Genomic DNA, 57,671 nt, shown 5'->3' with positions numbered 1-57,671 from the left:
AAGTCCCTACATGGGGACGATCCTCGCGGCCTGGGCCGGACGCATCATCGCGCTCGGGTTCGTGGGGCTGGCGATCCTGCAGCCGCTGCTGGTCGGCGGACGACCCGACCTCGTGACCGTCATGTGGACGACGGCGATCGCCGTGATGATCTGGGTGTCTGCCGCGGACGCCGCCAAGAACGCGACGCGGGCGCGCCGCGTGGAGACCTTCGACATGCGCCTCGTCATCCAGCCCGCGGTCGCCGCATCCTGGTCTGCACCGGTCACCGAAGCACTCGAGTACGCGGATCCCGGCACGGGCAGGCGTCCCCTCATCGTGGTCCTCGATCGGTCCGGCATCCCGTACGGGCTCGTCGACCGCAGCTCGGCGCAGGATGCGCCGGGCTCCGCCCTGGTCCACGAGCACGTGCGCCCCCTCGGACCGTGGATCGGCGCCCCTCGCGACATCACCGCTCCGCACCTGCTCGAGTCCCTCACGCACCGCCCCAAGGCGACGCACTGCCTCGTCCTCGACGGTGACTCGCTGGTGGGCTTCATCGACCTGCAGGAGTTCTTCGACGAGCTGCTCGACCATTGAGCGCTCACACCCTGCCCGCACGGCGGTGACGCCGACTAGAGTGGAGGCGATGAACACGACCTCCCACGACCCGGCTCCCACCGGCTCGCGCGTTCTGCGCGGACCGTTCCGACCCGGCGACAAAGTGCAGCTCACGGACCCCCGCGGCAGGCTCAACACCATCGTCCTGGCGCCCGGGGACCAGTTCCACACCCACAAGGGGTGGATCGAGCACGACGACCTGCTCGGCAGACCCGCCGGTGTGACGGTGCACAGCACCGCCGGTGTCGAGTTCCAGGCGATGCGCCCCGGCTACGAGGACTTCGTGCTGTCGATGCCGCGCGGCGCCGCTGTCATCTACCCGAAGGACGCGGCCCTCATCACCACGATGGGGGATGTCTTCCCTGGCTCCGTCGTCGTCGAGGCGGGGGTGGGCTCCGGCGCGCTCACCCTCGCGCTGCTGCGCGCGGTCGGCGACCACGGTCGCGTCCTGTCCTTCGAGCGCCGTCAGGAGTTCGCAGACATCGCCTCCGGCAACATCGCGGACTTCTTCGGCAGCCCCCACCCCGCATGGTCGTGCACGGTGGGCGACCTCGCAGAGGAGCTGCCGCGGGCGCTGGAGGCCGGCGAGGCCGACCGCGTGGTCCTCGACATGCTCGCCCCCTGGGAATGCGTCGACGTCGCAGCCGACGCGCTCACCGCGGGCGGGATGCTCATCGTCTACGTCGCCACCGCCTCGCAGCTGTCGCGCACCGCGGAGGCCGTGCGGAGCACGAACCGCTTCGCGGAGCCCCGGGCACTCGAATCGATGGTCCGCGACTGGCACCTTGAGGGCCTCGCGGTCCGTCCCGAGCATCGGATGATCGGACACACCGGATTCCTGCTCTTCGCCCGGAGGATGGATGAGGGCGTCGAACCGCTCGAGAGGTCGCGCAGGCCGCAGGGCAGCACACCCGACGAAGAGGACCTCGACGCCTGGTTCGAACCGGAGATCACCGAGTCGGCCATCGGCCAGCGGACAGCGCCGCCCAAGCGCCTGCGCAAGCTCGGGCGCGCCGCCGGCTCGCGCGCCAGGGTGGAGGCTGCACAGGACGGCGCAGCCACGGACGAGGCAGCCACAGAGGGCGCAGTCACAGGCGAGGCAGTCCCACAGGAGGAGGTCACGGATGACACACGAGAAGACTGACGGCACGACCGACGAGGCGGTGAAGCTGCGTCGGGAGAACTCGATGATGCGCCAGCAGCTCTTCGCAGCGGGCAAGCGCAACGAGACCCTCACCTCGACGCTGCGCACCGCGAAGGACGAGCTGACCCGCATCAAGTCCGAGGTCGCGTCACTGTCCGAGCCCCCGAACACCTATGGGACGGTCGTCGACGCCCCGCAGGGGACGGGGGAGCGCAGGACGGTCGACGTCCTCGCGTCCGGTCGCCGGATGCGCCTCGCGGTCGCACCCGACCTCTCCGACGACGTGCTCGCACCCGGTGCGGACGTGCGGCTGTCCGAGGGCCTCGTCGTCCTCGCACTCGCCGAGGGCCGGGGCGTCGGGGACGTCGCGCCCGTCCGCGAGGTCATGCCCGACGGCGACCGCGTCATCATCGGGGGGCCGAACGACGACGAGCTCGTCTGCCGCCTGTCGGCGCAGCTGCGGGAGCACGGTGTGCGCGTGGGCGACCACGTGCTCGTCGACCGGCGGACGCAGTTCGCGCTGGAGACCATCGAGAAGCCCGAGGTGCAGACGCTCCTCCTCGAAGAGGTGCCGGACATCTCGTACGAGGACGTCGGCGGACTCGCGGCGCAGATCAGCCAGATCCAGGACTCGGTGGAGATGCCGTTCGAGAATCCGGAGCTGTTCGCAGAGCACGAGCTCAAGCCGCCCAAGGGCATCCTCCTGTACGGCCCTCCCGGCTGCGGCAAGACGCTCATCGCGAAGGCGGTCGCGAACTCGCTGTCGGCACGCCGGACCGACAGCGCATCGAAGAGCTACTTCATCAACGTGAAGGGCCCGGAGCTGCTCGACAAGTACGTGGGCGAGACGGAGCGCCAGCTGCGCATCATCTTCTCCCGCGCCCGGGAGAAGGCGACGGCGGGCTCACCCGTCGTGGTGTTCTTCGACGAGATGGAATCGCTCTTCCGCACGCGCGGCACCGGCAAGTCCTCCGACGTGGAGACCACGATCGTGCCGCAGCTGCTCGCGGAGATCGACGGCGTGGAGTCCCTGGAGAACGTCATCGTTATCGGTGCGTCCAACCGTGAGGACCTCATCGATCCGGCAATCCTGCGGCCTGGCCGACTCGACGTGAAGATCCGGATCGAGCGTCCCGATGCGGACGCCGCCCGGGACATCTTCTCGAAGTATGTGACCGATCGGCTGCCCCTGCACGAGTCGCTCGCGCAGGACGGCGTCGCCGCCCTCATCGACCGGTGCGTCGACCGGATGTTCACCCGGTCGCGCGCGAACGAGTTCGTCGAGGTGACGTATGCGGACGGACGCAGGGAAGTGCTCTTCTTCGCGGACTTCGCATCCGGCGCCATGATCCACAACGTCGTCGACCGCGCCAAGAAGCACGCCATCAAGTCGGTGCTGTCCGGCGAGGGGCGCGGAATGCGGTGGAAGCACTTCGACCAGGCGATCGAGGAGGAGTTCGGTGAGCACGAGGACCTGCCGAACACGACGAATCCCGACGAGTGGGCGCGGATCAGCGGACGCAGGGGCGAGCGGATCACGCACCTGCGGCTGATCCACACGGGTCAGCAGACGCCGACGCCCGTGTGAGCGTCACCGGGCGCTGCGCCCCACCGCCGCAGAGGCGATGAGGCGCCAGCCCACCAGCGTCACGAAGTTCAGGCCGGTGGCGACGATGAGGAAGGCCTCTGCGACGGAGACCCCGCTGATCGCGCGCAGCGTCAGCCCGACGAGCACCATGACCGCCCAGACGCCGGTGCCGGTCGCAAGCGGCGACAGCGGACGGTCCCAGACGCGGACGAGCAGCCACGCGAGGACCAGCGACCCGACGAACGGCCACGCGGTCGTCGCGAGCGCAGAGACGTCGAAGTCCCGGTAGTGCTGGTAGTGCCCCACCACGACGAACGCGAGCACGAGCACGAGGTCGACGAGGAGGGCGAGGACGAGATGAGACGATTTCTTCGAGGCCACGCCTCGATTGTAGGGGGCTGAGCCACCGCTCGGTCCGGGGAGGAGAAGCATGAGCCACGAGGTCCCACCGCTGAGCGTCGTCCGCGTCATGGGCGCGGAGACGGAGTTCGGCATCAGCCAGCCGGGGCGCCCCGGCGCGAATCCCATGCGGGACTCCGCGCGCGTCGTCGACGCCTACGCCGCCCCGCGCGGGCTGCGGTCGGCGCAGAGCTTCTGGGACTTCAGCGCGGAGACGCCCCTGGCCGACGCCCGCGGGTTCCTCATGCACGAATCGGATGCGCACATCACCCAGCTGACGCATCTGCCCGACGCGATGCCCGACGCCCAGTACCTGGCGAACGTCGTCCTGCCGAACGGCGCACGCCTCTACGTCGACCACGCGCACCCGGAGTACTCGTCGCCCGAGGTCCTCACACCCCGCGAGGCCGTGCTCTGGGACCGTGCCGGCGATCGTGTCGCGGAGGAGTGCGTGCGCACGCTGTCCACCGGCCCGGAACCGGTGAACCTCTACAAGAACAACACGGATTCGAAGGGGTCGTCCTACGGCACCCATGAGAACTACATCGTGCGCCGCGACGTGGACTTCGAGGCGCTCGCGGAGCAGCTCATCCCGTTCTTCACGACGCGGGCGATCCTCTGCGGAGCCGGCCGGGTGGGGATCGGACGCAGCGGCGAGGAGCCCGGCTACCAGATCTCCTCCCGCGCGGACTTCTTCGAGGAGCAGATCGGGCTCGAGACGACTCTGCGCCGGCCGATCATCAACACGCGCGACGAGCCGCACGCCGACGGGACGCACTGGCGCCGGCTCCACGTGATCATCGGGGATGCGACGCTCGCGGAGCCGGCCACCCTGGTGCGCTTCGGCTCCACCTCGCTGGTCCTCGGCCTCATCGAGGCGGGCCTCTGCCCGGACATCCGGTTCGCCGACCCGGTCACCGCACTGCAGACGGTGAGCCACGACCTCACCCTCACCGCCGCGCTCCCGCTGGAAGACGGCACCACGACGACCGCGCTTCAGGTTCAGCGCGCCTACCTCGATGCGGCCCGTGCAGCCGCGGGCCCCGCCCCGGATGCGGACACTGCCGAGGTGCTCGCGGAGTGGGAGCGCTTCCTCACTTCACTCGCGAGGGATCCCATGGAACTGGTCGCGGACGTCGACTGGGTGGCGAAGCTCGCGCTGCTGGAGAGCTACCGGACGCGGGAGGACCTCGCGTGGGACAGTCCGAAGCTCGCACTCATCGACGTCCAGTACTCCGACGTCCGGGACGGCAGGGGCCTCTTCTACCGTCTCGAGTCGGCGGGGCGCATCCGGCGCCTCACGACGGACGACGAGGTGACCCGCGCGGTGGAGACGGCACCGGAGTCCACTCGCGCCTTCCTCCGCGGTGGTGCGGTCGCACGCTTCACCGCCGCCGTCGCCGCCGCGAGCTGGGATTCGCTCGTGCTGGAGCGGGCCGACGGCTCGCTCGTGCGGATCCCGCTGCGCGACCCGCACCGCTTCACGCGCGACGAGGTGGGCGACGCACTCGCCGGGGCACGCGACGCGGATGATCTCGTCGCACGGCTGTCCGGACCGGACGAGCCGGGGCCGGACGCCGCACCGCATCACTAGACTGGACCTCACACGACTCCCGAAGGATGGAACATGACGAGCAGCAGCGAACAGGCGAACCGGGACCGCAATGAGCGCCCCGACCTCCCGGAGGACGACGGGCCGATCGCACCGCAGGCGCAGACCCAGGTCGACGCGACGGCAGTCGACTCGATCCTCGACGACATCGACAGCGTGCTCGAGTCGAATGCGGAGGAGTTCGTGAAGAACTTCGTGCAGAAGGGCGGCCAGTGAGCGGTTTCGGCCCTGCGTTCCTCACCTCGACGTCGACCTCGTTCTTCGACCTGGTGAGCACCCTCAGGCCGGAGGCGCTGCCGACGACGACGGGGACGCCGGTGTCCCTGCCCCCCGAGGGCACGACCGTGCTCGCCTTCCGGACCGCGGACGGGGTGCTCATGGCCGGGGACCGGAGGGCGACCGCCGGGCACCATATCGCCAGCCGGCGGATCGAGAAGGTCCACCGCGCTGACGCGACCTCCGTGATCGGCATCGCGGGCACTGCGGGCCTCGCCCTCGAGCTGATCCGACTGTTCCAGGTCGAGCTCGAGCACTACGAGAAGATCGAGGGCACTCCGCTCTCACTCGAAGGGCGGGCGAACCGCCTCGCAGCGATGCTGCGCTCCAACCTGGGCCTCGCGCTGCAGGGGCTCGCCGTCGTGCCCCTCTTCGCGGGACTCGATGCCTCCGGACGATCCGGTTCCCGCGGTGCCCGGGACGTCGACACCGTCGGACGGATCTTCAGCTTCGACGTGACCGGCGGCAAGTACGAAGAGGTCGACCACCACGCCATCGGCTCCGGAGCCGGTCCCGCTCGCTCGGCGCTCAAGCGCCTGTGGCGCGAGGGACTCGACACGGGCACGGGCGTGCGCATCGCGCTCGAGGCGCTGACCGACGCGGCGGACGACGATGCGGCGACCGGCGGTCCCGACATCGTGCGGGGGATCGCACCACTGATCCGCACCGTCGGTCCCGCCGGTGAGCGCCGGGTGCCGGAGGAGGAGGTCCTGGCAGCGGCCTCGGCTCTCGCAGACGCGCGGATGCGCGGGGAGGAGGCCCCATGAGCATGCCGTTCTACGTCTCACCGGAGCAGCTCATGAAGGACCGCGCGGAGTTCGCGCGCAAGGGCATCGCCCGCGGGCGGCCCGTCCTGGTCCTCAGCTGTGCCGACGGCATCCTGCTCCTGGCGGAGAATCCGTCGTCCTCACTGCACAAGATCGCAGAGATCTACGACCGCATCGGCTTCGCCGCGGTCGGCAAGTACAACGAGTTCGAGGGCCTGCGGCAGGCCGGAGTGCGGTATGCGGATCTGCGCGGATACTCGTACGACCGGGGCGACGTCAGCGCGCGCGGGCTCGCCAACGCCTACGCCCAGACGCTCGCGGGCGTCTTCACGACGGAGCAGAAGCCGTTCGAGGTGGACCTCGTCGTCGCGGAGCTGGGCACCGGCCCGGCCGATGACCGGTTGTTCCGCATCTCCTTCGACGGTTCCGTCTCCCATGAGGTGGGGCACGTCGCGCTCGGTGCAGGGGCCGAGGCGATCGCGAAGCGACTGGCCGACGTCGACTTCTCCGCCCTGGGCCTCGCCGACGCTCAGCAGACGGGACGTGAGGCCATGGGACTGGCGGCAGACACCGGAGTCGAGGCCGCGCTGCTGGACCGCTCGTCCGACTTCCACCGCACCTTCCGCCGACTCGAGGGGGACGCATGAAGCGCATCTACGGCCTGGAGACCGAATACGGGATCGCCTTCACCGCGGGGGATTCGCGCCGCCTCGGCCCGGAGGAGGTCGCGCGGTACCTGTTCCGTCCGGTCGTGGAGTGGGGTCGCTCCTCCAACGTCTTCCTGCCGAACGGGGCGCGGCTCTACCTCGACGTCGGCTCCCACCCGGAGTACGCGACGGCCGAATGCGACCGGCTGGACGACCTCATCGCGCAGGACGCCGCCGGCGACGCGATCCTCACGGATCTGCTCGCCCGTGCGCAGTCCGCGCTCGAGGCCGACGGCCACGACGGCCGCGCCCACCTCGTGAAGAACAACACGGACGCCCAGGGCAACTCGTACGGCAGTCACGAGAACCTCCTGGTGCGCCGCTCGATGGACTTCTCGCACCTCACCTCGGTGCTGCTGCCGTTCCTCGTCACGCGGCAGCTGCTGGTGGGAGCGGGAGCCCTCATCCCGACGCGGCCCAGCCTGCAAGCTCCGCTCGCGGAGACGAACCGTGCGGCACCGCAGCAGGAACCGGGCGTCGCCGCCGGCGCTGCGGGCGGATCGCGCACATTCGGTCTCTCCGCTCGCTCCGACGTCATGTGGGAGGGCCTCTCGTCGGCCACGACCCGCTCCCGTCCGATCATCAATGCGCGGGATGAGCCCCACGCGGACGCGGAGAAGTACCGCAGGCTCCACGTCATCGTCGGCGATTCGTCGATGCTCCAGGCGACGACCGAGCTCAAGGTCGGCACGGCGATCCTGGTCCTCGACCTCATCGAATCGGGCGTGCCCATGGGCGACCGCTCACTGCGCCACCCCATCCGCGACATCCGGATGGTCTCCCGCGACCTCACCGGACGCACGGCTCTGGAATCCGCCTCCGGCGGCACCACGAGCGCACTCGCACTCCAATCCGTCTACCTCGAGCACGCGACTCGCCTGGTCGAGCGCGGAGACCACTCCCTGGGCGACGACGCCGTCGCGCATCGGGTGATCGATCGCTGGCGGCGCATGATCGAGGCGCTCGAGGCGGGGGACACCTCGCCCATGGCGGGAGAGATCGACTGGGTGCTCAAGAAGACCCTCATGGACCGCTACCTGGCGCGCAGCGGCGCGGACTGGGACGATCCGCGCCTCACCCGCCTGGACGTCGCGTACCACGACATCACGCCGGGCGTCGGCCTGCTGGGCCCGCTCGCGGCATCGGGGCGCACCACCCGGGTGGTCGACGACGAGGCGATCACCGCGGCTCGCAGCACACCGCCGGCGACCACGCGCGCGGCGCTGCGGGGCCGGTTCGTCGAGGCCGCCCACGCGGCGCGCCGCGATTTCACGGTCGACTGGGTGCATCTGCGGCTCAACGATCAATCGCATCGTGCGGTCGTCCTCAAGGATCCGTTCGCGCCGGTCAGCGAACGCGCGGAAGCAGTGATCGACGCCCTCGTCGACGAAGCGCCCAGCTCCAGCGTCTAGGATCGCCCCGGCACCCATCGGAAGGAACACCTGTGAAGAAGACCGTGCTCACCACGGCAGCGGCCGCTGCGGCGCTCGTGCTCGTGCTGTCCGCGTGCAGTGCGGAGGAGGCGGACCAGACCGCACCCTCACCCACCGCGGACGTCACCCCGGCCGCGACATCGCTCGACGAGGTCACCGTCGAGGGCGACGTCGGTGAACAGCCCGACGTGAGCTTCGACGCACCGCTCGTGATCGAGGACACCGAGACCTCGATGGTCTCCGAGGGCGACGGCGAGACCGTCGAGGAGGGGCAGCAGGTCACCGCGCACATGACCCTGGTGTCCGGGACGACCGGCGAGGTCGTCGAATCCTCGTACGAGGCGGGCAGCCCATCGGGCTTCCCGACCGACACGGAGCAGATCAACTCCGGACTCCTCGAGGCGGTCGTCGACCAGCCCGTGGGCTCTCGGGTCCTGCTCTCGCTCAACGGTGCGGCATCTGCCGGACAGCAGGCGGAGACGCTGATCTACGTCATCGACATCGAGGGCGTCGAGGACATCCCGGAGCCGCTCGAGCGCGCAGAGGGCGAGGAGCAGGAGCTCCCCGAGGAGTTCCCCGAGCTCACCCTGGGCGAGGACGGCGCGCCGTCCATCTCGCAGCCGGAGGGCGACGCGCCCTCGGAGCTCGAGACCGCCATCGCGATCGAGGGCGAGGGCCCGGAGATCGAGGAGGGGCAGAACGTGTCCGTCCACTACACCGGCTGGCTGTGGGACGACGCGAGTGAGCCCTTCGACAGCTCGTGGGAGCGCGGAGAGCCGTTCGTCGTCCAGGGCGTGGGGTCCGCTCCCGTCATCGACGGATGGAACGAGTCGCTCGTCGGCCAGAAGGTCGGTTCGCAGATCGTCGTGGCCATCCCACCGGAGAAGGGCTACGGCGAGGCCGGGTCACCTCCCAGCATCCCCGGCGACGCACCGCTGGTATTCGTGATCGACATCCTGTCCTCGGTCGGCTGAGAAGCCGGTCCGAGGCCTCACAAGAACACACCTCTCGAACCCGAAGGAGCATCCACCATGGCGAAGCAGAAGCCAGAGATCGATTTCCCCGGCGACACCGCCCCCACCGATCTGGAGATCGTCGACGACGTCGTGGGCACCGGGCCCGAGGCGAAGGCCGGGGACACCGTGTCGGTCGACTACGTGGGCGTCTCGTACTCGACCGGGGAGGAGTTCGACGCCTCCTACAACCGCGGCACGCCGCTGCAGTTCACGCTGGGCGTGGGCATGGTCATCGCCGGCTGGGACCAGGGTGTCCAGGGCATGAAGGTCGGCGGTCGGCGCACGCTGCGCATCCCGCCGCACCTGGCGTACGGCGCAGGCGGAGTGCCGGGCACGATCGCTCCGAACGAGAGCCTCATCTTCGTGTGCGACCTCGAGGGCGTCGCCGGCGCCTGATCTCGCCGCGCCTGATCTCGCCGCTCCACGCAGAGGGCCCCTGGACACCGTTCGCGGTGCCCAGGGGCCCTTGGCAACTGCCGACGGCGGGAATCCCGACGGCGTGTCAGTAGACCCGCACGACGTCAGTCCACCTGCACGACCACTGCGGCCGCAGCACGCCCGGCCGCGGCGGCTGCCAGGAACGCGATGGGATCCTCCGCGAGACCGCGGCCCATCGTCGACAGGCGGACGGGCGATTCGCCCAGCGCAGTGAGGAGTCCCTCGAGTCCCACGTCGACCAGGGAATGGCCGGCCTCGGCGAGCTCCGGCAGCTGCGCGGCCGTCTCCTGCTCGACCGCACCGGGGCCGTGCTCCCACGCGGAGGCGATCGCGGCCTCGGCGTCGGTGAGCGTGTCCGGCGACGGGACCGGGATGATGCATCCGGGCCGCGCCACCTGCGTCACCGCCGTGAGGGTGTGGTGCGAGATCCCGCGGTGACGCCGCCGCGCATCGGCCTGCGACATGCGCAGGGCGGAGATCGGGATGCCGCCCAGCAGGGCAGCCGCGTTCAGGTGGTCGCCGACGACCAGCCCGGAGTATCCGTACGGCGTGCCCGTGCCGAGGTTGCCGGGGCCCTGCGAGACCACGACGACGTCAGCGCCTGCGACGTGCACCGCCGCGAGCAGGCCCGTGTGGACCGTGACGGCCTCGTAGTCGCCGCCGTGCGCCTGGCCGACGGTCACCGTCGCGTGCAGCCGGCCCGCCTCCCGGAGGCCGTGCACGGCCTGGGAGAAGGCCAGCGGCAGCGCGGCCCCGTCCGTCATGACGTACACGACGCGGGCCTCCGGGCGGTCGGCGCGGATCCCCGCGATGATCGCCGGGAGCGAGGAGTGCAGGTCAGCGACCACGACCGGGGTGCCGCCGATCCCAGTGGCCTCCGCGAGCGTCCGGTGGTGGGGCGATTCCTGGTCATCGACGCCCAGCACCATCGTCTGCGCGGGGGAGTAGCGGTCCTTCACGAGGTGGCCGGGGCTCGGCGGCGGATCAGCGGGCAGGCGGTCGGGGATCGCCGTCACGAGCGCGAAGCCCCCGGTGCCCAGCCGCCGTGCCAGCGCGGACACGTTCAACAGCACGTCATCGCCCGGTTCGGGGGCGCCGACGAGGTCGGTGTAGGCCAGCGCGCGCACCTCGGCCGGGTCGTCGGCACCCGGCAGCGGGGTGTGGAGCGCTGCGCTCACCTCCCGTGCACCCGGGCGGTCTGTCAGGACTGCGCGGACTGTCGCGCGACGCCAGTGGATCATGATGAGTACTGTAGGGGACGTGACACGAGTGCGACGTCAGACTGAGCGGCTGATGAACCTGCTCATCGCCCTGCGCGCCGCCCGCGGGTGGACCGACAGGGACGATCTGCGACGCAGCATCGCCGACTACGCGGATCTCGACGAGGCTGCGTTCGATCGGCAGTTCTCCCGCGACAAGGCGGCACTCGAAGCCATGGGGATCGCGATCTCCACGACCTCGTGGGACGACCCGTTCACAGACGGCACGGGCTACGGATACCGCATCGACGACGCGGGCTACGCACTCACCCAGATCGACTTCACCCCGGCAGAGGCGGCCGTCGTGTCCGTCACGCAGTCGCTCCTGGCCGACACGGCGCTCGAATCCGACGCCCGGGCGGCGCTGAACAAGCTGCGCGGGCTGGGGGAGGGCTTCGACGCGAGGGACGGATCCGACGCGGGGGACGGATCCGACGGTGATCCGGCCGCCGCACCGGGCGCCGTACCAGCATCTGCATCGGGACCGGACTCCGTGGCTCCGATGGCCGACGCCCCTCTCGCCACCGTCCCCGCGCACGTCGTGGGCACTGTCTTCGCCGGTCTCCTGCGAGCAGTCGAGGCACGGCGCGCCGTCGCCTTCGACTACCGGCGGCCCGGGGCGCAGACCTCGCGGCGCACGCTCGAACCGTATGCGCTGCTCACGCGCGGCGACCGGTCGTACGTGGTCGGCCGCGATGTCGATCGGGACGCCGTGCGCACCTTCCGCCTCACACGCATCCAGGGCCGCATCCGCTCGGCTCCCGGCCGCAGGGACGGTGACTACGACGTCCCGGACGGGTTCGACGCGGCGGCGCAGACGACGCTGGACGGGGCGGGTGGCCCGCACGACCATGCACGGCGCGAGCCCGTCGACGTCGTGCTCGCGGTGGCACCGGAACGCGCGGTGCCGCTGCGGGAGTCCGCTCACGAAGCGGTCCCCACCGTCCCCGCGGAGGCTCCCACGATCCCCACCGGATGGGACGTGCTCGGTCTGCGCACGGATGACCAGTCCGCATTCGCCGAACGGCTGCTCGAGTACTCACCGTCGGTCCTCGTGCTCGCCCCCGACGAGCTCGCGCAGCGCCACATCGCATGCCTCACGCGCACCGCCGATGCGCTCGACGAGGCCCTCGACGACTCCCTGGGAGGTCACGGTGGCTGAACGCGCGCACGACCGCCTGTCACGACTGCTGGGCCTCGTCCCGTACCTGACGCGCAGGCCGGGGACGGACCTCGCAGACGTCGCCGCGCACTTCGACGTGGACGCGGAGCAGATCGTCGATGACCTGGAGCTGCTGTTCGTGACGGGGCGTCCCGGGCACATGCCCGACGATCTCATCGAGGCGGAATGGGAGGGCGGCCGCGTGTACGTCGGCAATGCCGACGAGGTCTCCGTCCCCGTCCGACTGAGCCCCCACGAGGTCGGCGGGCTCCTGCTGGCGCTCGACTACCTCGAGTCCGCCCACGAGGCCGACCCCACGACGATCCGGTCCGTGCGGCAGAAGCTGCAGGGGGCCTCGGGGGAGGGCTCCGGCGGCATGCTCGACATCTCCCCGCCCAGGCTGCCGGGTGAGCTCGCGGACACCGTGCGTGCGGCGCTGCGCGAGGGGACCACGCTCGACATCCGCTACTACGTCCCCGCACGCGACGAGCTCACGGAGCGCACCATCCGTCCGCTGCGGCTGCGGCTGGGCCGCGTCTGGTATCTGGACGCCCACTGCCTCACCTCCGGCGGCGACCGCTCGTTCGCGGTCGACCGGATCCGTGCGGCGGCACCTGCACGGGACGCCAAGACCACCCCCTCCACCGCCGAGGCCCCGGACGCCCCCGCGTCCCATTCCGCGGCGAATGCGGCGGCGGGGCCGACCTCAGCGTCGCCCTCGGGAGTCTCCGTCGCCCTGCGGCCGGAGTCCGCGTGGCTCGCGGACGAGATCGACGTCCCCGCCGTAGGCGGCACCCGCCGCGACGATGAGCACGGTGCGGGCACCGTCTCGCTCGATCTTCCGCACGTGGGTCGCGACTGGGCGGTGCGGCTGCTGAGCGCCCACGGCGCGGGAGTGCTGGCCGCCGATCCGCCGGAGGTCGTGCGTCGCGCCGCGGATGTGACCCACGAGGCCCTCTCCCTGTACGCGCGACGAACACCCGAGGACTAGAATGTCCTGGAGCATCGACCCCTAGGAGCCGGAATGCGCCCTGAGCCCATCCATATTCTCATCCTCGTCATCGTCATCCTCCTGATCTTCGGCGCACCCAAGCTGCCCATGATCGCGAAGAACATCGGCAAGTCCCTCAAGGTCTTCAAGTCCGAGGTGGACGACCTCCGCGGCGACAAGGGTGAGAAGGGCGAGAAGGACGCCGAAGGCGTAGAGCGCAGAGAGGTCACGAGCACCTCGTCGGCCCCGTCCGTCGATGACGTGACCGGGCAGAGCTCTGCGCAGACGCCCAGCCGCGACGAGCAGGCGCTGCCCGAAGACGACCAGCGCCGCGACTCCTGAGTCCTCCGGACCCGACGACGACGGTGGAGGCAGAGGACAGGGCGGGCTGGAAGCGCTCGAAGAAGAACCCCGACAAGCGGATGCCGCTGTCGGAGCACCTCGTGGAGTTCCGCAATCGCGCGATCATCTGCGGTGTCGCGCTGGTCCTCACGTCGGTGCTCGGCTGGTTCCTCTACGATCCGGTGCTCGCGATCCTGCAGTCACCGGTCGATGAGATCGCCGCGCAGGACGACCGCATCGCAGAGCTCAACTATGCGGGGATCGCGTCGCCCTTCGACATGAAGATCAAGGTGTCGCTCTTCATCGGCTTCATCCTGTCGTCGCCGGTGTGGATCCAGCAGCTGTGGGCCTTCATCGTCCCCGGCCTCACCAAGACGGAGAAGCGGTACACGCTGGGCTTCGTGGCCGCCTCGATCCCGCTCTTCCTCGCAGGCGCCTGCCTCGCGTTCTTCGCGATGCCGAACGCGGTCCGTGCCCTCACATCCTTCACCCCGGCAGGGGCCAGCAACATCATCCCCGCGCAGGACTACCTCACGTTCGTCATGATCATCATCGTGGTGTTCGGGATCGCGTTCGTCCTGCCGGTCCTCATGGTCGGGCTCAACATGCTGGGGATCTTGAGCGCCGACCGGATCCGGAAGTCGTGGCGCATCGTGGTCCTCATCGTGTTCGTGTTCGCCGCGATCGCGACGCCCGCGCCGGACGCGATCTCCATGTTCTTCCTCGTCATCCCGATGCTCGCGCTGTTCTTCATCGCCTGGCTCATCTGTCTCCTGGGCGACAGACGGCGGAAGAAGCGCCTCATCGCAGAGGGTCTGTGGGAGGATCCGGCTGAGGACTGACGCGAATGATGCACCGGATGCACACGCACGGACGACGACACGTCAGCAGCGGCTGCCGCCGCACGATGAGAGGAGCGTGACGATGAGCGCAGAGCACGACCCCCTCACCGCGTTCGAAGCCGGTCTGGGATTCCCCCTCGACCGATTCCAGCGCACTGCCTGCCAGGACCTTGAGGAGGATCGCTCCGTCCTCGTCGCCGCACCCACCGGCGCGGGCAAGACCGTGGTCGCCCAGTTCGCGGTGGCCCTCGCCCGGCATCGTGGCGTGCGCGTCTTCTACACGTCGCCCATCAAGGCGCTCAGCAATCAGAAGTTCACGGAGTTCTCGCGCGACTACGGTCCTGAGAACGTCGGGCTGCTCACCGGTGACACCTCGATCAACCGCGATGCGCCGATCGTCGTCATGACGACCGAGGTGCTGCGGAACATGCTGTACTCGGGCGAAGCACTCACGGACCTGGGCTTCGTCGTCCTCGACGAGGTCCACTACCTGGCCGACCGCTTCCGCGGACCCGTGTGGGAAGAGGTCATCATCCACCTCCCCGCCCACGTCCGCATCGTCGGACTGTCCGCGACCGTGTCCAACGCGGACGAGTTCGGTGCGTGGCTGCGGGAGGTCCGCGGCCGCCTGGACGTCGTGGTGACCGAGCACAGACCCGTCCCGCTCCACAACCACATGATGGTCGACGGACGCATCCACCGCCTCTTCCGCGCGGGTTCGGGAACCGAGCTGGAACCCGATCTGGTCCGTGCGATCCGCCAGCACGAGAAGTCCCACGGCAGGGGACAGGGGAACCGCCGCGGGCGGGGCGGTCCGCCGCGCCGTCAGGCCCGTGCGCCCCGCGCCTCGCGCATCGACATCCTCAACCGACTGCACGAGGGCTCTCTGCTCCCGGCGATCTTCTTCATCTTCTCCCGCAACGGGTGCGATGAGGCCGTGGAGCAGCTGCTCACGCGGGGCGTGGACCTCACGGATGCCGCGGACAAGCGCGCGATCGAGGCACGGCTCGATGAGCTCGTCGAGCAGATGCCGCGGGAGGACCTCGGCGTGCTCGGATTCGGCACCTTCTCCACCGGGCTCCTCCACGGCTTCGCAGCCCATCACGCCGGCATGATCCCGCAGTTCAAGGAACTGGTCGAGGACCTCTTCGCGGCGGGCCATCTGCGGGCGATCTTCGCGACGGAGACGCTCGCACTGGGCATTAACATGCCGGCCCGCACCGTCGTGCTCGAGAAGCTCGTGAAGTTCAACGGCGAGGCGCACGTGCAGATCACGCCGGGGGAGTACACCCAGCTGACGGGGCGGGCCGGTCGCCGGGGCATCGACACCGAGGGCCACGCGCTCGTCGTCTGGCAGCCGGGCGTCGACGTCGCGGACATCGGCGCACTCGCCTCGAAGCGCACCTACGCGCTGCGCAGCCAGTTCGTCCCCACCTACAACATGGCGGCGAATCTGCTCGCGCGCATGGACCGGGACTCCGCCGGCAGCGTGCTGGAGACGTCGTTCGCGCAGTTCCAGGCCGACACCGGTGTCGTGGGCCTCGCGAAGAAGCTGCGTCGCAATGAGGAGGCGGTCGCGGGCTACCGCAGCTCCATGGCGTGCGATCGCGGTGACTTCGCCGAGTACGCGCAGCTGCGCCGTGCGGTATCGGTCGAGGAGAAGCGGCAGCGGCGCACGCGCTCCAAGTTCCGCCAGCGGGAGGTCATGGAGTCGCTGGGCCTGCTGCGGGTGGGCGATGCCATCACGCTGCCGTCCAAGCGGTCTCTGGGCGCCTGCGTCGTCATCGCGCCGATGCAGCGCCGGGACGCGGACACGCGCCTGCCCAGCGTGCTCACGGAGGAGGGCCGTGTCTGGCACCTGCGTCCGCATGAGGTCACGGAGCCCGCGGTGAAGCTGGGGCGCGTGAAGTTCCCCAAGAAGTTCAACCATCGTGTCGTCGAGCAGCGCAGGCGACTGGGCGAGGTACTCGTCGATGCGCTGGCGGACGGCCGCGTGAAGGACCCGACGACCGCGATGGCGGAGGCGCTGGAGTCCGGGAAGAAGGACCGTCCGCAGTCTCCTGACGCGGCTCGCATCGAACAGCTGCGCGACGAGATCCGCACGCACCCGTGCCATTCCTGCCCGGACCGCGAGAACCACGCACGATGGGCCGAACGGGCGGAGAAGCTCGAGGCGGAATCGGCGTCTCTGCGCGCGAAGATCGAGGGCCGCACCACGTCGATCGCGATGGTGTTCGACCGCGTCTGCGACGTGCTGACATCCGTCGGGTTCCTGCCCGACAGCCGGATCCTCCGCCGCATCTACGGTGAGCGGGACCTCGTCACCGCACTCGCCGTGCGGGGCGGCGTCTTCGACTCGCTCAGCGAACCGGAGATCGCCGCCCTGGCGTCCGGACTGGTCTACTCCGCTCGGCAGACCGAGACCTTCGGCGTCCCCCGCATGCCGACGGCGTCACTCGACGCCGCCGTCCTGGACGTGCACGGCCTCTGGCGGACGGTGACGGAGCTCGAGCGCTCCGCACGGCTGAGCGACACCCCCGAACCCGATTTCGGGATCGGACGGCTCGTCTACAACTGGACGGAGGGCGCCTCCCTGGCGAACACCCTCAAGGGATCCGGGATCGCGGCCGGGGACTTCGTCCGGTGGGCGAAGCAGACGCTCGACATCCTCGGGCAGATCGCCGACGTCTCCGAGCCTGCGACCGCCGTGCGGGTCCGCAGGGCAGCGGAGTCGATCCGTCGCGGCGTCGTCGCGGACTGACCGGCACGGCGGAGCCCCTGTCCGGCGCACCGACGCCTGTGTCCGAAGGAGCCCCGGGTCAGGGCTTCCGCAGCGTCTTCACGACCGTCTCGAGGTCAGAGCCGAAGACGTTCTCCGTCGTCAGATAGGTCCAGGTCGATGAGGGCCGCTTGAGGCCGTGGGCCGGCAGATCCACGCCCTCGCCCGTGAAGTCCGCGTCCGCGAGCACCTCGTGCGAGCGGGTCAGCACGTCGTCCCAGAAGCTCGCGAACGCGCCGATCGACTCCTCATTGAATGCTTCGTGGGGCTTCTCACGCGCCAGTGTGCGCAGGTGGATGCCCTCGCGGAGGTCGTTGAGGAACGCGAGGTGATCGACCCAGCGTTCGTCGACGGCGAAGAGGAGGACATCGCGGATGGCGGTGTCGAGCACGTCGGCGGACTGCTCGTCCTCGATCTGGGAGACCCGGTCCTCGCCCAGCAGGTCGCGGACCTCGGCGGGGCCCCGCAGCTCGTCGCGCACCTCGTCACGACGGGTGAGGACCAGTTCACGCTGCTTCGCCATAAGGTCGTTGAAGCGCCAGGTGTCGCGGTGGACCGCGGTGTTCTCGCCCTCCGCCATGCGCTGTGCGTGCTCGACGAGCAGTGCCGCGCGCTTCGAGGTGATGAGACCCGTCTCGTCGCCCTCCTCCACGAACCGCTGCGCTTCCGGCACGCGGCTCATGAGCTCGTCCTCGAGGCTCGTGAAGAAGACGGAGCTGCCCGGATCGCCCTGGCGTCCGGCGCGGCCGCGCAGCTGATCATCCAAGCGGGATGACTCGTAGCGCCCGGCGCCGATCACCAGCAGCCCGCCGGCCTCCGCGACGTCCTCGCCGCCCAGTCTGATGTCCGTGCCGCGGCCGGCCATCTGCGTGGACACGGTCACGGCGCCGGCTTCACCGGCGCGTGCGATGATCTGCGCCTCGCGGGTGTCGTCCTTCGCGTTCAGCACCTCGCAGTCGATGCCCCGCTCGCGGAGCCGTTCGGCGAGCGATTCGCTCTCTGCGACGGAGCGCGTGCCGACGAGCACCGGGCGGTCGGAGGCGTGGGCTTCCGCCACCTCCTCGACGATCGCCCGCTCCTTCGACTCCTGGAAGGTGAAGAGCCGGTCCGCCTCATCGATGCGGATGACCGGTTCGTGGGGGTCGACGGGCACGATCTCCAGGTCGTAGAACTCGCGGAGGTCGTCGCCCACCGCCAGCGCCGTGCCGGTCATCCCGCACACGCGGGTGTAGGAGTGGATGAGCTCTTCGACCGTCATCTGATCGAGGATCTCGCCGCTGGTCGATGTCTCGAGCTTCTCCTTCGCCTCGACGGCCGCCTGGAGCCCGTCCGGCCAGCGCTGCAGGTGGGCGATGCGTCCGCGCGAGGCATCGATGAGCTTGATGGCGCCGTCGACCACGAGGTAGTCGACATCGCGATGGACGAGCATGCGTGCGTAGAGGGCCAGGTTCACCGCCGCGAGGGTCGCCGCGTCCTGGCCGTACAGCTCGACGCCGAGTGAGTCCTCGACCTCGTCGATGCCTGCGGGCGTCAGCGAGACCGCTCTGCGGTCCTCGGTCACCTCGATGTGCTCGTCCGGGTCCAGGCGCGCCACCAGCCGGGCCACCCGCTGGTCGGCGTCCTCCTTCTGCGTCGAGCCCGCGAGGACCAGGGGCACGCGGGCCTCGTCGATGAGGACCGAGTCCGCCTCATCGACGATCACGACGTCGCGGGATTCGACGCGGACCTCTTCGCCGGGCAGCCGGAATCGGTCGCGGAGGACATCGAAGCCGATCTCCGAGACGGAGCCGTACACGACCTCCGCACGGTAGGCCTCGCGGCGCTCCTCGTCGGACATCGAGCCGGACACGGCGGACACGGAGACGCCCAGCAGGTCGAAGACCGGTGCCATCCAGCCGCGGTCGCGGACGGCGAGGTAGTCGTTGACGCTCACGACGTGGACGCGGCGGCCCTGGAGTGCGTAGCCGGCGGCCGCCAGCGCACCGACGAGGGTCTTGCCCTCACCGGTGAGCATCTGCACGACGTTCCCGTCCAGCAGTCCGACCAGTCCGCGCAGCTGCGTGTCGTACGGACGCTCGTCCAGCGTCCTCTCCGCGGCTTCGCGCGCCAGCGCGACGAAGCGGACGAGCTGCTCCTCGCGGGTGCCCGTCTCGAACACCGCAGCCGCGGCTTCGGTGAGCTGCTCATCCGTCGAATCGGCGTACTCCTCGTGCCGCTGTGCGACGGAGTCCTGTGCGCGGTCGAACCAGCCGATCCGCTTGTCGGCCTGTGCTCCAGGCCGGTTGAGCAGTCGCGAGAAGAGTCCCATTCGTCGTGTGCACCTCGTCGATAGCGTGTGGTCGATAGCGTGTGGGGCCGCCGGGTCCACCCGGGGTCGGACCCGAGTCAGTCTAGGCGTTCCAGCGGCCAGTCCCCGCTGACCACCGCCGTGGGTCGCTTGCGACGCAGGAACTCCTGCAGCGAAGCGGCCTGCTCCCGCTTCCACACCGTCTGCTGGTCGTGGAGTGCGGCGGCGGGCGTTCCCGCCAGTGCGGGGGAGGAGCGGGCGAGGGCGAGGGCGATGAGACCTGCCGCCCGCGCGTCCGCGAGTGCGTCGTGCGCGTCCTCGAGAGACACGCCGTAGTGCTGTGCGAGTGCTCCCAGCGTGCGCGGGCCCCGGCGGTACGTGTCCACCTGCCGATCGACGACCAGCGTGTCGAGTACGGGCGGGAGATCCGTGAGCAGGGCATCGGGGGAGGGGAGGATGCCCGCCCGCACCGCCTCCGCGGCCAGCACGGTGAGGTCGTAGACGATGTTGTGCCCGACGAGCGTCGTGCCGGACGCGGACAGGGCGCGCACGGCGTCCATGATCTGCGGCAGTGCGACGGCGGTCGGCTCGCCGTCGGCACGCGCGCGCTCGGTCGAGATCCCGTGGACGCGCTGGGCGGCCTCGGGGATCTCCACACCGGGATCGACGAGCCACGTGCGGGCGGGGCCCTCGTCACCGCGGACGAAGGGCACAAGAGCGGCGGACACGATCCGGCCGCTGTGCGGGTCCACCCCCGTCGTCTCGAGATCGAACGCGCAGAAGTCCGCCGCCCAGCCGGTGGGCAGCCCGTTCGGAGCGGGGCGTCCGCCCTGCTCGTCGACGTGCTCCGTCGTCTCCCGTACCCGTTCTGTCGTCCGCACCTCGACGTCGTCGCCGGTGAGTGCGGCCAGCAGCCGGGCGATGGTGCGCTCGAGGCCCCACTGACCGCCCAGTTCGGCGATGCGCGCCGTGTCCGGCTCGCCTCCGGCCGCGGCGACGAAGTCGGACACCGCCAGGTCCGTGAGCCCCTCCATCACCTGCTCGCCCGCACGGACGCTGTCCGCGTGCGCGAGGATGTTCTCCCGTCGCCGGGGGGAGAGGCCGTGCTCCTTGTCCCCGCGCTGCGCTGCGGCGACGATCGCGTCCAGGCCGCCGTAGCCCGCCACGAGCTTCGCCGCCGTCTTCTCACCGATCCCGGGGACGCCGGGGATGCCGTCCGACGGGTCGCCCCGCAGTGCGGCGAGGGCGCGGTACGCGGTCCCGTCCGCGACCCCGTAGGCGGCCGGCAGGTCTGCGAGCGCCATCGTCTCCCAGCGTCCGCCCGTCCGCGGGCGGTGCACGCACACCCTGCGGCCCGGCTCCAGCAGTGCGATGAGATCCCGATCGGACGAGACGACGACGATGTCCTCGTCACCGCCCTGGGCGACGATCGAGGCGATGACGTCGTCCGCTTCGGTGCCCGGGACCTCGGCGATGGGGATGCCGAAGGCATCGAGCGCATCGAAGATGACCGGGAGCTGCGCCTCCAGGTCCGGAGGCGTCTCCGTGCCGCGGGCGGGGTCGGTGATCCGATGCGCCTTGTACTCGGGCAGGAGCGCGGTGCGGAAGTCAGGGCGCCAGTCCGCGTCCATGACCGCGATGATCCTTCGGGAGCCCCAGCGGGCGACCAGTTGGCTGATCGTGTCGAGCAGGCCCTTCGCAGCGTTGACGGGCCGGCCATGGGGCGACCGGATGGTGTCCGGCAGGCCGTGGAACGACCGGTAGTAGAGGGCCGGAGTGTCGAGCACGAGCAGTGGTGGCGTCACGAGCGCCACCCTACCGGGTGCCTCGGACACGGAACCGGACGTGGGAGGATCGGAGGATGACCGATATGCCGACGATCCTCCACAGCGGCGACGTGTACTCCAGCGTCGATCCGTTCGCCACCGCCATCTCCTTCGCAGGTCCGACCGTGTCCTGGGTCGGCGAGGACGAGGCGGCCGCTGCGACGGAGGGTGACCACACCGACCTCGCGGGCGACCTCGTCGCCCCCGGCTTCGTCCATGCGGGACTGCTCCTGACGGGCGACGACCCCGCGCCCGGCGCACTCGTGGAGGCGGGCATCACCGCGGTCCACGTGCTCGGCTCCGCGGACGCCGTGGCCGCCTTCCGCGATGCGGCCCCAGACGCCCTCGCGGTCACCGCCTACCCGGCGGGCGCGGACACCGGAGCGACCAGCGTCGCGGCCCGCGACCTCGCAGGCGCCCTCACGGTCGACCGGCCTCTCTACATCGTGGTGGAGGACGAGTCCGACCTCACAGCGGTCCTCGACGCGCTCGACGACGCCGAGGTCCGCACCCGGGCCCAGCGCTCCCTCTGGCGGCTCCTGGTGACCTGCCCGATCCCGGGGGACGCCGTGGACCGGCTCGCCGCGACGGGCGTCGGCATCACGCTCGACCCGCAGGAGCACGACCAGCCGCTGGCCCCGCTCCTGGCGGCCGGAGCACAGGTGAGCTTCGTGCTCGATCCCGCTTCTCCGTGGCAGACCCTCGCGACGGCCGTCTACAGCGGCACCGCCGGCATCTCCGCCCGCGCCGCGTTCAACGCCGCCACCCGCTTCGGTTTCCGGGCGACCGGGAGCTTCGAGGGCGGGGTGCTCGCGCCCGGCGCGGAGGCGACCGCAGTGCGCTGGAAGGTGGGCGACCTGATCGTCCAGGTGGCAGACGACCGCCTTGCGGCGTGGAGCACCGATCCGCGCTCCGGCACCCCCGGACTTCCGGACCTCTCCGGCTCCTCACCCCTGCCGGTCGTCCGCGATGTCTGGGTGCGCGGACAGCGACACGCGGTCTGTCCTGCACCGACGCAGACGCCGTGACAGTGCCGGTTGCGACAGCGATTACCGCTCGGTAGATTGCTCACAGTCGCCCTGCAGGGGCGAGGTCCGGCGGCGGGCCATTAGACAACGCAGGTGCTCAGCGCCTGCGGCCCGAAGGCCCTGCCGCCGGACCGTTTCCTTCCCTGGACGGATGGATCCCGACCGCCTCGATGCTCCGCTAGAGTGGCACCGATGAAGACATTGGTCGTGATCCCCACATACAACGAGATCGAGTCCCTCCCGCGGACGCTCGCAGCCCTCGCACAGTGGGCTCCCGACGCACATGTCCTGGTGGTCGACGACGGCTCACCCGATGGCACGGGGGAGTGGGCGGACCGTCACGCGGAATCCGACGCCCGTGTGAACGTCCTGCACAACTCCGTCAAGAGCGGGCTGGGCGGGGCCTACCTCGCCGGCTTCCGGTGGGCTCTCGCCCGGGACTGGGAGATCATCTGCGAGATGGACGCCGATGGTTCCCACAGGGCACGCGACCTGCCACAGCTGCTCGCGGCGGTGCACGACGGAGCGGACCTGGCGATCGGATCCCGCTGGGTGCCCGGCGGCGCGGTCGTGAACTGGCCGCGCAACCGCCACCTGCTGTCACGGGGCGCGAACCTCTACGCGAACGTGCTCATCGGACTGGGCGTCAACGACGCGACCGCGGGCTTCCGCGCGTTCCGCCGCGAGACGCTCGAGACCCTCGACCTCGAGGACGTGGAGTCGACCGGCTACTGCTTCCAGATCGACATGACGCGCCGTGTGAAGGATGCAGGGCTGCGCATCGCAGAGGTCCCTGTCACCTTCGTCGAACGTGAGCTCGGCGAGTCGAAGATGGACGGCGACATCATCAATGAGGCGCTCGTCCGGGTGGCCCGCTGGGGAGTCCAGCGGCGCGGTCGCCAGCTGCGCGGCCTCGTCGGCCGCTGAGAGGCGGCCACCCAGTGCAGAGGCGCGCTGGAGTCAGAGAAGGCCCAGAGCCTCGGAGAAGGCCCAGAACGGGAGACGACACGAGGCCCGCACATCGTGCGGGCCTCGTCGCCTCACTGAAGAGGCCGTGTCTCAGATCGTCTGAGCTGTCGTCTGAGCCGAGAGCTCAGTTCGCGGCGGGAAGGTCCCCGCGGCGGTAGGCGAGCCGCTCGTCCAGGAGCACCTGGAGCTCTTCGAAGGAGCGCCGCTCGAGCAGCATGTCCCAGTGCGTGCGCACGGGCTTCGCATCCGATTCCTCCGGGGCCCCTCCGTCGACCCGCAGACCCACGCCGTGCGTGCCGGAGTCCCACTGCGAGGGGATGTCCGCCTCGACGGAGAAGGGCACGCTGAACCTGTGCCCGTCCTCGCAGCGGTACTCGATGAGCTGGCGCGGCGCCGGCTCGACGCCCGCTTCCGATTCGAGGCTCCGGGATCCCAGCTGTGTCCCTCGCAGGCTGCGTTCGCTCATATGACTCTCACTTCTCCGCGTCTACTCTGCGTCGTCCGACTCGGTCGTCTGATTCCGTCGTCTGACTCGTCCACTGACAATTGTCTGCACCGAACACAACAGTCTACCCTCCCTGGACATTCCCGTCCCGACAGGGGGATCATGGGCGTATGACCAGCATGCGCGAGCCCATCGAACCCGACGACGTCTACGAATCCGTCGAATGGACCACGGGCAGGCGGCTCCGCCGCGCTGCCGACACCCTCGCCCGCGGTGCGGGCACGGCGTCCCGCACGGCCGTGGACGCCACCCGCACGGCGAAGCACTACGCGGGGAACGCCGCCCGCTACGCCCGTGAGGGCGCCACCCGGGCCGCCGCTCCCGGTGGAGCCGTCGACTGGACAGAGGAGCGCCTCACACGCGCGCTCGACGAGGTGTCCGACCGGGTGCCGTCGCGCGGCGAGCGCACGGACCGCGCGTTCGACACCGCCCGATCGACTGTCGTCGTCGGAGCGCGCCGCGCGCGCAAGCTGCTGCGCGGCTGATCCGCGCCGCACACCACCGTCCCATGGACGCTCGCACGCTCGTGGGACTGCGCATCACTACGCAGGGACTCTCTGCCCGCACCACGGCCTCCTGGACATCCGTCCACGAGGCCGTGAGTGCGTTCGGCGCCCATCAGGGGCAGGACCTCCCCGGCGTCGTGGCCTCCCTCGCCCTGCGCACATCCGGTGCCGTCGGCCCCGTCCTCGATGCCTTCACGACAGGACGGATCGTCCGCGGCTACCCCATGCGCGGCACGGTCTTCGCCGTGGCCGCGGAGGACCTCGCCTGGATGACCCAGCTGTGCGCCGACGGTCCCATCCGCGCGGCGGCGCGGCGGCGCCCGCAGCTGGGCCTCGACGAGTCCCACGTCTCACGGGCCGCCGATGTCCTCATCGGCCTCGCCCACGACCGCTCCGAGCCGGGGCAGGGGAGCGGAGTGCCGCGGGCAGAGGTCTTCGAGGCGTGGCGGTCCGCGGGCATCGACCCCACCGGCGGCCGCGGGTACCACCTGCTCGTCCAACTGATCTCGACGGGCATCGCGGCCTACGGGCCGTGGTCGGGCGACGACACGGCAGTCGTCGACGCCGCACGCTGGCTGCCGGCGGGCTCAACGCTGAGCGAACGGTTCGACGGTGATCGTGTCGCTGCGACGGCAGAGCTGCTGCGGCGGTACATCCGGTCACACGGACCCGCCACCCTGCGCGACTTCGCGTGGTGGACGAAGCTGCCGCTGCGCACGATCCGCTCAGCACTGCCGCTCATCGAGGATTCGGTGGAGTCCGGACCCATCCCGGGCGATGAGGAGACCGCGTACTGGCGACCGGGGCTCATGGATGAGTACTGGGCCAGGGAGAAGGACGCGATGCGCGAACTCCTGCTGCCGGGCTTCGACGAACTGGTGCTGGGATACCCTGACCGGCTCGTGCTGATGGGTGCCGCGGATCACGCCGTCCTGGTGCCCGGCAACAACGGGGTGTTCAAGCGGGCCGCGATCCGCCGCGGTCGGGTGGTCGGCACATGGACGAGGAAGGGCTCGGCCGGGCGCAGGAGTCTGTCGCTGACGCCGCTCACGTCCGTCAGCGATGCCCAGCGCACGCGCTTCGAGCGCCTCTTCGCAGCATTCCCCTACACTGCGCCCTGAAGCCATCCCGGAGGAGACCACCCGTGACCAAACCGACCGCAGCCGCGGATTCCCACCATCACATCCGCGTGCACGGCGCACGCGAGAACAATCTGCGCGACGTGAGCCTCAGCATCCCGAAGCGACGGCTCACGGTCTTCACAGGCGTGTCGGGTTCAGGGAAGAGCTCGCTCGTCTTCGGGACGATCGCCGCAGAGTCGCAGAGGCTGATCAACGAGACCTATCCCGCGTTCGTCCAGGGCTTCATGCCCTCACTGGGCCGACCGGACGTCGATGTCCTCGAGGGCCTCACGACTGCGATCATCGTCGATCAGGAGCGGATGGGATCGAACCCGCGGTCCACGGTCGGCACCGCGACAGATGCGAACGCGATGCTGCGTGTCCTCTTCTCCCGGATCGCGACGCCGCACATCGGCGGGCCGCAGGCGTACTCCTTCAATGTCGCCTCGGTCTCCGGCGCTGGAGCCGTGACCTTCGAGCAGGCGGACGGCTCCACCAAGAGGGAGCGTCGGGAGTTCGCCGTCGTCGGCGGGATGTGCTCCCGCTGCGAGGGGACCGGCACCGTCCATGACGTCGATCTCACCCAGCTGTTCGACGAGTCCCTCTCCCTGGACGACGGGGCGATCACCGTGCCCGGCTACAAGGCCGGGGGCTGGATGGTGAAGTACTACTCGGAGTCCGGGCTCATGCCCGCGGACCGGCCGATCCGGGAGTTCGATGCGCAGCAGATGAGCGACTTCCTCTGGAAGGAGCCGACGAAGATGAAGTTCCGGGGCATCAACTCGACGTACGAGGGTCTGGTCCCTCGGATCCGGAAGTCGATGCTGACCAAGGACCGGGAATCGATGCAGCCCCATATCAAGGAGTTCGTCGATCGTGCCTTCACCTATGTGGCCTGCCCGGCGTGCGACGGGACCAGGCTCAGCACGGCGACCCGTTCCTCGCGCATCGCAGGACTCTCGATCGCCGATGCCTGCGCTCTGGAGATCGCGGATCTCGCGGAGTGGGTCCGCGGACTCGAGGAGCCGTCGGTCGCCCCGCTGCTCACGGGCCTCGCGGAGCTGCTCGACTCCCTGGTGCGCCTGGGATTGGGATATCTGTCCCTCGAGCGCGCGTCCGGCTCGCTGTCCGGCGGCGAGGCGCAGCGGATCAAGATGGTCCGCCAGCTGGGGTCGCCGCTCACCGACGTGACGTACGTATTCGACGAGCCCACGACGGGCCTGCACCCCCATGACATCTCCCGGATGAACGACCTCCTCCTGCAGCTGCGGGACAAGGGCAACACGGTGCTCGTCGTCGAGCACAAGCCGGAGACGATCGCGATCGCCGACCACGTCGTCGACCTCGGCCCGGGTCCGGGGACCCAGGGAGGCGAGATCGTGTACGAGGGCACGGTCACGGAGCTGGCCGGTGCGGACACGCCCACCGGTCGGCACCTCCACGACCGGGTGCGGCTCAAGGACGAGGTGCGGACGGCCTCGGGCGCGTGGGAGATCCGCGGCGCGGACCTGAACAACCTGGACGACGTCGATGTCGACGTCCCGGCCGGTGTGCTCACGGTCGTGACCGGGGTCGCCGGTTCGGGGAAGAGCTCGCTCATCCACGGTTCCCTCACCGGCCGTGACGGGGTGGTCGTCGTCGACCAGACGGCGATCCGAGGATCGCGGCGGAGCAACCCCGCGACGTACACGGGTCTGCTCGAACCCATCCGCAAGGCGTTCGCGAAGGCCAACGGGGTCAAGCCCGCGCTCTTCAGCCCCAATTCCGAGGGCGCGTGCCCGACCTGCAAGGGCGCGGGGGTCATCTACTCCGACATCCCGACGATGGCAGGAGTGGCCGTCACCTGCGAGGTCTGCCAGGGCCGCAGGTTCCAGGACGAGGTGCTCGAGTACCGGCTGGGGGAGAGGTCCATCGCCGAGGTCCTCCTCATGTCGGCCGCCGAGGCCCACGCATTCTTCTCCGAGGGCGACGCGAAGGTGCCGGCCGCAGCCAGGATCCTCAGCCGTCTCGTCGATGTGGGGCTCGGGTACGTGACGATCGGTCAACCGCTCACAACACTGTCCGGCGGAGAGCGCCAGCGGCTGAAGCTCGCCGTGCGGATGGCCGGCGACGGTGAGGTCTACGTGCTCGACGAGCCGACGACGGGCCTGCACCTCCAGGATGTCGAGGCGATGCTGGCCATGCTCGATCGACTCGTCGACTCGGGGAAGACGGTGATCGTCATCGAGCACCACCAGGCGGTCATGGCCCATGCAGACTGGCTGATCGACATGGGCCCCGGGCCCGGCCACGACGGTGGACGCGTCGTGTTCGAGGGGACTCCGGCGGCTCTCATCGCCCGGGCGCGGGCAGGGGAGAGGACTCTGACCGGCGAGCACCTCGCCGCGTACGTGTCGGAGTGACGCCCGGCGGCGTGCGCGCCCACGTGTGTGCGGGCAATCACATCACGGTCAGGTAACGCTGAGGTGACTCTGAGTGAATGCGCACCGCTGATCCGTGGTTCTGGCTGTCATGAGCGCCCGACTGTTCGCTACCGTGTAACGGCCCGGTAACGAACCGGGCACTGACATGCACGCCGTGCTCACGCACGACGTCGGACGACACCGAGGCGCGCACCGGCAGGGGAGCACCCCGCTCTGCGCCCCGAAGGAGAACGACACCGTGAAGACCACCATGACGAACAGCCTCCGCAAGATCGCACTGCTCGGCGGCGCCGGAGCGGTCGCAGCCGTCGGCTTCGTCGGAGCGGCCAGCCCCGCACAGGCGGACTCCGGATCCGTGTGGGACCGCGTCGCGGAGTGCGAGTCCGGCGGGGACTGGAGCATCAACACCGGGAACGGCTACTACGGAGGCCTGCAGTTCTCCCTGCAGACATGGGAGGCGTTCGGCGGTGAGGGCATGCCGCACGAGGCGAGCAAGGCCGAGCAGATCGACGTCGCGCAGGAGACCCTCAAGGAGCAGGGACCGGGCGCATGGCCGGTGTGCAGCCAGGAAGCAGGACTCACCGTGGAGAACGGGCTGGCGGATGACGGCTCGGGATCCGATGACTCGGACGAAGGACGCTCCGATGAGGGCGGCGACTCCGACGGCGGCTCGGACAAGCCGCAGCTCGGCGGCGCCTGAGCAGCACCGCAGTGAGACTGGATACGTGGCCGCGGGGAAGTCTCCCCGCGGCCACGATCTGTGTGCGCGGCCTTCCTGGATTTTTGAACACGTTCACTTCGGGAGTAAGCTGAGGCCATGAGCGCGCACGGCGATGCAGCAGCACCGCACGGTTCCACCGGGACGAAGGCGGAGCGGACACGAGAACTGCTCGCGGATACCGCCCTGCGGATGTTCCGCGCACACGGGTACGACGCGACGACGATGCGCGGGATCGCCCGGGAGGCCGGGGTATCGACCGGCAACGCGTACTACCACTTCGCCGGCAAGGACGCCTTCGTGCACGAGCTGTACCGGCGCGTCGTGATCGAGCATCGGGTGCGCACACAGTCCGCACTCATCGCCGGCGGTTCACTCGCGGACAATCTCCGACGCGCCCTGACCATCGGCGTCGAGGTCATGGCGCCCTATCATTCGTTCGGATCCACACTGCTCGGCACGGCACTCCGCATGGACTCGGAGACCAGCCCGTTCTCAGCCGCCTCGCGCTCACCGCGCACAGACGCTGTGGCTCTCATGCGCGAGGTCGTCGATGCGTCCGCACGCGTACCCGGCTGGCGCCCAGGGGAGAGGCTTCCCGAACTGCTCTGGCTCGCCTATATGGGCGTCACACTCTTCTGGGTGCTCGATTCGAGCCCTGACACACGGCGCACCGCCCTGCTCATCGACGGCGCCGCTCCGCTCGTCGGCAGGATGGTGTCCCTGGCGCGCATTCCGATCGGTCGCAGCCTTGCCGCCGATGCCATCGACCTTATGGACCGCGTGCGCACGGCCGGTGCACTCAGAGAGGGCCAGGAATGACGCAGACCGTCGTACTCGCCGGTGCGAGCGGATTCATCGGGAGTCGCCTGGTGCGGCGCTTCGAGGAGGACGGCGCGCGGGTTCGGACGATCGGGCGGGGGTCCGAAGCCGACGCGCGGTGGGGCGGGGACCTCGGCGGGGTGCTCGAAGGCGCCGACGCCCTCATCAACCTCGCGGGCCGGTCGGTGAGCTGCCGGTACACCAAGCGGACCGCGGATGACATCCTCCGTTCGCGGACGGAGACCACTCACGCTCTGGGCAGGGCACTCGCACAGTGCTCGAGCCCGCCCCTGTGGATCAATGCGAGCACCGGGACGATCTATCGCGACGCGCGGGATCGGCCGCAGGACGAGGACACGGGTGAGCTGGGCAGCGGGTTCTCCGTCGCAGTCGCCCGGGCGTGGGAGCACGAGCTCTGGGATGCCCCGGTTCAGGTACGGAAGGTCGCGCTGCGCATGTCGATCGTCCTGGGCGCAGGGGGAGCGATGAACCCGAACATCAATCTGGCGCGCATGGGATTCGGCGGCCGCCAGGGCGATGGTGGCCAGATGCTGTCGTGGATCCACATAGAAGACGTCTATCGGGCGGTGCAGCACATCATCGCGGACCGCGATCTGCGTGGGCCGATCAACCTCGCATCTCCGCATGCCGTCACGAACGAGGAGTTCATGTGCAGCGTGCGACGCCACCTGGGCGGACGCATCGGATCCCGCAAGGGTGTGCGACTGCCGGCCTGGTCACTCGAAGCAGGCGCCCGGATCATCCGCACGGAGGCCGAACTCGTCCTCAAGAGCCGCTGGGTGGAGCCGCGCAGGCTCACACAGAGCGGATTCGCGTTCACGCACCCTGAACTCGACGACGCGCTTGCGCAGATCGCCGAGGAGACTCGCCGCGGGCTGGTTCCCGTACAGCTGGGATAGGGCTGCGCAGTCCTGAGCACCTCGACACGAGGTGGGAGGTGAGCCCGGATCCACGCATCCACGGTGCGCCGATAATCTACATTATGTTAAGTTGATCCGTGGAAGCGCTCTCCCACGGGCAAGAGCCGGCAGAGCTGCGCCCATCCCCCGTGGACACACTCGCTCAGGATCGCGCGTCACACGAGCACCGCAGAACCGACGAGCAGGACGAATGGCAGCGTCACGAAGGACGCCACCGTCTGGAACGCGATGAGCGCAGCCATGAGCGACGAATCGCCGCCCAGCTGCCGTGCGAGCACGTACGACGTGCTCGCCGTTCCGATCGACTGGAAGATCAGCGCGACGAGCGCCACCGGCCCGCTCACCCCGACCAGGATGAGTCCACCCAGCGTCAGTGCCGGAAGCACGAGCAGCTTCATCGACGACGCCACGACGAGCCCCACCGCGTGCGTCCGCAGCTGGATCCTCCGCAGTCCGGCACCGACGCAGAGCAGGCCGACCGGCAGTGCGGCGGCCGCGAGCGGATCCAGGACTCCGATGACGACCTCGGGCATGTCGAACGGCAGCGTGCCCACCGCGGCACCCAGGACGCATGCGAGCACCAGCGGATTCAGCACGACCTTGCCCACCAGTGAGAGCAATGAGCTCTTGTCGACGAGGAACACCTCGAAGCCCAGCGTCGCGATCACATTCACCAGCGGCACGAGCACCGCACCCACGATCCCCGCGAGTGCGGCACCCTCCCCCGGAGCCAGACTCACCGCGAGGGATACTCCGACATACGTATTGAAGCGGACCGATCCCTGCAGCACAGATGTGAATGCAGCGGCTGTCGGGGCGACCACCCTGTTGAGTGCGAAGAGGATTCCCGTGACGAGCAGCGTGGGAACGACGACGGCCACCGCCACTCGCCCCACCGGAACTCCCCCGAGGTCGACGGTCGCGATGCTCGTGAACAGGAGCATCGGCAGCAGGACGAAGTACGCGAGGCGCTCCGCTCCCGACCAGAAGTCGGGGCTGGAGAAGCCTCGCAGCCGACGCAGCACCGCTCCCAGTGCGAGCAGCGCCGCGATCGGGACCAGCGCCGCCGCGATCGCCCCCACCGACATGCCGCTCCCCCTCTGTCACCTGCATGCGCAGACCCTGTCACCTGCACGCGCAGACCTGGTCGGGCCTCGTGCCCCTCCCCGTCCTATCACGACGGCGCGGCGTCATGAGGCGGCTGTCCACCCGACTTCCACGGATGCCCGAAAGCGACTAGATTCAAGCGTGTCGGACTCACTGCAGCGAGCCTTCGAGCACGAGCCATCATGCACGGACTGCTGACCGCTGGTCGCCAGCGATCAGCTCCGCGCACGACACGCCGAATGAAAGGACCACCCTCATGGCCGGATCCACTTTCAACCCCATTCGCGACATCGACCGCTTCTTCTCCGAGGTCACCAGGACACCCAACGCGGTCGGCCTGCCGATGGACCTCTTCCGCGACGGAGAGATGTTCGTGGCCCGCATCGACATGCCCGGCGTCGACCCGTCCAGCATCGATGTGGACGTCGAGGACCGCACGCTCACCGTCCGTGCCGAGCGCACCACGCTCGATCCGGAGCCGGAGGTCAAGTGGCTCACCCGCGAGCGTCCGACGGGGACGTTCGCCCGCCAGCTCACGCTGGGCAACCGCGTGGCGGTCGACCAGATCTCCGCGGAGTACGCCGACGGCGTCCTCTCGCTGACGATCCCGGTCGCCGACGATGCGAAGCCGCGGAAGATCTCCGTGGCGCACGCGGACAGCGCGCGCTCGAACACGGTCGTCTCCTCGGAGCAGCCACCGATCACCCCGTCAGCCTCCGGCGACTCCGCGCCGGAACTCTGAGCCGCACGGGCACACAGCCGCTCAGACATATAGACGCTCGGGCCAGACGCACAGCGACTCAGACACACTGCCTCCGGGCGACACGGCGGACGGACGCATCATGCGTCCGTCCGCCGTCGTGTGTGCTCCCCCGGTCCTGACGTGACCCGGCGCAGGTCCGATGTGGCGCCGGGCTGGTCCGCTCAGACGCTTCGGTGCGCCACGTATGCGAGGCACAGGTAGGGCAGCTCGAACGTGTCCGGCTCCCCCGCTGCCGTGACGAGGCCGCCCGATTCGGCTGCGAGCCCGCGTCCCTCCCCTGCGAGGAACGAGCGGATGTTCGCCTCCACGCGCGCGCGGACCGTGGGCCCGCTGCGCAGCCAGTACGAGCGCGTCGCCGCCAGCTCGACCACGTCCTCCGTGCTCACGCGGGTGGTGAACGCGAACTCCGCTGCGAGTGGATCAGTGAACCCGACGAGCTCCGGACTCCACGCCGGTCGATAGACGTCGCCCGCATGCATGATGCGAGCCAGCCTGAGGACCCAATCGACGCGCACATCGAGCTGGTTCAGAACGATCGCCACAGCCCCGGTCGTTGTGAGCACGCGTTGGAACTCCGAGGCCGCCGCGACCGGGTCCATCCAGTGCCATGCCTGCGCGACCGCCACCAGGTCGACGGAGCCGTCGTCCAGCGGAAGCGACTCCGCGGTCCCGGTATGGGCCGGCTCCGGGTGCAGGGCGAGCAGCTCCGGATCCGGATCGATGCCGACCACCGACCATCCGCGAGCACGCAGTCCGGCTCCGAAGATGCCCGTTCCGGCGCCCACGTCCGCACAGCGTCCAGGCGCGGTGGTCTCCTCCGCCAGCCAGTCGTACACGGCGTCCGGATACCGGGGCCGCACCCGATCGTAGACCGCTGCAGACTCCCCGAACCGCGTGCCCACCGCCTCGCGGGTCGAGTGCACCACGGCGGGACGCACGGCTCGCTGTCCGGTACTCCCCCAGGAGCCGCTGTCCGGCGGTGAGGCGGATGACGACTGCGAGTTCACACGCTCTCGACGAGGGCGAAGTCGCTGTCCAACTCGGTGCTCAGTGCACGCAGCTGATCGACCAGCGCCTCGGCGAGCGGCACTCCGTTCTCCAGCCGCTCTGCCCGTGTGAGGAAGTCGCGGTCCCCCGTCGCCTGCACCGGCTCTGCGGCATCGAGCGGTTCCATCCCACGGATGGTGTCTCGCAGTTCGCGCACGTACTCCCCCGCATCCGTCGGAGCGCCGAAGGCAGCAGGATCGATGGCGAGGAAGAAGTAGCCGATGTCCTGGTACCCGTCGACGTTCCCCGGCTGTCCTGCGCCCGGAAGCGCCGCGGAGAGGATCTGGACCATCGTCGCGAGTGCGGAGCCCTTGTGCCCACCGGTGAAGAACCCCTGACCGCCCAGCGGCAGGAGCCCCACTCCCCCGTCCTTGCCGTACTCCAGGCGGGAATAGATCTCCTGCGCATCATGGATGGGCGCGCCGTCACCGTCGACGGCCCACTCCTCCGGGAGGTCCTCGCCGCGGAGTCCGTAGAGCTTGACCTTGTTGAGGGGAACCGTCGTCGTCGACATGTCGACCAGGACGGGCTCCTCCCCCGGGACGGGCGCGGCGAACGCGATCGGGTTCGTGCCCATGAGCGCGCCCTTGGCACGGTGCGGCACCTGCAGTGCGTTCGCAGTCGAGCACAGTGAGATGCCCATGAGTCCGGCCTCGGCCGCCATGCGCGCGTAGTAGCCCGCGGCGCCGTAGTGGTTCGTCTGCCCCACGACACCGATGCCCACGCCGAACGATTCCGCAGCCTCGATCGCGCTGGTCATGGCGAGGTGCGCGCCGGTGTGGCCGAAACCCCTCTTCCCGTCGACGCGGACGACCGCACCGAACGAGTGCGCGACCTCGGGCTCCGCGGTCGGATCGATGTGACCCTTCGCGATCTCCGAGGCGTAGTACGGAAGCATGGAGATCCCGTGGGAGTCGACTCCCATGAGGTCGGTGTCGTACATGACGTCCGTGCACACGGTGCGCGTGTGGTCATCAGCGCCGAACCCTCGGAGGGTCGAATCGATCTGGGCACGTACGGAAGCGGGGTCGAATCGTCTCATGTGAGCGAGACTACACAAACGGCGAGGCAGCAACACGAGCGTCTCTCCGGCACGAGCGAGGTCTCCTCCCGACCAGGCGGCAGACGACTAGGATTGGGGCGTACCGGTCCTCCTGCACTCCCCCGATTCGAAAGGGACCCGCGCATGTCGCTCAGTTCGCTCACCCCACAAGAGATCGCGTCGCGCCTCGAGAACGCCACGGCGGACTACGAGCGGTTCGCCGCGCGTGGACTCAGCCTGGACATCACGCGGGGCAAGCCGTCGGCGGCTCAGCTGGATCTCGCCGACGACCTCCTCACTGCTGTCACGGGTGCCGACGCCGCGTCGGCGGACGGGACGGACACCCGCAACTACGGCGGCCTGCGCGGACTCCCGGAACTGCGCGAGATCTTCTCGCCCCTCCTCTCAGTGCCCGCCGACCAGCTGCTCGCACAGGGCAATTCGTCTCTCACCCTCATGCGTGATGCGCTCGCCTTCGCGATGCTCCACGGGCGACCCGATTCGGCGGCCCCCTGGGCGGGGACCCCCGTGAGGATGCTGTGCCCCGTGCCGGGATACGACCGACACTTCGGCCTGGCGGAGGCCCTGGGCTTCGAACTCGTGCCGATCGCCACCGATGCGGAGGGCCCCGACATGGACCAGGTCGCGTCGCTCGTCGCGAATGATCCCACTGTCAAGGGCATCTGGATCGTGCCGGTCCACTCCAACCCGATCGGCGTCTCCATCTCGGAGCGCCGCACCCGTGAGCTGATGACCCTGCAGGCCGCAGCAGGCGATTTCACCGTCCTATGGGACAACGCGTATGCGCTCCACCACCTGCGCGAGCCGCATCCGGAGCCGATCGATGTCCTGGGCATCGCAGCAGAGGCCGGCAACCCGGATCGACCTCTCGTGTTCGCCTCGACGTCCAAGATCACGCACGCCGGTGCCGGCGTCGCGTTCGTCGGCGGGTCCCCCACCATCGTCGACTGGTTCGCGCGCCACACGGCGGCCGGGGCGATCGGCCCGGACAAGATCAACCAGCTCCGGCACGCCCGCTTCTTCGGCTCCCCGGAGGGCGTCCGCAGCCACATGCGGAAGCACGCGGACCTGCTCAACCCCAAGTTCGCCGCGGTGGACGAGATCTTCTCCCGCGAACTGGGTCCGGAGGACCTGGCCGCGTGGACGAAGCCGTCCGGCGGGTACTTCATCACGCTCGCGGTGCCGCCGGGCACCGCCTCCCACGTGGTGAAGCTGGCCGGCGAGGCCGGGGTCAAGCTGACGCCCGCGGGAGCCACGCATCCCCACGGCGTGGATCCGGATGATGCAGTCATCCGGATCGCGCCGACCATGCCTCCTCTCGAGGAGGTCGAGGCCGCGGCCGAGGTCGTCGCCGCCTGCGTGCGCGTCGCCGCCTATGAAGCGGTCGCGGCACCCCGCAGCTGAGCGCACGGGGAGCGCATGACGAAGGGTCCGGACCGATCGGTCCGGACCCTTCGTCATGCCATGGCACCGGCGGCTCTCCAGCGCGCTCTCAGCGCGTCGGAGGAACCGTCAGTGCGGACTCATCACCGCGGGTTCGTCACGTCGCGCTGTAGTCGTAGAAGCCGCGTCCGGTCTTCACACCGAGCAGTCCCGCATCGACCATGCGCGACAGGAGCACCGGCGGCTTCGCCGCCGGGTCGCCCGTCTCCTCGTAGATGCTCTGCCCGACGAACAGGCAGGTGTCCAGTCCCACCCTGTCGGCCAGTGCGATCGGGCCCATCGGGTGCGCACACCCGTTCACGATGCCGAGGTCGACGTCCTCCTTCGTCGCATGACCTGCTTCGACCATGCGGATCGCGGAGAACAGGAAGGGGATCAGCAGTGCATTGACGACGAACCCGGGGCGATCCGACGCACGGATCGTCACCTTGCCCAGCACATCGGTCGCGAAGGAGTCCATCGCGTCGACGACTGCCGGATCGGTGAGCTCGGAGACGACGAGTTCGACCAGCGGCTGGACGGGTGCCGGGTTGAAGAAGTGGATCCCCAGCACGCGGTCCGGTCGGCCGGTGGCCTGTGCGAAGCGGATGATCGGCATCGAGGACGTGTTCGATGCGAGGATCGCGTCCTTCGCCGTCACCACGGTGTCGAGCTCTGCGAAGATCGCCTTCTTCACGTCTTCGTTCTCGCTCGCCGCCTCGATGACCAGCTGGCGGTCCGCGAAGTCCGCCATGTCGACGGTGAAGTGCAGACGGGCCAGCGCGGCATCCCGGTCCTCAGCGGACAGCTTTCCGCGCTGCACGCCCTTCTCGAGGCTCTTCTCGATGCTGCTGCGGCCCGAGGCGATGGCCTCCTCGCTGATGTCGCGGACGACGACGTCGAGCCCCGCACGTGCGAGCACCTCTGCGATGCCGGATCCCATGAGTCCGGAGCCCACGACTCCGGCGCGTTCGATAGCCATATTCCCTCGTTTCTTCACGTCTGCGGGTCCGTCTGTGCCGTCTGGACCCGGTGCTTCGTCGGTGAGCGCCCTCTGTGGGGCCCTCGGTGTCAGGGAGTCAGAACCAGTCCGCCCGGCGGACTGCCGCCAGTGCTTCCCGCTTCCGCTCCTTGGGGAGGGTCTCGATGTAGACGGTTCCATCGAGGTGGTCGGTCTCGTGCTGCAGCATCTGCGCGAAGACTCCTTCGCCCTCGACGCGGATCGGCTCGCCGTCGACGTCGAATCCTTCGACGGCGGCGAACTCCCACCGCGGAGTGGGGAACCAGAGACCCGGCACGGACAGGCAGCCCTCATCGATGTCGCGCTGCTCCCCGCCGGTCTGGACGACGACCGGGTTCACGACGTGTCCCACCCTGTCGTCGAGGTGGAAGGCGAAGATGCGCCTGTCCACCCCGATCTGCGGAGCGGCGACCGCCGCGCGCCCGTCCGGAGCCGCAGTGTCTGCGAGATCCCGGACGAGCACGCGCAGCGAGTCGTCGAACGAGGTGACCGGCGCGCACACCGTGCGCAGGACCGGATCGCCGTAGTGCCGGATAGGACGGTCAGCCATCGATCACGACGACGAGGTCGCCGCCCTCGAGCTGCTGGACCGGTCCGATCGCCAGTCGGGACACGGTTCCGTCCACATGCGAGGTGATGGAAGCCTCCATCTTCATGGCCTCGATCGTGGCAACCGTCTGGCCTGCCTTCACCGTGTCACCCGTCTCGACCTGGAGGGTGACGACGCCGGCGAACGGGCTGGCGACGTGACCCTGGTTGTCCGGGTCGGCCTTCTCTGCGGCGGCGACATCCACATCGACACTGCGATCACGGACGGAGATCGGACGCAGCTGACCGTTCAGGGTGCACATGATCGTCCGCATGCCGCGCTCATCGGCGGGTCCGACCGCCTGGATGCCGACCAGGAGCGCCTTGCCCTTGTCGATGACGACGCTGTACTCCGAGCCCTCCTCGAGTCCGTAGAGGTACAGCGACGTCTCCAGCACGGAGAGATCGCCGTACTGATCGCGCATCCGGCCGAACTCCTTGTGGGGCTGCGGGAACAGCAGCCTGTTGAGCGTGTCCTGGCGCGTCGTGCCCGACTCGTTCAGGAGCGCAGAGTCGTCGGCCTCGAGGTCCGCGGCAGGAGCCTTGTGCGTGCGTCCTTCGAGCGCCTTGCTCCGGAAGGGCTCGGGCCAGCCGCCCGGAGGGTCGCCCAGATCCCCGTTGAGGAAGCCGATGACCGAATCCGGCACGTCGAACTTCTGCGGGTTCTGCTCGAACTCATCCGGATCCGCGCCGACCGCCACGAGGTGGAGGGCGAGGTCCCCGACGACCTTGGACGACGGGGTGACCTTGACGAGGTGGCCGAGGATCCGGTCCGCGGCCTCGTACATCGCCTCGATCTCCTCGAACTTCTCCCCCAGGCCCAGAGCGACGGCCTGCTGACGGAGGTTGGAGAGCTGCCCGCCGGGGATCTCGTGGCGGTACACGCGCCCGGTCGGACCCGGGAGCCCGGACTCGAACGGCTTGTAGACGTTGCGCACAGCTTCCCAGAAGGGCTCCAGGTCTCCGACGGCGCCGAGGCTGAGGCCCGTGTCGCGCTCCGTGTTCTCCAGAGACGCCACGAGTGCCGACATGGACGGCTGGCTCGTGGTCCCGGACATCGCGGCGCTGGCTGCGTCGACGGCATCCGCACCCGCAGCGGATGCGGCGAGCAGAGTCGCGAGCTGTCCGCCGGCGGTGTCGTGGGTGTGGACGTGCACGGGGAGGTCGAAGTTCTCACGCAGTGCGGTGACGAGCGTGGTGGCCGCGGCCGGGCGCAGCAGTCCTGCCATGTCCTTCACAGCCAGGACGTGTGCTCCGGCTTCGACGATCTGCTCTGCGAGTCGCAGGTAGTAGTCGAGGGTGTAGAGCGACTCGTTCGGATTGGAGAGGTCGGACGTGTAGCAGAGCGCGACCTCGGCGACTGTCGTCCCGGTGGCGCGGACCGCGTCGATCGCCGGACGCATCTGCGACACGTCGTTGAGCGCGTCGAAGATGCGGAACACATCCACGCCCACGTCCGCCGCTTCGGCGACGAAGGCGTCCGTGACCTCAGTGGGGTACGGCGTGTACCCCACGGTGTTGCGGCCGCGCAGCAGCATCTGGAGATTGATGTTCGGCACCGCCGCACGCAGCTTCGCAAGACGCTCCCACGGATCCTCCGCGAGGAAGCGCAGTGCGACGTCGTACGTGGCTCCGCCCCAGGCCTCGATGCTCAGGAGCTCCGGGGTCATCTTCGAGACGTACTCCGCCGGAGTGACGAGGTCCTTCGTCCTCACGCGGGTGGCGAGCAGTGACTGGTGCGCGTCGCGGAACGTCGTGTCCGTGACCGCCAGCGCGGTCTGCTCGCGCAGTGCCCTGGCCCAGCCTTCGGGACCCAGCTCCTGGAGCTTCTGCCGGGAGCCTGCCGGCGCGGTCGCTCCGGCGAGCGATTCCGGCAGGGCGGGCAGCTTGTCGATCGGGTCGAGGGAGACCGGGGCCTCACCGTTGGGGCGGTTGACCGTCACATCGGCCAGGAACTCGAGGATCTTCGAGCCGCGGTCCGCGCCCACGCGGGCCTCGAGGAGGTGGGGATGATCGTCGATGAAGGACGTCGCGAGGTCGCCGTCGCGGAACTTCTTCTCTGCGAGGACTGCGCGCAGGAAGCCGATGTTCGAGGCGACGCCGCGGATGCGGAACTCCGCGAGCGCACGACGTGCACGATCGACCGCCTGTTCGAAGCTGCGGCCGCGGGTGGTGCACTTCACGAGCATGGAGTCGAAGTGCGCGGAGACCTCGGCACCCGCGTACGCGGTGCCGCCGTCCAGCCGCACACCCGCGCCGCCGGCGGACCGGTAGGCGGTGATCACTCCGGTGTCGGGGCGGAAGGAGTTGGTGGGATCCTCCGTCGTGATGCGGCACTGCAGCGCCGCGCCCTTGATCTGGATCATGTCCTGGGAGAGTCCCAGTTCGTCCAGTGTGCCGCCCGCTGCCACGAGCATCTGGGACTGGACGAGATCGATGTCCGTGATCTCCTCCGTCACCGTGTGCTCGACCTGGATGCGGGGGTTCATCTCGATGAAAGCGTGCTTGCCGGCGCGCGGACCCGCGGTCTCGAGGAGGAACTCCACGGTGCCCGCGTTCTGGTAGTCGATCTCACGTGCGAACTGGAGCGCGTCGCTCCGCAGCGCATCCGCCACCGCCGGGTCCAGGTTGGGCGCGGGTGCGATCTCCACGACCTTCTGATGACGGCGCTGGATGGAGCAGTCGCGCTCGAAGAGGTGGATCGCGTTCGAGTCGTTGTCGGCCAGCACCTGGACCTCGATGTGGCGCGGACGCTGCACCGCCTGCTCGATGAAGACGGTCGGGTCGCCGAAGGCGCCCTCCGCCTCTCGCATCGCCGCCTTGAGCGCCTCGAGCAGTCCGTCGTGGGAGTCGACGCGGCGCATACCGCGCCCGCCGCCGCCTGCCACGGCCTTGACGAACAGGGGGTACTCCATGTCCGCGGCCTGCTCGAGCAGTTCGTCGATGTCTGCCGACGGCGAGGTCGAGTCGAGGGTCGGAACGCCCGCTCGACGCGCCGCCTCCAGTGCATGGACCTTGTTGCCGGCCATCTCGAGCACGTCAGCGCGAGGGCCCACGAAGGTGATCCCGGCCTCTTCGCACGCGCGGGCCAGATCTGGGTTCTCGGAGAGGAAGCCATAGCCCGGGTAGACGGCGTCGGCTCCCGATTCCTTCGCCACGCGCATGATCTCGGAGACATCGAGGTAGGCCCGGACCGGGTGCCCCTCCTCTCCGATCTGGTACGCCTCATCGGCCTTCAGCCGATGCTCGGAGTTGCGATCCTCGTAGGGGAACACGGCCACGGTCTCCGCGCCGAGCTCGTAAGCAGCGCGGAAAGCACGGACGGCGATCTCGCCACGGTTGGCGACAAGCACCTTTCGGAACATTCGAACTCGTTTCTTCCGGCGCCGGTTCACGACGCGTCCTGCGGAACAGCCCCACTGTACAAGTGGTCGAGGACACAGCCTTCAGGGGGTGCACGGGCAGGGGCACGCCCGTGTCCGTGGCGTTGGCTACTGTGAAGCGCATGCGGATCCTCCACACCTCCGACTGGCACCTGGGCAGACGGCTGCACGGCGTCGACCTCACGGACGAGCACCGCGCATTCCTCGACTGGCTGCACGCGCTCGTCGACGAACGCGACATCGACGTCATCGCCATCGCCGGGGACGTCTACGACCGTGCGATCCCGCACCCGGACGCGCTGGGGCTCTGGGAGCACGGGATCGCAGGGCTCCTGGACCGGGGTGCACGGGTGGTCGCATCGAGCGGGAATCACGACTCGTTCGTCCGGCTGGGGCTCAATCGGCACCACCTCGAACGCGCCGGGGTGCACCTCCGCACCCACCTGTCGGACATCCGGCGGCCGGTGCGGATCGGGTTCGACGGAGCACTGCTCCCGAACGCGGATCCGACCCCGGGGGTCTCGATCCACGGGATCCCCTACCTCGAGCCCTCGCTCGTCTGGGAGCGCATGGACGCGGCACGCCGCACGCACGCGGCTGTTCTGAGCACGGCGATGGAGCGCATCCGGGCGCGCAGGGACTCCCACTCCCCCGATGACCGACTCGTCGTCCTGGCCCACGCCTTCGTCGCGGGGTCGACGTCGAGCGAATCCGAGCGCGATGTGTCTCTGGGCGATGTCGGTGTCACCCCCGCGTCTGTCTTCGACGACGCGGACTATGCGGCGCTGGGCCATCTCCACCGGCCGCAGGAGATCTCGGACCGCGTCCGGTACAGCGGTTCTCCCCTGCCGTTCTCCTTCGGCGAGGCCCGCTTCTCTAAGGAGGTCGTCGAAGTCGAGTTCAGCGACTCGGGCGCGATCGGGAAGCCCCTGATCACGTCGCACCCGGTCCCCGAATTCCGGCCCGTGCGCACGCTGCGCGGCACACTCCACGACGTCGTGTCGCAGTCTGCGGACCACGAGGAGGCGCTCATCGCCGCAGAGCTCACCGACCCACAGCGCGTCCCCGGGGCGGTCGACCGGCTGCGGGCCGCGTTCCCGGGATTCATCAGGATGTCGTGGACCCGACTCGACGAGCCGACCGGGACCTCGGCAGCGGGATCCGCCTCCACCGCGGTCGTCCGCACGGACGAAGAGGTCTTCGCGGACTTCCACCGTGCGCAGCGCGGGGGTCCGCCACCGCCTCAGATCCGCAGGCGGTTCGCCGACGCGCTGGCCCGGGTCCACGCGGCGGCAGGTCCCGCGGAAGGGTCGGTGTGACGGATGCGCCCCCACCAGCTGGTCATCGAGGGCTTCGGCCCCTTCCGAGACAGGCAGACGATCGATTTCGACGCGGTGTCCCACGATGGACTGTTCCTCATCTCCGGCCCCACGGGCGCCGGCAAGACGAGCATCCTCGACGCGCTCTGCTTCGCTCTCTTCAATACGGTCCCCGGCCCGCGTGGTTCCGCATCGGACCTGCGGTCCCACCTCGCCGCACCCCACGACCCGACGCGCGTCGAACTCGTCTTCAGCGCGGGCGGCCGCCGCTTCCGCATCGAGCGGGTCCCGCAGCACCTGCGCCCGCGCAAGCGCGGGTCGGGGATGACGACCCAGCAGCACACCGTCGCGCTGGCGGAATGGGTCGAGGGCGAATGGGCCGGCATCTCCCGCACTGCGCAGGAGACGCAGTCGTTCCTGGACGGCATCCTCGGCCTGAACGCGGCCCAATTCACCAAGCTGGTGGTCCTGCCGCAGGGTGATTTCGCCGCCTTCCTCCACGCGGACCCGGCCGAACGCGAAGCGATCCTCGAGAAGCTGTTCGCCACGGAGCACTTCCAGGCGGTGGAACGCGTGCTCGCCGATCGGGCGACGGACGCGCGGCGCACCACGGAGCAGGAATCCCAGCGTCGACGGTTCGCGGTCGAAGCCGCCGCGGAATCCTCCTGGGAGGCTCTGGTCGTTCCCGATGCGGCCCCCGGCGTGATCGACGCCCTCACGTTCCTGGGCGCGGCAGCGGTCATCGCCGACGAGCGCGCGGAATCCGCCGACCTCACCGCACAGCTCGCAGACCGACTGGCTGCGAGCGCGACGGACACGGCCCAGTCCTGGAGGCAGCGTGCTGAGGATCGCGCGGCACTCTCAGCCCTGCTCCAGGACGAGGCCTCGTGGAACGAGGAGTCCGGCGAACGCGAATCCCTGCGCAGAGAGCTGGAGCGCGCACGTGCGGGACAGGCACTCGGGACTCACCTGACCGCAGTGCGACGTGCAGGAACCGAAGCCGAACGCATGGAAACCGCAGCACAGCGCGCGGAGCGCTCCGCGGTCACTGCGCTGCCGACGGATGCGCGTGTCCGCCTCGAGGACCTGACAGACTCCGAGATCGCGACGGCCCGGGCTCATCTCGAGCGCACGGAGGACCGGCTGCGCCGTCATGCGCAGCTCGAGGAACGCAGTGCCGTCACCGGCTCAGCCGCAGCGACTGCTGCGACGGAGCTCGACGGCGCGAAGGCCCTCCTCTCAGCGCTGCGGACGGATGAGGACGAGCTCCGGACCCGCGCTGAGGATCTGCGGAGCAGCCATGACGCGCTCGAGGAGACGGCATCATCGCGGGATCGGCTCCGCGAACAGGAGCGCCTGGCCGCCGCTGTGCGCACCGCCCTCGCCCAGCGCGATGCGGCGCACGAACACGACCTCAGCACGATGCAGCGCGCGGAGCAGACGGCCCATGCCCTCACAGCGACCCGTCGTGCCATGCGCAGGGACAGTGCCGGGACCCTCGCGGGGCTCCTGCAGGCCGACCAGCCGTGCCCGGTCTGCGGATCCTGCGACCACCCTGACCCCGCCGTGCCGGCCGACGGGGGTCCCACGTCTGATGATGAGGCGCGCGACGAAGCCGCGGACACAGCGGCACGATCCGCCCATGCCGCAGCGCGGGCCTCGCTCGCGGCAGCGGAATCGGCACTCGAACGGACCCGCACTGAGGCAGAGGGGATCGACGAGGACATCCTCGCGTCACGCTTGGCCGCCGCGGAGGACGCCGCGACGGACCGCGCACGGCTGAAGACCGAACTCGCGCAGGCGGCGGACGGACTGCGCGCGCTGAAGCTCCGGATCGACGAGGCCCAGACCGCGCTGACCACGGCAGAGACGACCAGCCGTCTCGCAGCGACAGCACATGCGGAAGCACGCAGCAGGCTGGAAGAGGTCTCCGACGCAGACACGACAGCATCGCCTGTCGCATGGCAGCGGATCGGCCTCAAGCATCCTGTCGATCTCCGCGCAGCAGACAGAATGCGGAAGGCGCTGGAGGGATTCGATCGTGCACGCACCGCGTGGGTGAGCGTACGGCAGACGGCTGAAGCGGCGCGCCGTGATGCTCGCGTGCGCAGAGAAGAGCTCCTCGATGCACTCCGGGACTCTCCGTTCGCAGACGTCGAAGCACTCGAAGCGGCCGCGGCCCTCCCCCTGGACCGCCTGGAGGCGCAGGTCGAGGAGCAGCGGTCCCGCGCCTCCCGGCTCGCTCTGCGCAGGGAATCCGATGTCATCCGTCGTGCACTGACCGACTCAGCTCAGGATGCGGAGCTCGCCGAATCCTCTGCGCGCACCGCGGCACACGCAGAATCCCTGCAGGCGCGCTCCGATGCGGCGGCGCAGCGCGCAGCGGTCGTACGGGCCGCAGCGGTGCGCGCCCACGATGCCTACTCGCAGGCCGCAGCCGACCGCGCGGAGAATGAGGCTCAGGTCGAAGAGCTGCTGCGGGACATCGACGCCGCAGAGCTCGTCCTCGGCACCAGCTCTGACGCGGCGAGCCGCATGTCGCTGTCATCCTTCGCGCTCGCCTCGCTCTTCGAGGACGTTGCCGCACACGCCTCAGACAGGCTGGTCGACATGACCGCCGGACGCTATCGCCTCGCCCATGACCTGGAACGGCGTCGGGGGGAACGCCGCTCGGGGCTGGGGCTGAAGATCATCGACCTCTTCACGGAGGAGTCGCGCGACCCGCGCACGCTGTCAGGGGGCGAGGGCTTCATGGCGTCTCTGGCGCTCGCGCTGGGCATGGCCGACACGGTGCGCGGAGCAGCAGGCGGCATCGACCTCGATGCCCTGTTCCTCGATGAGGGATTCGGCACACTGGACCCGGATGCGCTGAGCGACGTCCTGGCGGTGCTGGACCGTCTGCGCACGGGTGGCCGAACGATCGGCATCATCTCCCACGTCGCGGAACTCCAGCAGGCGATCACCACCCGGATCATGGTCGAACCGAGCGCACTCGGCGCGAGTGTCCGCCTCGAGTCCCCACAGGACGGTTCACACGTATGACACGCCAGGTCGGGCGGGTTGCCCACGGGAAATGCGACCGCGATCGGTTACGGTAGATAGCGTGCTCGTCATCAGTGTCTCAAGCCTCAAAGGCGGCGTCGGGAAGACTTCGGTCGCCCTCGGCCTGGCCTCCGCCGCCCACAACCGCGGCCTGCCCACGCTCGTCGTGGACATGGATCCGCAGGCGGACGCGTCCACTGGCCTCGATGTTCCGGTGACCACACCGCTCGACATCGCGGACGTCCTCGCCGCTCCGAAAGCCAAGATCATGTCGCAGGCGATCGTGCCGTCGGGATGGTCGGGCGGAGCGAAGGGGGCACTCGACGTGATCCCCGGCAGTCCGCGATCGGCGGAGTTCGACCGCCCCACGATGTCCGAGCGGTTCCTCCGCCGGCTCAAGGACGCGCTCGCGACTGTGAGCGACGACTACCGACTCGTCATCATCGACTGCCCGCCCTCGATGAACGGCCTCACACGCGCGGCGTGGATGGCGAGCCAGCGCGTCGCCGTCGTCACCGAGCCGGGGCTCTTCTCCGTCGCGGCCGCTGACCGTGCACTCCGCGCAGTCGCAGAGCTGCGCCGCCGGGGGGCGCCGGACCTGCAGCCGCTCGGCATCATCGCGAACCGCGTCAGGACGAAGTCCCGTGAGCACTCCTTCCGCGTCGATGAGATGCGGGAGATGTTCGGCCCCCTCCTGCTCACTCCCCCGCTGTCGGAGAGGACGGTGCTCCAGCAGGCCCAGGGATCCGCACGTCCGATCCACTCGTGGCCGGGGCAGGCCGCCAGTGAGCTCGCCGGTTCCTTCGATGCGCTTCTGGACCGGGGGCTGCGCACATCGACCATGCGGTCGCGCGGGAATCCCCGCGATGCACAGGTTCCGAATGCGCCGGCAGTCGACGCGCAGGCCGGTGAAGCACCGGTCGGCGAAGCGCGGGCGGGTGCTGTGCAGGCCGATGACGTGCAGGCCGCGCAGCAGCCCACCACGGATGTGTCTGAGCAGATTCCCGCAGACTCTTCAGCGCCGGGTGCCGAAGAGCAGGACAGCACGAATCCCTTCACCGATGATTCCGCTTCCAGCACAGGCACCCCTGCCACGGAGGATGCAGAGGAGGCCCCGCGTCGGCCTCGCACGCGCCACTGAGCCACACGACCCTCCGCGTCACAGGTCCTCGCTCTCCCTCTCCTATAGGACTCTCATTCGCCCTCCCCGGGACGGCGAATGAGGGTCCTTCTCGCGTGGCGGCACAACCGCGGGCACGCGCCGCAGCGGCCTGATCGCCACGAGGCGCGACATGCTTCCGCACACGACTGAGGGCGCCTGCCGCTTCCCGGCCAGGCGCCCTCAGTTCTGTGATTCTCCGTGTCCTCTCGAGCTCAGCCGAGCGGACGGTGATCCATCAGCCCGCTGACTTCTGTGCCCTGCGCATGGCGAGTTCGTCCACCTCGACGATCTCATCGTCAGGCCGTTCGCTCGGAAGTTCGGAGAGTGTGCCCTGCACTTCGCGCCAGACGTGTCCCACAGCGATGCCGAAGACACCTTGGCCGCCCTGCACGAGGTCGATGACCTCATTGGCCGATGTGCACGCGAACACGGACGAACCGTCGCTCATGAGCGTGATCTGGGAGAGGTCTTCGACGCCCTGCCCCTGCAGGTGGCTGACTGCGACGCGGATCTGCTGGAGCGAGACGCCGGCGTCCAGGAGCCGCTTGACGATCTTGACGACGAGTACGTCGCGGAAGCTGTAGAGGCGCTGCGATCCGGATCCGGTGGCGGCCCTGATCGACGGGACGATGAGCGAGGTGCGTGCCCAGTAGTCGAGCTGGCGGTATGTGATGCCGACGACGCTGCAGACCGTCGGTCCGCGGTATCCGGCCTCATCATCGAGGGCCGGGATGTCGTCGTCGAAGAGGAGCCCCTGCGCGTCGCGCGGCAATGACTCCATCTGCATCGATTCCTGTTCAGAGCGGTTCACACCGACTCCTCCTTTTCACCCCAGGGGGAAGCGGGGCGCAAGCGGCGGTGAGCTGGTGCAGACGATTCTACACCTCTCGACCCCTGCGCCGGGGTTGTGGGCACATCACGAAGGTATGGGGCGAGGCGGCGCGGGTCACGCATGCAGGCTGTAACGATTCTGCGTGTCGCCGTTATAGGAGTAATCGAACATGGGTCCGACAGTCCGTCACTCCCGGTCAGCGGGCGTGCCACGGGGGCTCTCGTCCTGTTGAGCGGACTCCGCGGTCCGCGTCGATGTCAGCAGGGTCGTCGTGTGCGCCGTCGCGTAGGTGTCGCTGTACTCCTGGCCCGACAGCCGCATGATCTCGTACATCACCTCGTCCGTGGCCGCGCGGAGCACATGCCTGTCGTCGGAGCGGCCCTCGAAGCGCGAGAAGTCCAGCGGCTCACCGAAGACCACGCCCACGCGGCGTATCCGCGGAATGTTCTTCCCCTTGGGCTGCACCGCGTCGGTGCCGATGAGGGCTGCCGGGACGACCGGCACGCCTGCCGCGATCGCGAGACGTGCGACACCCGTCCTGCCCCTGTGGAGTCGGCCGTCGGGGCTCCTGGTGCCCTCGGGATAGATGCCCAGGAGGGAACCGGACTGCAGCACGTCCAGTCCGGCACGGAGCGAGTTCTCCGAACCGGAGCCGCCGCTTCGGTCCATTGGAAGCTGATTCGTGAGCTGGAAGAACCAGCGCTGAGCACGGCCGCGGACACCCGGCCTGGTGAAGTAGTCGTTCTTCGCCAGATAGACCACGGGGCGGGGCACCGCGATGGGCACGAAGATGGAATCGATGAAGGACAGGTGATTCGCCGCGATGATCGCCCCGCCGTCTGCGGGGACGTGCTGGAGGCCGCGAGTCCATGGTCGGAAGAGGATGCGCAGGATGGGGCCCACGACGATGCGCTTGAGCAACCAGTAGAACACTCCCGACCTGCTTCCGTTCGGTGGACTGCGACATGCGACAGCGGCTCACCACCACTATATGGGCGTGGACGGCCGGTCCACCCCTCTGCCGACTCGAGGCTCGTGTGGGATGCTGAGACCATGGCCTCGCACGATACGCACCGCCAGTCGCAGACCGCTCCTGATGACGGGATCTCGCTGCCTCCGGACTCTCCGCACTCGGCGTGGCATCAGCGCGGGAGCGCTGCGCTGCCGGCGATCCTGCTGCTCCACGGGTTCACCGGCAGCCCGTCCTCGATGCGACCGCTCGCAGAATCGCTGTCGGACACCTCCGCGACACTGAGTATTCCGCGACTGCCGGGCCACGGCGGCACATGGCAGCAGCTCCGGAAGACGGGTTGGGATCAGTGGCGACAGGCAGCGATCGCAGCGTACGACGAGGCGGCGGACGAGCATCCGGGAGTCATCGTCGTCGGTCAGTCCATGGGAGGGGCGCTCGCGCTGGCACTCGGCATCGACAGGCGCCCCGAGGCGATCGTCACAGTCAATCCAGCGCTGCACGTCGACTCGCCCCTCGCTCCTGCGCTGCCGCTCCTGTGGCCGTTCGTCGCAACGATCCCCTCCATCGGAGGGGACATCGAGAAGCCCGGAGTCATCGAGGGCGCCAACGATCGGACCCCAGTGCGGGCGGTCGCGAGCATGCACCGCGGTCTGGCGGGCCTCCGCGAAGAGCTTTGGATGATCGACTGTCCCGTCACCGTCTGCCTGTCGGGGCGAGACGGTGTCGTCTCCCCGCGCTCCTTCAGGACGCTGCGCAGTCGCCTCAGCAGTTCCGCGCGCACGGTCGCGCTGCGTCGCAGCCGCCACGTGGCGACCCTCGACCACGACGCGGACGTCATCGCCGGGGAGATCCGCAGAGCGCTGCAGGAGTCCGCCGGAGGTGCTGCATGACCTCAGAACCGAACGATCGCAGCGGATCCGACGACGAGGGAGACCCGGACGACGACCTCACTCCGGAGACGGAGTCGCTTCCGGCCGACGAGCGGGTCGATGATTCCACGTGGTCGTCGTTCGTGGACAACATCACCTGGCACACCTCTCCGGCGCCGGACATCCCGCCCGACGAGGTGCGCGAAGCACTCGACGACGAGGAATGGATCGCGCCCGAACCGGAGCCGATCGGGTGGCGCACGACGTCCCCCTCCCTCGTCCTCGGGCTCATCGGCGCCCTCGGCGGGGCCTTCGCACTGTTCATCATCGCCATCTTCCTGCGCCCCGTGCCGGGATGGCTCCTGCTGGTCACCATCGCGGTGACCGTCGGCTCCGCAGCCGTGCTCTTCACCCATCTGCCGCAGCGGCGCGACCCCTTCTCCGACGGTCGTGAGGTGTGAGGCGTCGCCGGGCGTAGAGCCCATCCGGGCGGGCCGATTCCTGTGTCCGTGCCCCGTGCGACCATGGACGCCATGCCGTCCTTCGATCGCAGCCGCACGCACACCCGTGGCGGCCAGCTGTCCCTCGCCGACCTCGGCACACCCCTGCATGACGTCGACTTCGTCGTCGTCGACCTCGAGACCACCGGGGCGCACTCGGCTGACAATGCGATCACGGAGATCGGTGCGGTGCGGGTCCGCGGCGGCGACGTGCTCGGCGAATTCCAGTCGCTCGTACGTCCGGTCGGTTCCGCCATCTCACCGTTCGTCGCACGGCTGACGGGGATCACCAACAGCATGGTCGCGGATGCTCCGCGCATCGAAGCCGTGCTGCCGAGCTTCCTCGAGTTCATGCGGGGCGCTGTCCTCGTCGCCCACAACGCGCCGTTCGACGTCGGCTTCCTGCGCGCGGCCTGCACTCGACTGGACTACACGTGGCCGGCCCCGAAGGTCCTCGACACAGTCACCCTCGCGCGCAGGGCGCTGCCCCGCACAGAGGTCCGCAACCACAAGCTCGCCACGCTCGCAGCCTTCTTCGGCACCGACACGGACCCGGATCACCGGGCGCTGTCGGATGCACGCGCCACAGTCGGCGTCCTGCACGGCCTGTTCGAGATCTACGGCTCGCATGGCATCGTGACGCTCGAAGACCTCTCGACGGTCCGGACCACCGGCTGGTCGCGGCGACGGCAGAAGACCCATCTCGCGGACGGTCTCCCCCACGCACCCGGCGTCTACACATTCCTCGACGGATCGCGCAGGGTGCTCTACATCGGCTCCAGTGGGAACATGCACTCGCGCGTGCGCTCGTACTTCACAGAATCGGAGACCCGCGGTCGGATGACGGAGATGGTCACCGCAGCGCAGGAAGTCTCACCGCTGCTGTGCGCGACCGTGCTCGAAGCGCGTGTGAGGGAAGTGCGGCTGATCGGTGAACTCGAGCCGCCGTACAACAGGAGATCCAAACGACCGGAGAAGCGCCACTGGCTGACCGAGACTCGAGAGGACTTCCCCCGCCTCTCCGCGGTGCGCTCGCTCACCCGCGAACGGGTCGACTCGGCCCGCATCCTGGGGCCCTTCCGGTCCGCCGCGTCCGCTCGCGCCGCCAAGCAGCTGCTCGAAACGGTCTTCCCACTCAGATCCTGCACCGCTTCACCCGCTTCTGCTCGGTTCGCACCCTGCGCCGCAGCCCAGGTTGGGCGCTGCCACGGTCCGTGCGCGGGACAGACGGACCCTGCCGAATACGCACATTCCCTCGCCGGACTCAGAGCACTCTTCAACGGCGATCCAGGGCAGTTCCTCGCCGGGGCCCGGCAGCGGATCTCCGACCTCGCCTCGCAGGAGAGGTTCGAGGCGGCGGCAGAGGTCCGCGACTCCGTCGGCAGGCTCCTCCACTCGACAGCGGGGCTCAGCACACGCACCTCACTGCGGTCGATCACGGAGATCGTCGCCGCCGAACGGAGGGAGGACGGTGGCTGGGACCTCGCCGTGATCCGCCACGGTCGACTCGCCGCCGCCGGCTCGAGCCATCGAGGAGTCAGCCCGTACCCAGCGATCGACGCACTCCTGCTGTCAGCCGACTTCGTTCCGCCTCACGACCCGGTCACCCAGCTGACCGCTGATGAGGAGACCGATCTTCTGGTCTCCTGGCTCTCGAACGGAACGACGCGGCTGGTGCGGAGCAGCAGCGCGTGGACACAGCCCGCGCACGGCTTCGAAGCCGCACGCTTCGCCTGGACACGGCTCGTCCGGCCCGTCAGCTGACAGCCCGGATTCCCGGGACAGGCGCTCACCCCTCAGCGAGGCGGGTGGACGCTTCGATCATCGCGCCGAGCTTGCCCGCTGCAGCACCGGAGTCCAGTGCGTCCTTCGAGACTGCGAACGAGGCCGCAAGGCGATCGACCAGCGAACCGTCGACATCCGACGATGCCGCGACGAGCGCTGCCGCAGCATTGAGGAGCACGATGTCGCGCACGGGTCCGTGCTCTCCCTCAAGGGTGCGGCGCATCACGTCGGCATTGAACGATGGGTCGCCCCCGCGCAAGTCAGCCTTGGTCGCACGCGGCAGGCCCAGGTCACGCGCATCGATCGCCTGCTCGACGACGTCGCCGTTCCGCACCTCCCAGACGTCTGTGACCGCGGTCGTGCTGAACTCATCGAGTCCGTCACGGGACCGGAAGACCAGAGCCGAGTCTCCGCGCGCAGCGAGCACGCCGGCGACCAGAGGCGCCATCGCAGGGTCGGCGACCCCGATCGCCGTCGCGCGCGTGCGCGCAGGGTTTGTGAGAGGGCCGAGGATGTTGAAGGCGGACGGCACTGCGATCTGCTTCCGCACAGGCGCGATGAATCGCATCGCCGGGTGGTAGACGTTCGCGAAGGCGAACGCCATACCGACCTCATGGGCAAGGGCCACGGACTGCTCAGGGGTGAGGTCGAGCGCGAGTCCGAGCACCTCCAGGACGTCTGCCGATCCGGACGCCGAGGACGTCGCGCGGTTGCCGTGCTTCACCAGCCGCTGGCCCGTTCCTGCGATCACGAAGGACGCGGTCGACGACACATTCACCGTCTTCGCACGGTCACCGCCGGTACCGACGATGTCGACGGCGTCGGACAGTCCTGGAAGGTCCACGGCGTGGGCATACATCGCGCGCACCAGTCCAGAGATCTCATCGACGGTCTCGCCCTTGCCGTGATGGGCCACGAGGAACGCAGCCATCGTCACATCAGGGACGTTCCCCCCCATGATCTGGTCCATCGCCCACGCGGCGGTGTCCGCATCCATGTGCTTGCCGTCCATCAGACCCATCAGCAGATCCGGCCATTCCCTCACCCCTGTGATGCCGTCGACTGCTCCGTCGACGGCAGGTTGCTGGGGATGGGGCGCGGCGGTCGTGGACACGGAGGTCTCCTCGCGAAGTGATCTGTGGACCCCGTCATCGTAACGGCGCGGGACCGCCCGCCGACGCGCGGGTCCACTCCCCGGAACACGCTGGAGACGGACCGACGAGCGACCCTGGAGCAGCCCGACCGCGTCCCGACCCGGAGAGGCGCGCCACACCGACGACATATTTCCCATCGATCTCACAGGCTCCGATCCGCGCCAACATGCGGTTCTTGCTACACGCTGTAGAAGAAGCAGGCCGTACAACCTGTGTACAAGGTGAATTCCGCCTGCAAAACGGGTAATAATGGGGGCGTGTCAACCGTAGCTGCATCTCCCTCAGCGCCAGTTCGTCCCGCTGTGAACAGGCCAGACTCGACAACCGTCGGGATGATTGTCTGGCTGGCCAGCGAGCTGATGTTCTTCGCCGCGCTCTTCGCCATGTACTTCACGCTGCGCTCCGTCGTGCCCGAAATGTGGGAGGTGGAGACCGCAAAACTCGACGTGCCGTACGCGACGGTGAATACCCTCATCCTCGTGTCCTCGTCCTTCACCTGCCAGATCGGCGTGTGGAAGGCCGAGCACAGCTTCAAGCCGTACCGCACGGGCGGGCTGTTCAACATCAAGTCCTGGGGCATGGTCGAGTGGTTCTTCCTCACCTTCGTCCTGGGATCGGTGTTCGTCGCCGGTCAGGTCATGGAGTACGCGACGCTCGTCTCGCACGGCATCGCCATCAACTCCAACGGATACGGCTCGGCCTTCTACCTCACCACCGGATTCCACGGACTCCACGTTCTGGGCGGGCTGATCGCCTTCCTGTTCGTGATCGGTCGTGCCTACGGCGCCAAGCGGTTCGGTCACCGTGAGGCGACCTTCGCCACGTGCGTCTCGTACTACTGGCACTTCGTGGACATCGTGTGGGTCGCGCTGTTCCTGATCATCTACGCGATCCAGTGATCAGCACCTCAGCCCGCGACCACGTCAGATCAGAAAAGGACTCTCAGTGAAGCTACTCGCCGCTCGCCGTCGGCATCCGATGGCCCTCGTCGTCCTTCTGCTGGTGGGCATGCTGCTCACCGGCGGCGCGTACTCGCTCTTCACCGGCAACACGACCGCGAATGCCGAGGAATACAGCACTGCTCAGGTCGAAGAGGGACAGAAGCTCTTCGTCTCGAACTGTGCGACCTGCCACGGCATGAACGCAGAAGGTTCCGAGAACGGTCCGAGCCTGATCGGCGTCGGCGCTGCCGCTGTCGACTTCCAGGTGAGCACCGGCCGCATGCCGCTGCAGATGCACGGTCCGCAGGCACAGGTGAAGGAGCCTCAGTTCTCCGAAGAGGAGATCGCAGCGATGGCGGGCTACGTCGCCTCGCTGGGCCCCGGCCCCGCCGTTCCGGATGAGGAATGGCTCAACACCGCTGAGGGCGATTCCGCTGCCGGCGGTGGCCTCTTTCGCACGAACTGCGCGATGTGCCACAACGTCGTCGGCTCCGGCGGTGCTCTGACACGCGGCAAGTACGCGCCCAATCTCTCCGAGGTCTCCGAGAAGCACCTCTACGAGGCGATGCAGACCGGGCCGCAGAACATGCCGATCTTCAATGACGCGAACCTGACCCCCGAAGAGAAGCGGGACGTCATCACGTACGTCCGCGAGGTCTCCGAGACCCCGTCCGCGGGTGGCTTCAAGCTCGGCTCGCTGGGACCTGTGGCGGAGGGCCTGTTCATCTGGTTCTTCGGACTGGCAGGCGTCATCGGCATCACGGTATGGCTCACAGCCCGCTCCAAATGAGCACCAAGTCTTTATCCGCAACGAGTACTAGACGAGGAAGCGAATGACCTCGATTGAGAGCAGCGGCGGCCAGGGCGGCCAGCTCGCGGAGATGAACGGGTTCGCGAACCCGGGCCTTCCCGAGCACAAGCCGCGCATCACCGACAGCAGCCCGACCGCAGAGCGCCTCGCTGAGCGCCAGATCGCAGCTTGGTTCATCGTCTCGATGATCGGCACCATCTGGTTCATCGTGGCCTACTTCCTGTTCCCCGTCGGGGATTCCGGAGCGCTGGTCCGCATCCACACGATGGCCATCGGCCTCGGCGCTACAGCGGCACTCGCCGGCATCGGCATCGGCATCATCCTCTGGGCGAAGACCCTGGTCACCGATGCGGAGATCGTCGAGGACCGCCACGACAAGGGCGGCGGGACAGAAGAGGACCAGGCCATTGCCCTGGAGATCCTCAACCAGGCGAAGGACGAGTCCGGCATCGCGCGGCGTTCGCTCATCCGGAACACGCTCATCGCTGCGGTGGCCATCGCGCCGCTGCCCGCGATCCTCGTGTTCCGCGACCTGGGTCCGCTCCCCGGCGACAAGCTCTTCACCACGCTCTGGGGCCCAGGAGTCCGGCTCTGCAAGGACATCGGGATGATCCCGGAGCAGAGTGACATCATGCCGATCAGGGCCGCTGATGTGACGATCGGCTCTGCGTTCCACGTGATCCCGGAGAACCTCCGCGACTCCGGCCACCCGCTCGACGAGAAGGCCAAGGCAGCCGTGCTGCTCATGCGCGTCGATCCGAATGAGCTGAACACGGATCCGGACCGCGAGTCCTGGGGCGTCGATGGAATCGTCGCCTACTCCAAGGTGTGCACGCACGTCGGCTGCCCCGTCGCGCTGTACGAGCACCAGACGCATCATCTGCTCTGCCCGTGCCACCAGTCGACCTTCGACGTCACGAACCACTGCAAGGTGATCTTCGGGCCTGCGAAGCGGCCGCTCCCCCAGCTGCCCATCGCAGTCGACGACGAAGGCTACCTCGTCGCCCAGTCTGACTTCACGGAACCTGTGGGACCGACCTTCTGGGAGATCAACACTCGGGAGACGAACGCATGAGCACCACACAGCAGACCAACAGGGCCACCGCGATCGTCGGAGACGTCGCGCAGTGGACGGAGGACCGCACAAGCGCATCGAAGGCCGTGCGAGAATTCGGTCGCAAGATCTTCCCGTCGCACTGGTCGTTCATGCTCGGCGAGGTGGCGCTGTACAGCTTCGTCATCCTCGTGCTCACCGGTACGTTCCTCACGTTCTGGTTCAAGCCGGCGATGGCCGAAGTCATCTACAACGGTCCTTGGACACCGCTGCGCGGTGTGACGATCTCCGAGGCGTACCAGTCGACTCTCGAGATCTCGTTCGAGGTCCGAGGCGGTCTCTTCATCCGCCAGATGCACCACTGGGCGGCTCTTCTCTTCATGGCGGGTCTGTCCATCCACGCGCTGCGCGTCTTCTTCACCGGCGCGTTCCGCAAGCCGCGTGAGCTCAACTGGGTCATCGGCATCGTTCTGTCGATGGTCGGCCTCGGTGCCGGCTTCACCGGCTACTCCCTGCCTGACGACCTGCTCTCCGGCAACGGTCTGCGGATCATCGATGGCCTCCTGAAGTCCATCCCGCTCGTCGGCACCTACATCTCGTTCTTCCTGTTCGGTGGCGAATTCCCCGGCATCGACATCGTGTCGAGACTCTATTCGCTGCACATCATGATCCTTCCGGCGGTGCTCATCGCACTCATCGGCGTGCACATGATGTTCCTCGTGATCCACAAGCACACGCACTGGGCCGGCCCGGGGCACACAGAGAAGAACGTCGTGGGCGAGCCGGTTCTGCCGTCGTTCGCGGCGAAAGCCGGCGGGTTCTTCTTCATGATCTTCGCGGTCATAGCATTCATATCGGCGCTCTTCACGACGAACCCGATCTGGAACTACGGCCCGTACGACCCCTCCCCCGTCTCCGCCGGCACCCAGCCGGACTGGTACGTCGGATGGGCAGACGGCATCCTCCGCATCATGCCGGGATGGATGGAGTTCTACATCTTCGGCTACCCCATCAGCCTGAACATCAATATCGCGATCATCATCATGATGGGCTTCTGGGGCATCGCAGCGATATGGCCGTGGATCGAATCGTGGCTGCTGAAGGATAAGCGCGAGCACCACATCCTCGATCGTCCCCGCAATGCGCCGACCCGTACGGCACTCGGTGTCGCAGCGGTCGTCTGGTACGCGGTGATGTGGGCGGGCGCTTCGGGTGACCTCGTGGCAGTCTTCTTCCACATGTCCCTGAACGACATGATCTACATCTTCCGAGTGCTCTTCATCGTCGGACCGTTCATCGCCTTCTTCCTCACGCGCCGCATCTGCATCAGTCTGCAGCGCAAGGATCGCGAGCTCGTTCTGCACGGACACGAGTCGGGACACATCATCCGTCTGCCCCACGGTGAGTTCCAGGAGCGTCACATTCCGCTCACGCCTCACGAGAGCTGGAAGCTGACCGCCTTCGAGGCACCGCCGGCTATCCCGGCGCAGCCTGGAGCCAAGGGCAAGGTGTCCGGTCTCGAGCGAGTGCGTGCCGCGATGGCGAAGTACTTCTACGAGGAGCGCGTCACCCCGGTGACCAAGGCTGAGCTCGACGCCGCCCATGGAGACCACCATGGTGAGGTCGAGGGTGACGACCACCGCGACCACAGCGCAGGCCTCGAGAAGTAAGGTCTGACCGCACTCTCAGCGCGCTGCGCTGAAGGGGGTCAGAACAGGTGCCATACCTGTTCTGACCCCCTTCTGCGTGCCACTACTCCCCCACGCGCCCTTCCACACCCGCGGCGAACACGCCTCGAGCACCTCACAGAACGCGCGACAGAACTCGAGCCACCAGCTTTCATCAGACCGCATAGCAAAGAAGTCGTGCGGTCTGATGAAACGCTGTGGCTCGCGGGTCGTCTGCCATGTCTCCGGACATCGGTGACAATTCTGCCTCAGGAGACCGGTGACACTCCATGTCTCACGACTCCCGTGACGCTCCGGGATCCGTCCCTCGTCGGTCTCCACGCACGCCGCTCGCTTCTGGACCCGGCTCCGGGGCGCAGCCAACCGCCGGAGTTCACACGGACAGGTGAAGGTCCCTGCAGGCAAGCCAAGCGCCGACCCCACCGGAATCTTCGATGAGCTCCTGCGTGGTCCGGTCCTCATGACGATGACTCCGTGGCCGGTTGAGGTCAAGTCCCTTTTCGTGGTGTTCTTCGGTAGTTCCTTTAACTTGGTATTAAGCAGCGGGGTCGGGCTACGAATCACGCGGTCAGCGGCATCACCACCCCGACCGGGTCGACCTCGGTCTGCCCATGCAACACCGTCACGAGTTTGCGCATCGAGATCTCC

The 57,671-nt window shown here is 68.9% G+C and carries 49 protein-coding genes (1 of these 49 running past the window's edge); 35 read left to right on the top strand and 14 right to left on the bottom strand.

The genetic code is table 11. The features are described 5' to 3' along the window. The 3 genes in view from BSP109_RS01580 to arc are tightly spaced (at most 49 nt apart) and all read left to right on the top strand, a layout consistent with a single transcriptional unit that may run on beyond the window. On the top strand, positions 1–577 hold the final stretch of the coding sequence (locus tag BSP109_RS01580; RefSeq protein WP_087006548.1) for a site-2 protease family protein. Its footprint begins 581 nt before the window's first position; 577 of the gene's 1,158 nt are visible here — the last part of the coding sequence; its start codon lies off the left edge, out of view; it ends in the stop codon at positions 575–577. A gap of 49 nt (positions 578–626) precedes the next feature. Further along, positions 627–1,742 carry a tRNA (adenine-N1)-methyltransferase gene (locus BSP109_RS01575; protein ID WP_087006546.1) on the top strand — a complete coding sequence of 372 codons (1,116 nt, stop codon included), beginning with the start codon at positions 627–629 and terminating at the stop codon, positions 1,740–1,742. After that, the gene (arc, locus tag BSP109_RS01570) at positions 1,723–3,330 is read left to right on the top strand and encodes a proteasome ATPase (protein WP_087006544.1); all 1,608 of its coding nucleotides are present in this window, start codon (positions 1,723–1,725) and stop codon (positions 3,328–3,330) included. Before BSP109_RS01575 ends, arc begins: the two co-directional genes overlap by 20 nt. 3 nt (positions 3,331–3,333) lie before the next feature. Here the strand turns inward: arc and BSP109_RS01565 are convergent, their stop codons facing one another. After that, the gene (locus BSP109_RS01565) at positions 3,334–3,711 is read right to left on the bottom strand and encodes a DUF3054 domain-containing protein (RefSeq protein ID WP_087006542.1); all 378 of its coding nucleotides are present in this window, start codon (positions 3,709–3,711) and stop codon (positions 3,334–3,336) included. 49 nt (positions 3,712–3,760) lie between these two features. On the opposite strand from BSP109_RS01565, the gene dop reads away from it, so the two are divergent. From dop to BSP109_RS01530, 7 genes are read left to right on the top strand one after another with little or no spacing between them, the layout of a single operon-like run. Continuing rightward, positions 3,761–5,323 (top strand): depupylase/deamidase Dop, encoded by a 1,563-nt coding sequence (gene dop, locus BSP109_RS01560; protein WP_087006540.1) that lies wholly within the window; start codon positions 3,761–3,763, stop codon positions 5,321–5,323. Between the two features lie 33 nt (positions 5,324–5,356). Continuing rightward, entirely contained in the window at positions 5,357–5,557 is a 201-nt protein-coding gene (locus BSP109_RS01555; protein ID WP_087006538.1) for a ubiquitin-like protein Pup, read from the top strand. Then, entirely contained in the window at positions 5,554–6,384 is an 831-nt protein-coding gene (prcB, locus tag BSP109_RS01550) for a proteasome subunit beta (protein ID WP_087006536.1), read from the top strand. The genes BSP109_RS01555 and prcB overlap by 4 nt, the downstream gene beginning before the upstream one ends. Then, positions 6,381–7,031, top strand: a complete 651-nt coding sequence (gene prcA / locus BSP109_RS01545; RefSeq protein WP_087006534.1) for a proteasome subunit alpha — start codon at positions 6,381–6,383, stop codon at positions 7,029–7,031. Before prcB ends, prcA begins: the two co-directional genes overlap by 4 nt. Further along, on the top strand, positions 7,028–8,503 hold the full coding sequence (pafA, locus tag BSP109_RS01540) for a Pup--protein ligase (protein ID WP_101599171.1): 1,476 nt from the start codon (positions 7,028–7,030) through the stop codon (positions 8,501–8,503). Before prcA ends, pafA begins: the two co-directional genes overlap by 4 nt. Positions 8,504–8,535: 32 nt before the next feature. Continuing rightward, positions 8,536–9,498: an FKBP-type peptidyl-prolyl cis-trans isomerase gene (locus tag BSP109_RS01535; RefSeq protein ID WP_101599170.1), complete on the top strand. Its 963-nt coding sequence runs from the start codon at positions 8,536–8,538 to the stop codon at positions 9,496–9,498. 57 nt (positions 9,499–9,555) lie between these two features. Then, positions 9,556–9,936, top strand: a complete 381-nt coding sequence (locus tag BSP109_RS01530) for an FKBP-type peptidyl-prolyl cis-trans isomerase (RefSeq protein ID WP_087006529.1) — start codon at positions 9,556–9,558, stop codon at positions 9,934–9,936. Between the two features lie 125 nt (positions 9,937–10,061). Here the strand turns inward: BSP109_RS01530 and BSP109_RS01525 are convergent, their stop codons facing one another. Further along, the gene (locus BSP109_RS01525; protein WP_087006527.1) at positions 10,062–11,219 is read right to left on the bottom strand and encodes a DUF3866 family protein; all 1,158 of its coding nucleotides are present in this window, start codon (positions 11,217–11,219) and stop codon (positions 10,062–10,064) included. A gap of 52 nt (positions 11,220–11,271) precedes the next feature. On the opposite strand from BSP109_RS01525, the gene BSP109_RS01520 reads away from it, so the two are divergent. The 5 genes from BSP109_RS01520 to BSP109_RS01500 all read left to right on the top strand — a co-directional run bounded on the left by BSP109_RS01520 (position 11,272) and on the right by BSP109_RS01500 (position 17,335). Further along, a complete protein-coding gene (locus BSP109_RS01520; RefSeq protein ID WP_180959588.1) occupies positions 11,272–12,399 on the top strand; it encodes a YafY family protein in 1,128 nt (375 codons plus the stop codon). Beyond that, positions 12,392–13,390, top strand: a complete 999-nt coding sequence (locus BSP109_RS01515) for a WYL domain-containing protein (protein ID WP_101599168.1) — start codon at positions 12,392–12,394, stop codon at positions 13,388–13,390. Before BSP109_RS01520 ends, BSP109_RS01515 begins: the two co-directional genes overlap by 8 nt. Before the next feature lie 33 nt (positions 13,391–13,423). Then, positions 13,424–13,732, top strand: a complete 309-nt coding sequence (locus BSP109_RS01510; protein WP_180959587.1) for a twin-arginine translocase TatA/TatE family subunit — start codon at positions 13,424–13,426, stop codon at positions 13,730–13,732. Positions 13,733–13,755: 23 nt separating this feature from the next. After that, positions 13,756–14,574, top strand: a complete 819-nt coding sequence (tatC, locus tag BSP109_RS01505) for a twin-arginine translocase subunit TatC (RefSeq protein WP_256970266.1) — start codon at positions 13,756–13,758, stop codon at positions 14,572–14,574. An 82-nt stretch (positions 14,575–14,656) separates the two neighbouring features. Beyond that, the gene (locus BSP109_RS01500; RefSeq protein ID WP_101599167.1) at positions 14,657–17,335 is read left to right on the top strand and encodes an RNA helicase; all 2,679 of its coding nucleotides are present in this window, start codon (positions 14,657–14,659) and stop codon (positions 17,333–17,335) included. Between the two features lie 58 nt (positions 17,336–17,393). Here the strand turns inward: BSP109_RS01500 and secA2 are convergent, their stop codons facing one another. Both secA2 and BSP109_RS17875 read right to left on the bottom strand, forming a co-directional pair. Continuing rightward, a complete protein-coding gene (gene secA2 / locus BSP109_RS01495) occupies positions 17,394–19,661 on the bottom strand; it encodes an accessory Sec system translocase SecA2 (RefSeq protein ID WP_087006520.1) in 2,268 nt (755 codons plus the stop codon). A 77-nt stretch (positions 19,662–19,738) separates the two neighbouring features. After that, positions 19,739–21,445, bottom strand: coding sequence for an exonuclease domain-containing protein (locus BSP109_RS17875; RefSeq protein ID WP_308297898.1), 1,707 nt, complete (start codon positions 21,443–21,445; stop codon positions 19,739–19,741). Positions 21,446–21,501: 56 nt separating this feature from the next. Here BSP109_RS17875 and BSP109_RS01485 point away from each other — a divergent pair, with 56 nt between their 5' ends. Further along, positions 21,502–22,494: a metal-dependent hydrolase gene (locus BSP109_RS01485; protein ID WP_180959586.1), complete on the top strand. Its 993-nt coding sequence runs from the start codon at positions 21,502–21,504 to the stop codon at positions 22,492–22,494. Between the two features lie 192 nt (positions 22,495–22,686). Further along, the gene (locus tag BSP109_RS01480) at positions 22,687–23,421 is read left to right on the top strand and encodes a polyprenol monophosphomannose synthase (protein WP_087006609.1); all 735 of its coding nucleotides are present in this window, start codon (positions 22,687–22,689) and stop codon (positions 23,419–23,421) included. Between the two features lie 166 nt (positions 23,422–23,587). Here BSP109_RS01480 and BSP109_RS01475 read toward each other — a convergent pair whose 3' ends face one another. Continuing rightward, complete coding sequence (locus BSP109_RS01475) at positions 23,588–23,929, bottom strand: RNA polymerase-binding protein RbpA (RefSeq protein ID WP_087006519.1); 342 nt, start codon at positions 23,927–23,929, stop codon at positions 23,588–23,590. Positions 23,930–24,078: 149 nt separating this feature from the next. Here BSP109_RS01475 and BSP109_RS01470 point away from each other — a divergent pair, with 149 nt between their 5' ends. The 6 genes from BSP109_RS01470 (at position 24,079) to BSP109_RS01445 (ending at position 30,478) form a co-directional block, all read left to right on the top strand. Next, the gene (locus tag BSP109_RS01470; RefSeq protein WP_087006517.1) at positions 24,079–24,453 is read left to right on the top strand and encodes a hypothetical protein; all 375 of its coding nucleotides are present in this window, start codon (positions 24,079–24,081) and stop codon (positions 24,451–24,453) included. 23 nt (positions 24,454–24,476) lie between these two features. Then, positions 24,477–25,595, top strand: coding sequence for a winged helix DNA-binding domain-containing protein (locus tag BSP109_RS01465; RefSeq protein ID WP_087006516.1), 1,119 nt, complete (start codon positions 24,477–24,479; stop codon positions 25,593–25,595). 23 nt (positions 25,596–25,618) lie between these two features. Beyond that, positions 25,619–27,997 carry an excinuclease ABC subunit UvrA gene (locus BSP109_RS01460; protein ID WP_101599166.1) on the top strand — a complete coding sequence of 793 codons (2,379 nt, stop codon included), beginning with the start codon at positions 25,619–25,621 and terminating at the stop codon, positions 27,995–27,997. A gap of 259 nt (positions 27,998–28,256) precedes the next feature. Next, positions 28,257–28,718 carry a transglycosylase family protein gene (locus BSP109_RS01455; protein ID WP_308297897.1) on the top strand — a complete coding sequence of 154 codons (462 nt, stop codon included), beginning with the start codon at positions 28,257–28,259 and terminating at the stop codon, positions 28,716–28,718. Positions 28,719–28,835: 117 nt separating this feature from the next. Then, positions 28,836–29,558: a TetR/AcrR family transcriptional regulator gene (locus tag BSP109_RS01450; protein ID WP_101599165.1), complete on the top strand. Its 723-nt coding sequence runs from the start codon at positions 28,836–28,838 to the stop codon at positions 29,556–29,558. Next, a complete protein-coding gene (locus BSP109_RS01445; RefSeq protein WP_101599164.1) occupies positions 29,555–30,478 on the top strand; it encodes a TIGR01777 family oxidoreductase in 924 nt (307 codons plus the stop codon). Before BSP109_RS01450 ends, BSP109_RS01445 begins: the two co-directional genes overlap by 4 nt. Positions 30,479–30,654: 176 nt before the next feature. Here the strand turns inward: BSP109_RS01445 and BSP109_RS01440 are convergent, their stop codons facing one another. Continuing rightward, a complete protein-coding gene (locus tag BSP109_RS01440; RefSeq protein WP_101599163.1) occupies positions 30,655–31,587 on the bottom strand; it encodes an AEC family transporter in 933 nt (310 codons plus the stop codon). 275 nt (positions 31,588–31,862) lie between these two features. Here BSP109_RS01440 and BSP109_RS01435 point away from each other — a divergent pair, with 275 nt between their 5' ends. Beyond that, positions 31,863–32,348 carry an Hsp20/alpha crystallin family protein gene (locus BSP109_RS01435; RefSeq protein WP_087006506.1) on the top strand — a complete coding sequence of 162 codons (486 nt, stop codon included), beginning with the start codon at positions 31,863–31,865 and terminating at the stop codon, positions 32,346–32,348. A 182-nt stretch (positions 32,349–32,530) separates the two neighbouring features. Here the strand turns inward: BSP109_RS01435 and BSP109_RS01430 are convergent, their stop codons facing one another. Continuing rightward, complete coding sequence (locus BSP109_RS01430) at positions 32,531–33,295, bottom strand: class I SAM-dependent methyltransferase (RefSeq protein ID WP_257944512.1); 765 nt, start codon at positions 33,293–33,295, stop codon at positions 32,531–32,533. 77 nt (positions 33,296–33,372) lie between these two features. Continuing rightward, entirely contained in the window at positions 33,373–34,458 is a 1,086-nt protein-coding gene (locus BSP109_RS01425) for an Ldh family oxidoreductase (RefSeq protein ID WP_087006502.1), read from the bottom strand. Between the two features lie 144 nt (positions 34,459–34,602). Between BSP109_RS01425 and BSP109_RS01420 the strand changes: the two genes are divergently transcribed. After that, positions 34,603–35,883 carry an aminotransferase class I/II-fold pyridoxal phosphate-dependent enzyme gene (locus BSP109_RS01420; RefSeq protein WP_101599162.1) on the top strand — a complete coding sequence of 427 codons (1,281 nt, stop codon included), beginning with the start codon at positions 34,603–34,605 and terminating at the stop codon, positions 35,881–35,883. Positions 35,884–36,019: 136 nt separating this feature from the next. Here BSP109_RS01420 and BSP109_RS01415 read toward each other — a convergent pair whose 3' ends face one another. The 3 genes from BSP109_RS01415 to BSP109_RS01405 form a co-directional block, all read right to left on the bottom strand. Then, positions 36,020–36,883: a 3-hydroxybutyryl-CoA dehydrogenase gene (locus tag BSP109_RS01415; protein ID WP_101599161.1), complete on the bottom strand. Its 864-nt coding sequence runs from the start codon at positions 36,881–36,883 to the stop codon at positions 36,020–36,022. 97 nt (positions 36,884–36,980) lie between these two features. Then, the gene (gene def / locus BSP109_RS01410) at positions 36,981–37,472 is read right to left on the bottom strand and encodes a peptide deformylase (protein ID WP_101599160.1); all 492 of its coding nucleotides are present in this window, start codon (positions 37,470–37,472) and stop codon (positions 36,981–36,983) included. Then, entirely contained in the window at positions 37,465–40,875 is a 3,411-nt protein-coding gene (locus BSP109_RS01405; protein ID WP_101599159.1) for a pyruvate carboxylase, read from the bottom strand. Before BSP109_RS01405 ends, def begins: the two co-directional genes overlap by 8 nt. 140 nt (positions 40,876–41,015) lie before the next feature. Here BSP109_RS01405 and BSP109_RS01400 point away from each other — a divergent pair, with 140 nt between their 5' ends. From BSP109_RS01400 to BSP109_RS01390, 3 genes are all read left to right on the top strand, one after another. Continuing rightward, positions 41,016–42,212, top strand: a complete 1,197-nt coding sequence (locus BSP109_RS01400) for an exonuclease SbcCD subunit D (RefSeq protein WP_101599158.1) — start codon at positions 41,016–41,018, stop codon at positions 42,210–42,212. A 3-nt stretch (positions 42,213–42,215) separates the two neighbouring features. Next, positions 42,216–45,254, top strand: coding sequence for an AAA family ATPase (locus tag BSP109_RS01395; RefSeq protein ID WP_101599157.1), 3,039 nt, complete (start codon positions 42,216–42,218; stop codon positions 45,252–45,254). A 61-nt stretch (positions 45,255–45,315) separates the two neighbouring features. After that, positions 45,316–46,395: a ParA family protein gene (locus tag BSP109_RS01390; RefSeq protein WP_087006489.1), complete on the top strand. Its 1,080-nt coding sequence runs from the start codon at positions 45,316–45,318 to the stop codon at positions 46,393–46,395. A gap of 256 nt (positions 46,396–46,651) precedes the next feature. Here the strand turns inward: BSP109_RS01390 and BSP109_RS01385 are convergent, their stop codons facing one another. Both BSP109_RS01385 and BSP109_RS01380 read right to left on the bottom strand, forming a co-directional pair. Further along, a complete protein-coding gene (locus BSP109_RS01385) occupies positions 46,652–47,203 on the bottom strand; it encodes a MerR family transcriptional regulator (protein ID WP_218777922.1) in 552 nt (183 codons plus the stop codon). Positions 47,204–47,434: 231 nt separating this feature from the next. Further along, a complete protein-coding gene (locus BSP109_RS01380) occupies positions 47,435–48,181 on the bottom strand; it encodes a 1-acyl-sn-glycerol-3-phosphate acyltransferase (protein WP_087006483.1) in 747 nt (248 codons plus the stop codon). A gap of 120 nt (positions 48,182–48,301) precedes the next feature. On the opposite strand from BSP109_RS01380, the gene BSP109_RS01375 reads away from it, so the two are divergent. The 3 genes from BSP109_RS01375 to BSP109_RS01365 all read left to right on the top strand — a co-directional run bounded on the left by BSP109_RS01375 (position 48,302) and on the right by BSP109_RS01365 (position 51,354). Next, positions 48,302–49,111 (top strand): carboxylesterase, encoded by an 810-nt coding sequence (locus tag BSP109_RS01375; protein ID WP_087006481.1) that lies wholly within the window; start codon positions 48,302–48,304, stop codon positions 49,109–49,111. Beyond that, positions 49,108–49,551, top strand: a complete 444-nt coding sequence (locus BSP109_RS01370; protein WP_101599156.1) for a hypothetical protein — start codon at positions 49,108–49,110, stop codon at positions 49,549–49,551. Before BSP109_RS01375 ends, BSP109_RS01370 begins: the two co-directional genes overlap by 4 nt. 72 nt (positions 49,552–49,623) lie before the next feature. Next, positions 49,624–51,354: a DEDD exonuclease domain-containing protein gene (locus tag BSP109_RS01365; RefSeq protein WP_101599248.1), complete on the top strand. Its 1,731-nt coding sequence runs from the start codon at positions 49,624–49,626 to the stop codon at positions 51,352–51,354. Between the two features lie 25 nt (positions 51,355–51,379). Here BSP109_RS01365 and trpD read toward each other — a convergent pair whose 3' ends face one another. Continuing rightward, a complete protein-coding gene (gene trpD, locus BSP109_RS01360; protein ID WP_087006605.1) occupies positions 51,380–52,396 on the bottom strand; it encodes an anthranilate phosphoribosyltransferase in 1,017 nt (338 codons plus the stop codon). A 465-nt stretch (positions 52,397–52,861) separates the two neighbouring features. Between trpD and BSP109_RS01355 the strand changes: the two genes are divergently transcribed. The 4 genes from BSP109_RS01355 to BSP109_RS01340 are packed head-to-tail and all read left to right on the top strand — an operon-like array spanning position 52,862 to position 57,005. Beyond that, positions 52,862–53,428 (top strand): heme-copper oxidase subunit III, encoded by a 567-nt coding sequence (locus tag BSP109_RS01355; protein ID WP_087006475.1) that lies wholly within the window; start codon positions 52,862–52,864, stop codon positions 53,426–53,428. Between the two features lie 46 nt (positions 53,429–53,474). Beyond that, on the top strand, positions 53,475–54,260 hold the full coding sequence (locus tag BSP109_RS01350) for a c-type cytochrome (RefSeq protein WP_087006474.1): 786 nt from the start codon (positions 53,475–53,477) through the stop codon (positions 54,258–54,260). A 43-nt stretch (positions 54,261–54,303) separates the two neighbouring features. After that, positions 54,304–55,356: a ubiquinol-cytochrome c reductase iron-sulfur subunit gene (locus BSP109_RS01345; protein ID WP_087006472.1), complete on the top strand. Its 1,053-nt coding sequence runs from the start codon at positions 54,304–54,306 to the stop codon at positions 55,354–55,356. Continuing rightward, positions 55,353–57,005 carry a cytochrome bc complex cytochrome b subunit gene (locus BSP109_RS01340; protein ID WP_101599155.1) on the top strand — a complete coding sequence of 551 codons (1,653 nt, stop codon included), beginning with the start codon at positions 55,353–55,355 and terminating at the stop codon, positions 57,003–57,005. Before BSP109_RS01345 ends, BSP109_RS01340 begins: the two co-directional genes overlap by 4 nt. The last annotated feature ends 666 nt before the right edge of the window (positions 57,006–57,671 follow it).

This window comes from Brevibacterium sp. Mu109, assembly GCF_900169375.1.
GTDB lineage: Bacteria > Actinomycetota > Actinomycetes > Actinomycetales > Brevibacteriaceae > Brevibacterium > Brevibacterium yomogidense_A.
Note: the sequence above shows the minus strand (reverse complement) of the source record. Positions and strands in the feature narration are given on the sequence as shown.

Coding starts and splice junctions, on each gene's coding strand:
- BSP109_RS01510 (WP_180959587.1), top strand. CDS start 13,424: ATGCGCCCTGAGCCCATCCATATTCTCATCCTCGTCATCGTCATCCTC.
- BSP109_RS01465 (WP_087006516.1), top strand. CDS start 24,477: ATGGACGCTCGCACGCTCGTGGGACTGCGCATCACTACGCAGGGACTC.
- BSP109_RS01435 (WP_087006506.1), top strand. CDS start 31,863: ATGGCCGGATCCACTTTCAACCCCATTCGCGACATCGACCGCTTCTTC.
- BSP109_RS01575 (WP_087006546.1), top strand. CDS start 627: ATGAACACGACCTCCCACGACCCGGCTCCCACCGGCTCGCGCGTTCTG.
- BSP109_RS01555 (WP_087006538.1), top strand. CDS start 5,357: ATGACGAGCAGCAGCGAACAGGCGAACCGGGACCGCAATGAGCGCCCC.
- BSP109_RS01385 (WP_218777922.1), bottom strand. CDS start 47,203: ATGCAGATGGAGTCATTGCCGCGCGACGCGCAGGGGCTCCTCTTCGAC.
- dop (WP_087006540.1), top strand. CDS start 3,761: ATGAGCCACGAGGTCCCACCGCTGAGCGTCGTCCGCGTCATGGGCGCG.
- def (WP_101599160.1), bottom strand. CDS start 37,472: ATGGCTGACCGTCCTATCCGGCACTACGGCGATCCGGTCCTGCGCACG.
- BSP109_RS01475 (WP_087006519.1), bottom strand. CDS start 23,929: ATGAGCGAACGCAGCCTGCGAGGGACACAGCTGGGATCCCGGAGCCTC.
- BSP109_RS01425 (WP_087006502.1), bottom strand. CDS start 34,458: ATGAGACGATTCGACCCCGCTTCCGTACGTGCCCAGATCGATTCGACC.
- BSP109_RS01530 (WP_087006529.1), top strand. CDS start 9,556: ATGGCGAAGCAGAAGCCAGAGATCGATTTCCCCGGCGACACCGCCCCC.
- BSP109_RS01375 (WP_087006481.1), top strand. CDS start 48,302: ATGGCCTCGCACGATACGCACCGCCAGTCGCAGACCGCTCCTGATGAC.
- trpD (WP_087006605.1), bottom strand. CDS start 52,396: ATGGGTCTGATGGACGGCAAGCACATGGATGCGGACACCGCCGCGTGG.
- secA2 (WP_087006520.1), bottom strand. CDS start 19,661: ATGGGACTCTTCTCGCGACTGCTCAACCGGCCTGGAGCACAGGCCGAC.
- BSP109_RS01370 (WP_101599156.1), top strand. CDS start 49,108: ATGACCTCAGAACCGAACGATCGCAGCGGATCCGACGACGAGGGAGAC.
- BSP109_RS01340 (WP_101599155.1), top strand. CDS start 55,353: ATGAGCACCACACAGCAGACCAACAGGGCCACCGCGATCGTCGGAGAC.
- arc (WP_087006544.1), top strand. CDS start 1,723: ATGACACACGAGAAGACTGACGGCACGACCGACGAGGCGGTGAAGCTG.
- BSP109_RS01480 (WP_087006609.1), top strand. CDS start 22,687: ATGAAGACATTGGTCGTGATCCCCACATACAACGAGATCGAGTCCCTC.
- BSP109_RS01355 (WP_087006475.1), top strand. CDS start 52,862: ATGATTGTCTGGCTGGCCAGCGAGCTGATGTTCTTCGCCGCGCTCTTC.
- BSP109_RS01415 (WP_101599161.1), bottom strand. CDS start 36,883: ATGGCTATCGAACGCGCCGGAGTCGTGGGCTCCGGACTCATGGGATCC.
- BSP109_RS01420 (WP_101599162.1), top strand. CDS start 34,603: ATGTCGCTCAGTTCGCTCACCCCACAAGAGATCGCGTCGCGCCTCGAG.
- BSP109_RS01395 (WP_101599157.1), top strand. CDS start 42,216: ATGCGCCCCCACCAGCTGGTCATCGAGGGCTTCGGCCCCTTCCGAGAC.
- BSP109_RS01485 (WP_180959586.1), top strand. CDS start 21,502: ATGACCGATATGCCGACGATCCTCCACAGCGGCGACGTGTACTCCAGC.
- BSP109_RS01440 (WP_101599163.1), bottom strand. CDS start 31,587: ATGTCGGTGGGGGCGATCGCGGCGGCGCTGGTCCCGATCGCGGCGCTG.
- BSP109_RS01520 (WP_180959588.1), top strand. CDS start 11,272: ATGAACCTGCTCATCGCCCTGCGCGCCGCCCGCGGGTGGACCGACAGG.
- BSP109_RS01470 (WP_087006517.1), top strand. CDS start 24,079: ATGACCAGCATGCGCGAGCCCATCGAACCCGACGACGTCTACGAATCC.
- BSP109_RS01400 (WP_101599158.1), top strand. CDS start 41,016: ATGCGGATCCTCCACACCTCCGACTGGCACCTGGGCAGACGGCTGCAC.
- BSP109_RS01450 (WP_101599165.1), top strand. CDS start 28,836: ATGAGCGCGCACGGCGATGCAGCAGCACCGCACGGTTCCACCGGGACG.
- BSP109_RS01405 (WP_101599159.1), bottom strand. CDS start 40,875: ATGTTCCGAAAGGTGCTTGTCGCCAACCGTGGCGAGATCGCCGTCCGT.
- BSP109_RS01445 (WP_101599164.1), top strand. CDS start 29,555: ATGACGCAGACCGTCGTACTCGCCGGTGCGAGCGGATTCATCGGGAGT.
- prcA (WP_087006534.1), top strand. CDS start 6,381: ATGAGCATGCCGTTCTACGTCTCACCGGAGCAGCTCATGAAGGACCGC.
- BSP109_RS01365 (WP_101599248.1), top strand. CDS start 49,624: ATGCCGTCCTTCGATCGCAGCCGCACGCACACCCGTGGCGGCCAGCTG.
- BSP109_RS01525 (WP_087006527.1), bottom strand. CDS start 11,219: ATGATCCACTGGCGTCGCGCGACAGTCCGCGCAGTCCTGACAGACCGC.
- BSP109_RS01500 (WP_101599167.1), top strand. CDS start 14,657: ATGAGCGCAGAGCACGACCCCCTCACCGCGTTCGAAGCCGGTCTGGGA.
- pafA (WP_101599171.1), top strand. CDS start 7,028: ATGAAGCGCATCTACGGCCTGGAGACCGAATACGGGATCGCCTTCACC.
- BSP109_RS01345 (WP_087006472.1), top strand. CDS start 54,304: ATGACCTCGATTGAGAGCAGCGGCGGCCAGGGCGGCCAGCTCGCGGAG.